The organism is Dolomitihabitans soli (assembly GCF_022213955.1).
In the GTDB taxonomy this organism is placed as follows: Bacteria; Actinomycetota; Actinomycetes; order Streptosporangiales; family Streptosporangiaceae; genus Streptosporangium_A; species Streptosporangium_A soli.
This window is the reverse complement of sequence record NZ_JAKNTW010000020.1, coordinates 56,626-113,923: the sequence shown is the minus strand read 5'-3', so window position 1 is coordinate 113,923 and position 57,298 is coordinate 56,626. Positions and strand designations below refer to the sequence as shown.

Annotated in this window: 49 protein-coding genes (2 of these 49 running past the window's edge); 26 read left to right on the top strand and 23 right to left on the bottom strand. The window is 69.8% G+C overall.

The features are described from left to right. Nucleotides 1-1,619 carry the 3' portion of a hypothetical protein gene (locus tag MBA17_RS32185; protein ID WP_238500540.1) on the top strand. The gene continues 334 nt to the left of window position 1, outside the view, so only the last 1,619 of its 1,953 coding nucleotides appear in the window; the start codon falls outside the window, past its left edge; it ends in the stop codon at nt 1,617-1,619. Between the two features lie 92 nt (nt 1,620-1,711). On the opposite strand, the gene MBA17_RS32180 is transcribed toward MBA17_RS32185, so the two are convergent. The 4 genes from MBA17_RS32180 to MBA17_RS32165 all read right to left on the bottom strand — a co-directional run bounded on the left by MBA17_RS32180 (nt 1,712) and on the right by MBA17_RS32165 (nt 6,967). Further along, entirely contained in the window at nt 1,712-3,850 is a 2,139-nt protein-coding gene (locus MBA17_RS32180; RefSeq protein ID WP_238500538.1) for a carbohydrate binding domain-containing protein, read from the bottom strand. Nucleotides 3,851-4,395: 545 nt separating this feature from the next. Beyond that, nucleotides 4,396-5,154: a MerR family transcriptional regulator gene (locus MBA17_RS32175; protein ID WP_238500536.1), complete on the bottom strand. Its 759-nt coding sequence runs from the start codon at nt 5,152-5,154 to the stop codon at nt 4,396-4,398. Between the two features lie 10 nt (nt 5,155-5,164). After that, nucleotides 5,165-6,049 carry a DUF2268 domain-containing putative Zn-dependent protease gene (locus MBA17_RS32170; RefSeq protein WP_238500535.1) on the bottom strand — a complete coding sequence of 295 codons (885 nt, stop codon included), beginning with the start codon at nt 6,047-6,049 and terminating at the stop codon, nt 5,165-5,167. A 276-nt stretch (nt 6,050-6,325) separates the two neighbouring features. Next, on the bottom strand, nt 6,326-6,967 hold the full coding sequence (locus tag MBA17_RS32165) for a TetR/AcrR family transcriptional regulator (protein ID WP_238500534.1): 642 nt from the start codon (nt 6,965-6,967) through the stop codon (nt 6,326-6,328). A gap of 91 nt (nt 6,968-7,058) precedes the next feature. Between MBA17_RS32165 and MBA17_RS32160 the strand changes: the two genes are divergently transcribed. From MBA17_RS32160 to MBA17_RS32145, 4 genes are all read left to right on the top strand, one after another. Further along, nucleotides 7,059-7,292: a hypothetical protein gene (locus MBA17_RS32160; RefSeq protein WP_238500527.1), complete on the top strand. Its 234-nt coding sequence runs from the start codon at nt 7,059-7,061 to the stop codon at nt 7,290-7,292. Between the two features lie 11 nt (nt 7,293-7,303). Continuing rightward, entirely contained in the window at nt 7,304-8,917 is a 1,614-nt protein-coding gene (locus tag MBA17_RS32155; protein ID WP_238500525.1) for a carboxylesterase/lipase family protein, read from the top strand. Between the two features lie 162 nt (nt 8,918-9,079). Further along, entirely contained in the window at nt 9,080-10,246 is a 1,167-nt protein-coding gene (locus MBA17_RS32150; RefSeq protein ID WP_238500524.1) for a DUF418 domain-containing protein, read from the top strand. A gap of 152 nt (nt 10,247-10,398) precedes the next feature. Continuing rightward, a complete protein-coding gene (locus tag MBA17_RS32145) occupies nt 10,399-11,511 on the top strand; it encodes an ABC transporter substrate-binding protein (RefSeq protein WP_238500523.1) in 1,113 nt (370 codons plus the stop codon). Nucleotides 11,512-11,630: 119 nt separating this feature from the next. On the opposite strand, the gene MBA17_RS32140 is transcribed toward MBA17_RS32145, so the two are convergent. Beyond that, a complete protein-coding gene (locus tag MBA17_RS32140; RefSeq protein WP_238500522.1) occupies nt 11,631-11,921 on the bottom strand; it encodes a hypothetical protein in 291 nt (96 codons plus the stop codon). Nucleotides 11,922-12,010: 89 nt separating this feature from the next. Here MBA17_RS32140 and MBA17_RS32135 point away from each other — a divergent pair, with 89 nt between their 5' ends. Continuing rightward, nucleotides 12,011-12,454, top strand: a complete 444-nt coding sequence (locus MBA17_RS32135) for a hypothetical protein (RefSeq protein WP_238500521.1) — start codon at nt 12,011-12,013, stop codon at nt 12,452-12,454. A 1-nt stretch (nt 12,455) separates the two neighbouring features. Here the strand turns inward: MBA17_RS32135 and MBA17_RS32130 are convergent, their stop codons facing one another. Beyond that, a complete protein-coding gene (locus MBA17_RS32130; RefSeq protein WP_238500519.1) occupies nt 12,456-14,432 on the bottom strand; it encodes a DUF6571 family protein in 1,977 nt (658 codons plus the stop codon). Nucleotides 14,433-14,621: 189 nt separating this feature from the next. Continuing rightward, nucleotides 14,622-15,131 (bottom strand): TetR/AcrR family transcriptional regulator, encoded by a 510-nt coding sequence (locus tag MBA17_RS32125; protein WP_238500518.1) that lies wholly within the window; start codon nt 15,129-15,131, stop codon nt 14,622-14,624. A gap of 78 nt (nt 15,132-15,209) precedes the next feature. Between MBA17_RS32125 and MBA17_RS32120 the strand changes: the two genes are divergently transcribed. After that, nucleotides 15,210-16,007, top strand: coding sequence for an NAD(P)H-binding protein (locus MBA17_RS32120; RefSeq protein WP_238500517.1), 798 nt, complete (start codon nt 15,210-15,212; stop codon nt 16,005-16,007). Here MBA17_RS32120 and MBA17_RS50630 read toward each other — a convergent pair. Continuing rightward, nucleotides 15,907-16,194: an IS1096 element passenger TnpR family protein gene (locus MBA17_RS50630; protein WP_455432902.1), complete on the bottom strand. Its 288-nt coding sequence runs from the start codon at nt 16,192-16,194 to the stop codon at nt 15,907-15,909. The genes MBA17_RS32120 and MBA17_RS50630 overlap by 101 nt on opposite strands. Before the next feature lie 254 nt (nt 16,195-16,448). On the opposite strand from MBA17_RS50630, the gene MBA17_RS32115 reads away from it, so the two are divergent. Next, entirely contained in the window at nt 16,449-17,186 is a 738-nt protein-coding gene (locus MBA17_RS32115; RefSeq protein WP_238500516.1) for a hypothetical protein, read from the top strand. Between the two features lie 582 nt (nt 17,187-17,768). Here MBA17_RS32115 and MBA17_RS32110 read toward each other — a convergent pair. Continuing rightward, a complete protein-coding gene (locus MBA17_RS32110; protein ID WP_238500515.1) occupies nt 17,769-18,815 on the bottom strand; it encodes a LacI family DNA-binding transcriptional regulator in 1,047 nt (348 codons plus the stop codon). Nucleotides 18,816-18,912: 97 nt separating this feature from the next. Between MBA17_RS32110 and MBA17_RS32105 the strand changes: the two genes are divergently transcribed. Beyond that, nucleotides 18,913-19,887, top strand: a complete 975-nt coding sequence (locus tag MBA17_RS32105) for a nucleoside hydrolase (RefSeq protein ID WP_238500514.1) — start codon at nt 18,913-18,915, stop codon at nt 19,885-19,887. Continuing rightward, the gene (gene add / locus MBA17_RS32100; protein WP_238500506.1) at nt 19,884-20,852 is read left to right on the top strand and encodes an adenosine deaminase; all 969 of its coding nucleotides are present in this window, start codon (nt 19,884-19,886) and stop codon (nt 20,850-20,852) included. Before MBA17_RS32105 ends, add begins: the two co-directional genes overlap by 4 nt. A 244-nt stretch (nt 20,853-21,096) precedes the next feature. Here add and MBA17_RS32095 read toward each other — a convergent pair whose 3' ends face one another. The 4 genes from MBA17_RS32095 to MBA17_RS32080 form a co-directional block, all read right to left on the bottom strand. Next, on the bottom strand, nt 21,097-21,654 hold the full coding sequence (locus MBA17_RS32095) for a hypothetical protein (protein ID WP_238500502.1): 558 nt from the start codon (nt 21,652-21,654) through the stop codon (nt 21,097-21,099). Nucleotides 21,655-21,699: 45 nt separating this feature from the next. Beyond that, entirely contained in the window at nt 21,700-22,080 is a 381-nt protein-coding gene (locus tag MBA17_RS32090; RefSeq protein WP_238500500.1) for a hypothetical protein, read from the bottom strand. A 145-nt stretch (nt 22,081-22,225) separates the two neighbouring features. After that, nucleotides 22,226-26,125, bottom strand: coding sequence for an nSTAND1 domain-containing NTPase (locus tag MBA17_RS32085; protein ID WP_274386282.1), 3,900 nt, complete (start codon nt 26,123-26,125; stop codon nt 22,226-22,228). 372 nt (nt 26,126-26,497) lie between these two features. Continuing rightward, nucleotides 26,498-27,370, bottom strand: coding sequence for a TIGR03619 family F420-dependent LLM class oxidoreductase (locus MBA17_RS32080; protein WP_238500497.1), 873 nt, complete (start codon nt 27,368-27,370; stop codon nt 26,498-26,500). Between the two features lie 388 nt (nt 27,371-27,758). Here MBA17_RS32080 and MBA17_RS32075 point away from each other — a divergent pair, with 388 nt between their 5' ends. The 3 genes from MBA17_RS32075 (at nt 27,759) to MBA17_RS32065 (ending at nt 30,330) form a co-directional block, all read left to right on the top strand. Continuing rightward, the gene (locus MBA17_RS32075) at nt 27,759-28,451 is read left to right on the top strand and encodes a glycoside hydrolase family 12 protein (RefSeq protein WP_238500493.1); all 693 of its coding nucleotides are present in this window, start codon (nt 27,759-27,761) and stop codon (nt 28,449-28,451) included. A 164-nt stretch (nt 28,452-28,615) separates the two neighbouring features. Beyond that, entirely contained in the window at nt 28,616-29,245 is a 630-nt protein-coding gene (locus MBA17_RS32070; protein WP_238500491.1) for a GNAT family N-acetyltransferase, read from the top strand. A gap of 77 nt (nt 29,246-29,322) precedes the next feature. Further along, nucleotides 29,323-30,330, top strand: a complete 1,008-nt coding sequence (locus MBA17_RS32065; RefSeq protein ID WP_238500490.1) for a glycoside hydrolase family protein — start codon at nt 29,323-29,325, stop codon at nt 30,328-30,330. 172 nt (nt 30,331-30,502) lie between these two features. Here MBA17_RS32065 and MBA17_RS32060 read toward each other — a convergent pair whose 3' ends face one another. The 4 genes from MBA17_RS32060 to MBA17_RS32045 form a co-directional block, all read right to left on the bottom strand. Then, nucleotides 30,503-32,167 carry a nickel/cobalt transporter gene (locus MBA17_RS32060; RefSeq protein ID WP_238500488.1) on the bottom strand — a complete coding sequence of 555 codons (1,665 nt, stop codon included), beginning with the start codon at nt 32,165-32,167 and terminating at the stop codon, nt 30,503-30,505. Further along, the gene (locus tag MBA17_RS32055) at nt 32,164-33,453 is read right to left on the bottom strand and encodes a tetratricopeptide repeat protein (protein WP_238500486.1); all 1,290 of its coding nucleotides are present in this window, start codon (nt 33,451-33,453) and stop codon (nt 32,164-32,166) included. Before MBA17_RS32055 ends, MBA17_RS32060 begins: the two co-directional genes overlap by 4 nt. 57 nt (nt 33,454-33,510) lie before the next feature. Further along, complete coding sequence (locus MBA17_RS32050) at nt 33,511-34,893, bottom strand: DUF4331 domain-containing protein (protein ID WP_238500485.1); 1,383 nt, start codon at nt 34,891-34,893, stop codon at nt 33,511-33,513. Between the two features lie 190 nt (nt 34,894-35,083). After that, nucleotides 35,084-36,103 (bottom strand): aldo/keto reductase, encoded by a 1,020-nt coding sequence (locus tag MBA17_RS32045; protein ID WP_238500484.1) that lies wholly within the window; start codon nt 36,101-36,103, stop codon nt 35,084-35,086. 133 nt (nt 36,104-36,236) lie between these two features. On the opposite strand from MBA17_RS32045, the gene MBA17_RS32040 reads away from it, so the two are divergent. Further along, a complete protein-coding gene (locus MBA17_RS32040; protein WP_238500483.1) occupies nt 36,237-37,457 on the top strand; it encodes an NAD(P)/FAD-dependent oxidoreductase in 1,221 nt (406 codons plus the stop codon). Between the two features lie 9 nt (nt 37,458-37,466). Here MBA17_RS32040 and MBA17_RS32035 read toward each other — a convergent pair whose 3' ends face one another. Next, entirely contained in the window at nt 37,467-38,465 is a 999-nt protein-coding gene (locus MBA17_RS32035) for a LacI family DNA-binding transcriptional regulator (protein WP_238500482.1), read from the bottom strand. A gap of 11 nt (nt 38,466-38,476) precedes the next feature. Between MBA17_RS32035 and MBA17_RS32030 the strand changes: the two genes are divergently transcribed. From MBA17_RS32030 to MBA17_RS32015, 4 genes are read left to right on the top strand one after another with little or no spacing between them, the layout of a single operon-like run. After that, nucleotides 38,477-39,649, top strand: coding sequence for a trans-sulfuration enzyme family protein (locus MBA17_RS32030; protein ID WP_238500481.1), 1,173 nt, complete (start codon nt 38,477-38,479; stop codon nt 39,647-39,649). Between the two features lie 31 nt (nt 39,650-39,680). Then, a complete protein-coding gene (locus tag MBA17_RS32025; protein ID WP_238500480.1) occupies nt 39,681-40,937 on the top strand; it encodes an ABC transporter substrate-binding protein in 1,257 nt (418 codons plus the stop codon). Further along, nucleotides 40,934-41,827, top strand: a complete 894-nt coding sequence (locus tag MBA17_RS32020; RefSeq protein WP_238500479.1) for a carbohydrate ABC transporter permease — start codon at nt 40,934-40,936, stop codon at nt 41,825-41,827. Before MBA17_RS32025 ends, MBA17_RS32020 begins: the two co-directional genes overlap by 4 nt. Further along, nucleotides 41,811-42,626 (top strand): carbohydrate ABC transporter permease, encoded by an 816-nt coding sequence (locus tag MBA17_RS32015; protein WP_238500478.1) that lies wholly within the window; start codon nt 41,811-41,813, stop codon nt 42,624-42,626. The genes MBA17_RS32020 and MBA17_RS32015 overlap by 17 nt, the downstream gene beginning before the upstream one ends. A gap of 51 nt (nt 42,627-42,677) precedes the next feature. Here the strand turns inward: MBA17_RS32015 and MBA17_RS32010 are convergent, their stop codons facing one another. Then, on the bottom strand, nt 42,678-43,271 hold the full coding sequence (locus tag MBA17_RS32010) for a hypothetical protein (protein ID WP_238500477.1): 594 nt from the start codon (nt 43,269-43,271) through the stop codon (nt 42,678-42,680). 96 nt (nt 43,272-43,367) lie between these two features. Here MBA17_RS32010 and MBA17_RS32005 point away from each other — a divergent pair, with 96 nt between their 5' ends. Together MBA17_RS32005 and MBA17_RS32000 are read left to right on the top strand one after the other, a co-directional pair. Next, nucleotides 43,368-43,961 (top strand): TetR/AcrR family transcriptional regulator, encoded by a 594-nt coding sequence (locus MBA17_RS32005; protein ID WP_238500476.1) that lies wholly within the window; start codon nt 43,368-43,370, stop codon nt 43,959-43,961. Between the two features lie 147 nt (nt 43,962-44,108). Next, a complete protein-coding gene (locus MBA17_RS32000; protein WP_238500475.1) occupies nt 44,109-44,792 on the top strand; it encodes a hypothetical protein in 684 nt (227 codons plus the stop codon). 141 nt (nt 44,793-44,933) lie between these two features. Here MBA17_RS32000 and MBA17_RS31995 read toward each other — a convergent pair whose 3' ends face one another. Beyond that, entirely contained in the window at nt 44,934-46,214 is a 1,281-nt protein-coding gene (locus MBA17_RS31995) for a pectate lyase (RefSeq protein ID WP_238500474.1), read from the bottom strand. Nucleotides 46,215-46,915: 701 nt separating this feature from the next. Here MBA17_RS31995 and MBA17_RS31990 point away from each other — a divergent pair. Further along, on the top strand, nt 46,916-48,037 hold the full coding sequence (locus MBA17_RS31990) for a pectate lyase family protein (protein ID WP_238500473.1): 1,122 nt from the start codon (nt 46,916-46,918) through the stop codon (nt 48,035-48,037). A 107-nt stretch (nt 48,038-48,144) separates the two neighbouring features. On the opposite strand, the gene MBA17_RS31985 is transcribed toward MBA17_RS31990, so the two are convergent. Beyond that, nucleotides 48,145-50,376, bottom strand: coding sequence for an ATP-binding cassette domain-containing protein (locus MBA17_RS31985; protein ID WP_238500472.1), 2,232 nt, complete (start codon nt 50,374-50,376; stop codon nt 48,145-48,147). A gap of 62 nt (nt 50,377-50,438) precedes the next feature. On the opposite strand from MBA17_RS31985, the gene MBA17_RS31980 reads away from it, so the two are divergent. Both MBA17_RS31980 and MBA17_RS31975 read left to right on the top strand, forming a co-directional pair. Next, nucleotides 50,439-51,392, top strand: coding sequence for a helix-turn-helix transcriptional regulator (locus MBA17_RS31980; RefSeq protein WP_238500471.1), 954 nt, complete (start codon nt 50,439-50,441; stop codon nt 51,390-51,392). 210 nt (nt 51,393-51,602) lie between these two features. Continuing rightward, complete coding sequence (locus MBA17_RS31975) at nt 51,603-52,055, top strand: cupin domain-containing protein (RefSeq protein WP_238500470.1); 453 nt, start codon at nt 51,603-51,605, stop codon at nt 52,053-52,055. Here MBA17_RS31975 and MBA17_RS31970 read toward each other — a convergent pair. Together MBA17_RS31970 and MBA17_RS31965 are read right to left on the bottom strand one after the other, a co-directional pair. Then, entirely contained in the window at nt 52,045-52,683 is a 639-nt protein-coding gene (locus MBA17_RS31970; RefSeq protein ID WP_238500469.1) for a DUF6461 domain-containing protein, read from the bottom strand. The two genes, MBA17_RS31975 and MBA17_RS31970, sit on opposite strands and share 11 nt — an antisense overlap. 273 nt (nt 52,684-52,956) lie before the next feature. Continuing rightward, nucleotides 52,957-53,376, bottom strand: a complete 420-nt coding sequence (locus tag MBA17_RS31965) for a putative immunity protein (RefSeq protein WP_455432897.1) — start codon at nt 53,374-53,376, stop codon at nt 52,957-52,959. 548 nt (nt 53,377-53,924) lie between these two features. Between MBA17_RS31965 and MBA17_RS31960 the strand changes: the two genes are divergently transcribed. The 3 genes from MBA17_RS31960 to MBA17_RS31950 all read left to right on the top strand — a co-directional run. Next, a complete protein-coding gene (locus MBA17_RS31960; RefSeq protein ID WP_238500468.1) occupies nt 53,925-54,782 on the top strand; it encodes a GntR family transcriptional regulator in 858 nt (285 codons plus the stop codon). A gap of 95 nt (nt 54,783-54,877) precedes the next feature. Further along, nucleotides 54,878-55,765, top strand: coding sequence for a hypothetical protein (locus MBA17_RS31955; protein ID WP_238500467.1), 888 nt, complete (start codon nt 54,878-54,880; stop codon nt 55,763-55,765). Between the two features lie 301 nt (nt 55,766-56,066). After that, nucleotides 56,067-57,298, top strand: partial view of a glycosyl hydrolase gene (locus MBA17_RS31950; RefSeq protein WP_238500466.1) — the 5' portion only. It continues 499 nt past the right edge of the window; only the first 1,232 of its 1,731 coding nucleotides appear in the window; it begins with the start codon at nt 56,067-56,069; its stop codon lies beyond the right edge, outside the window.

Genomic DNA, 57,298 nt, shown 5'->3' with positions numbered 1-57,298 from the left:
CCGTCATCTCGAACATGACCCTCGCCCGGGATCCGAAATTCGAGGAATTCGCCCTCGTGGAGCCCGTGGCCAAATTGAACGGTTTCACCGACGGAGGCAAGGGAAAGCCGCTCTCCGAAGCCGGCCTGGAAATCGAGATAACCCTGCGCAGCAATATCGGATTGACCGCGAAACCCTACGATCTCGTGCCCGTCGTGCTGGAACGCCCGCAGGGCGAACTCGACACGATCATCGTCCTCACTCCCGCATCGGGAGACGTCGAGGGCAACATCATCACATTCACCGTCCACTACACGCTGGAGCAGCTGGCGAAACTCATCCGGATCACCCTGCCCGAGGACACGAAGGAGCAGATCGAGAAGATCGAGCGTGAGCTTCCCGAGCTGGGGGTGAAAGCCCGATGGCTCACCTTCAACGGCGGCAACAACGCCGCCAACCACACCAGCGGCGGCGTGCTGGGCAAGGGGAACATCGGGAAGATCCGGCTCGTCGACGTAGGACTGGACCAGCTCAAGGCCACCGAACGCTTCCGCATCACCGAGTGGAACGTCTCGGAGGACCTGCGGCCCGGCCGTCCGGTCTACGACTCCTTCTCCGCCATCCTGCAGGCCGGCAAGGGCAAGGAGATGGCCACCACACTCGAGGCCGAGTCCGAGTACGTCCTGGAGACGGAGGAGGACCACGCCCACGTCACCGCGAGGCTCGACGCGGTGATGAACGACCGGGAGTCCTGGAAGGATCTCGGCATCCTCGACTTCACCGGTGCGGACAAGCTGACGAAGTACACCGACATCTACTACGACGTGTACACCGGAAAGGTATGCAAGTGGACCCTGCTGTCCAGGGAGATCGTGCTGCGCCACCGCTCGGTGACCACGGACGAGGACGACGTCTTCCTGCTCACCGTCAAGGGCCGGCGCCGGGAGAAGATCACCTCCGGCCCGCGGAAGCCCGGGGCGAAGCCCGAATTCATCCGGCTCGCCTCGCAGGTCCAGCTCCAGCCGGAGCCCGCCCCCCTGGAGCTGAGAAGATTCCTGACGGACACGACGGCGGACAACGCCTTCGGCCGGGTGCTCATGGACGCGCTCATCCCTCCGCAGCGGGGACACGACACGACCGCCCCATCCTCGCCGCTGCCGCAGGGGAACAACTGGTGGTTCGGGCCCGCGCTCACCGTGGTGTCGCTGCGAAAGAAGTACAAGGTGACTCTGGCGAACTCCGTGACGGTCGAGATCAGCGTCGACTCGGCATCGGCCACGCCGATTCAGGAGGGCATCGGCCACCTGCCTGACGTGCACGTGTACAGCGTCGAATTCGGCGTGGGACATCCCGCGCTGATCACCGCGGCCACGACCACGACGACGGCCACCGACGGCGTCACCCCGACCACGACCGAGGCCGCGAACAGCGCCGCCCGCCGTATCGCACGGCCGTACCACGTGCCTCAGGATCTCGCGCCGAGCCTGTTCGACAAGGTCGACTACGTGCAGTACCGGACCTTGACGGAACAACTGATGGGACGCCTCTTCCCCACTGCGGCCGGGACGACGATGGACCAGCTCGGGCTCGGCGGCAACAAGGCCGCTCTGCTCGCCAAGAAGCTCGGACTCCTGAAGTAGGCCCTGCGGCGCCCCACCACCGCCCGGCCGTCCCCCGGCCGGGCGGTCCGGGTGAAGATCGCCCGGCCGGGGGGAACGGTGATCCTCGGTCGTCAGAACTGAGGGGTGACCTCGACGGTCTGGCCGCCGATGCCGGTGTGGTCGCCGCCGATGGACCATCGCGAGTCGTCGACCAGCGGTTTGAACGCGAAGCCCTGCCCGGCGGGGATGCCCTTGATCGAGCATTCCCACAGGGCCGCGGCCTTGTTGACGCATTCCTGACCGGTGGTCCAGCTCAGCGGCGCACGGTCTCCCCGGATGGTGATCCGGTGGCCGAACCCGGCGTCATAGTGGACGCGGACCAGGGTCGTGGGGTCGCCGGCGGTCGGGGACGGCGTGCTCCCGGCACACGGGTCGGTCGCGCCACCGGTCACGACGCCGTCCTTGACCGTGGTCAGGCCGGTGCCGAGGGTGTAGTTCCGGTCGCCGTTGTTGTCCCAGGAACCGGAGCCGTCGTTGAAGGTGACGGCGAAGGTGCCGGCGGTGCCGAGGCTGACGTTCTTCTTGAACCAGCCGGTGCAGGCGGTCTCCATGGCGACGCCGGGGACGGTGGTCCAGGTGCCGCCGATGCCGTAGTGGATGTTGGGATTGGTCCAGTTCGTCTTGTAGTAGACGGTGGCGGACGTGGGGGTCGGGGTGGGGTTCACGCCGCCGGTCCGCGCGCCGACGTGCAGGGCCAGGGCGTCCATGCCGCTCACCGGCGCGGTGAACCTGCCGTCCGCGTTCACGGTGACCGTACGGCCGGAGCAGGTGGCCGCGCCGGTGTCGAAGTCGCCGTCGATCACGTCGCAGTAGGTGCCCGCGGGCAGGCTGGAGTCGAACTCGCGGGAGAGCGTGCCACTGGTCCGGTTGATGACGACATAACCCTTGTCGCCGCGTCCCCAGGCGGTCTGGTTGCCGTTGATCCACTTGTCGCCGACCGGAGCGGAGCCGACCGCGTTGCGGAAACCGGTCATGTTGGCGGTCTCCCGGTAGCGGTGCTCGCAGACCCACTCGCCGCCGCAGGAGGTCACCGGCTTGGTGTCGCCGTTCGACTCACGCGGCGGGCTGGTGTCGCGGTTGGTGAAGGCGAAGCTGGACATGACGACCGGCGTGCCGTACGGCCAGCCGAGCTGGAAGACGTTGGCCAGTTTGTAGAGCGCGCCGTCCTTGTAGGTCAGCACGTGGTCCTTGGTGAGCTCGTCGCGCTGGGTGTCGTGGTTGTCGATGAAGGGGACGGCCTTGTCGCCGGGGATGAGGCCCCAGCCGCTGCCGTAGTTGGAGTTGACCAGGTCGGAGATGGTGCCGGCGGTGTTCTTGAACTTCTTGGCGATCTCGGTTCCGGCCCGGAACTCGTTGGTGTCACCGGTGCCGAAGTAGTCGGCCGGCGTGATCGGCTCACCGGTGCCTTCGTACCAGACCTCCTGGTAGTAGTACGGCGCGGCCAGCCCGGCGGCGTTGACCTTGTTCGTCACCTTGTTCTTGATGGCCGCCATGTCGGCCGGGTAGATGTGCTTGGCCGCGTCGACGCGGAACCCGTCGACCCCGCTCCTGACGAGGCGGAACAGGTATTCGGCGACCTGCTCGCGGACATAGTCGTCACCGGTCCTCAGGTCGGCGAGGCCGAGGAGTTCGCAGGTGCGGATCTCGCCGGCGTCGTTCCAGTTGGAGATGTCCCGCCGGCAGGAGCCGAAGTCGTTGTCCCCGTAGCCGAACTTCCCGTCGCCGTGCAGGTCGGGGCTGCGGTACTTGGTGCTGATCGTGGTGCCCGCGCTGCCGGTGCCGCCGCCGTTCTGGCCGGTCATGTGGTTGACGATCACGTCGGCGTAGACCTTGACGCCGGCTCTCTCACAGGCCGCGGTCATGGCCTCGAACTCGGGCAGGGTGCCGCGCCGGGTCTTGTCCAGCCGATAGCTGATCGGCTGGTAGTCCTGCCACCACGGATATCCTCCGGACCCGGCGCTCGGCAGTACTGCGTGCTCGGCCGGGGGCGAGACCTGCACACCGCCGTACCCCTTGGGGCCGAGCACGGTGGTGCACTCGTTGGCGATGTCGGACCAGCGCCACTGGAACAGGTGGGCGATCACGGAGCGGTCCCCAGGAGGGGCGGCCAGCGCGGTGTTCGTGGTGGCCGCGGACGTGCCGACCAGAACCGTCGTCGCGATGCCGCCCAAAGTTAACAGCGCGGTGATACCTGCCTTGTATTTTTTCATGGCGTGCTTCCTGTGAGGGGTGCGTGTTTCCCTTGGTCGGGCTCGGGCGTGGCGACGCCCGGGCCCGATGTGTTATCCGGCCCGGATTGGAGGGCCGGGAGCGGACGAAAGCATGGTGGACCGGACAGCGGGGTGATGGCCTGTACGGGGATGGAGGGCGGCCCAAGGGGAGCGCGGCCAGACGACCGGGGCCTCCACGGTGCGACATTCCGGGGGTGTTGCCCGGAAGTTACCTATCCCGCAGAGCCTTTGCAATACCTCTAGCAAATTTCTGAAAGATGGCCCCGTTCTTGCAGTTGGGGCAACGGATCGTCGACGGCCGGTCTCATTCAAGGAGAGGTTTCAGCATCGATCTGCCGAAACTCCGGATCGTGCGATTTACGGAGAGATGATCTTTGTAGCAAGCTTGCAGAAAATTGCTGCCCCTACGGAAACGACGGTCAGCGGCGAGAGTGGCGACATCGTCATCGACGAGGTGATCCCGAGCGCCGACAAGGTCAAGGTGTTCGATGTCGAGGGCAACGCCACCCGGACTGGCACACGAGCTACATCCGGGTCCGCGCGTACGCGTGCAGTGCGTCGCGGACGAACGTCGCCCCTGCGGCGTCGTCGTACATGCCGGTGAAGCGGGGGTCGTCGACGTACATGTCCCCCAGGCCTTTCACCATCTCGATCGAGCACTCCCGGTCGCCGTCGGCCGTGGGGGTACCCGGGATCTGGCTCAGCCACTGGACGTGCCGGGCAGCCAGTGACTGAGCGTGTTCCGATGTCGGAGAAACTCCGGCCTTCGCCGCGGCGACCCATGCGGCGACGAGGTCTTCGGTGGCCTGCTTCCAGGCCCGCTGCTGGTCAAGGGTCTTGCCGTGCCACCAGTCGTTGCTCACTTGGAACGCGCGCTCGCCCCAACGGGAGATCACCTCGTCCTTGGAATGGTCGTTGAACCCCGCCAACATGACGTCCATCCGCGGTTCCGCCCCCGCCTGCAGGGCCTCGAGCGTGTGACGCACAGACCGGATCTGCCGTTCGATGCGGTCCCGTTCCTCTTCCAGGGTGGCGATGTGGGCGCGGAGCCCGTCGCACGTGTCCACCTCGTCGGCCAGGACCTCGGCGATGGCCGGCAGGCCCATGCCGAGCCGGCGCATGAGCAGGATCCGCTGGAGCCGGGCGACCGCGGTGGGGTTGTAGTAGCGGTACCCGTTCGCGCCGACCCGGGACGGGGCCAAGAGCCCGAAGCGGTCGTAGTGACGCAGGGTGCGGCTGGTGATGCCGGCCCTCGCCGCGAGTTCCTGGATCGTCCACTCCATCGTTCCAGTGTTACCCGCGGCGGAGCGTGGTTGCGATGATCTCCGAGCTGTCGGCGTGTAGAGCCTGCGCCGCCGTCTGCCCGGTCGCCGCCAGGTAGGTGTCCACCAGCCGGTTGCCCGCGGCGTACCCGGCTCCCATCGGCAGTCCCACCGGGGCGACGCCGAGGTGCTCGGCGCCGGGGTCGCCGTGCACCCAGGCCGTGAAGTTCTGCATGCCGGTCACGTCGAGCCCGGTGAGTACCTTGGCGAAGACCTCGTCGTCGTGCAGGTGCGGCACGCCGATGCGGGCGGGGCCGAGCTCGTCGCCGTAGAGCTGGCGGGCGAAGGCGTCGGCCAGACCCTCGCCGACGATGTGCTCGCCGACCGTGACGGTCATCGGGTCCCACACCACCCCGCCCGGGCACCACCGCAGGTTGTGGTGCAGTTCGTGCACGGCGGTGGCCTCCAGCCGCTCCACGTTCTCGGGGAAGGGCCAGAACGTGATGGCGATGTGGCCCGAGATGCCACCGAACCCGGTCAATCCTGCGCAGGGACCCATGAAGTGGTCGTCACCCGGATCGCCGAGGACGAACAGCACGGTGATGTCCGGGGCCTCCAGCCCCGGCGTCGCCTCCAGCAGTACGGCGAGAGCGTCGTCGAGGGCGCGTTGCATCCGCTCCCAGGCTCCGGCCGCCGCCAGGGTTTCGAGCGCGTCGAGGCAACGCTCCTCGTCGCGGTCGATGGGGAACCCGGACGTTTCGAGGTGCACGGCAACCAGGTCGACCTCGCCGGGGTTGTAGCGGTACATGCCCCTGTTGGCCTCCAGCATCGAACGCAGCAGGTCAACGCGGTCCGCGACCGGGGCCAGCAGGATCCGCCTCATGGCGGAGTAGGTGTCAAGAACAGTGATCGACATGGCCCCGATGCTAGAAGTTGACGCAGCGTCAAGGTCAAACCAGCGGCGCTCTTCGTCGAGGTACGGCCGGCATGCCGTCACCCAGTCCCGTCACGGCCGGCGGTTCGCCGCTGCGCGAGCCGGACAAGCCCGCCTCCGCCCCGGCTTCTGCAAACGATCGGCGAGGAATTTCGAATAACGACCGTCCGTCGAGGGCCGTCCCGGAACAGTGCGTCTGTGACCAGGTCATGATGGGCATTGATCAGCCGGCCACGGCGCCGCGGCCGCCAGGCGCCCTCAGACGATCGCGGTCGATGAGGCCGATCGGCCTGGCCGGGATGGCTGCATGAGCAGGCCGTCGATACGACGGGTCAGCGTGTCGTGGGCGGGCACGGTGGGGCGGTGTCCGAGCAGGGCGAGCGCGGTCAGCCCTTCGACCAGCGGCAGGAGGGTCTCGGCCTCGAGGGCGGCGTCGAGGTCGTCGCGGAACTCGCCGGTTTGCTGACCGTAGCGGATCAGCCAGGCCAGCAGGTCGCGCGTCTTGGCGTGGGCTTGGCGCAGGATTTCCGCCAGGGACGGGATGGCCGTGGCGTGGGCGGTGAAGGCCGCCATGATCCTGGCGTCGCGTCGCTGGTGCGGTTCGATCAGGGCGAGCGTACGCAGGGTGGCGGTGAGCAGGGTCACCGCCGACTCCTTGGCGGTGGAGGCGTTGATCTCCTCGTGCCCCTGAGCGGTGATGCGTTCGGTGATGCGGTGCAGGGCGAAGGCGAGCATCTCGTCCTTGGTGGCGAAGCATCGCTGCACGGCCCCCATGGACACGCCGGCCTGCTGTGCCACATCCCGGAGGGTCGCGCCTTCGGGGCCGTGCCGGTCGATCAGGTCGCAGACCGCTTCGGCGATGTGGCGGCGGCGCGTCTCGTAGTCGACCTGCTTGGGCATGGGGTTCCTTCCGCCAACTTTCCGATGCGGTTGCATCATATCAGCTTTTCCGGTTTATTTGATGCGTACGCATCGGAACAAGGGAGACCGCATGAGTCGTTCGCGAACACGCACTCGCACCGCCGACAAGGCGCTGTGGCTGGCCGGAGCTCTGTTCACCGTGCAGGGGTTCGGCTCGGCGATCACCGAGGCGCAGTGGGGCACCAGCTTCGGGGTGGTCGGCATCCTGCGTGCCGTCGGTATCCCCGGCTGGGCCGATCTTGTCGTCGGAACCGTCGGAGCCGTGTTCCTGCTCCTGGCGGCGTATCGGGCGGTACGCCGATGAGGCCCCGAGGGATGGCGCGGAGGGCGGCGCCCGTGCGGCTGGTCATGGCGGTGGCCGGCCTGTCCGTCATCGCGGCCTGCGCGAGCGCCACTGACACGACATCGAGCTCACGCCGGCCTGTGGCGCACACCTCGTCCGGCATCGTCTCCGGCGCCTACGTCGGCCGGGACCTGCAGCGGTTCAACGCCATCCCCTATGCCGCGCCACCGACCGCAACGCTGCGCTGGCAGCCGCCGCAGCCCGTCCAAGCGTGGAAAGGCGTCAAGGACGGCACCCGCACGGCCCCGCGCTGCCCGCAGAACGCCAATCCCGCCGACTCCAACCCGGCCAGCGCCGCCGAGGACTGCCTGTACCTGAACGTCACCGCCCCCCGGGACATACCCACCGGGCGGCGGCTGCCGGTGATGGTCTGGCTGCACGGCGGCGGCTTCACCCAGGGCGCCGGCGGCGACTACGACACCCAGCGGCTGGCCGACGCGGGCGTGATCGTCGTGACCGTCAACTACCGGCTGGGCATCTTCGGCTTCCTCGGCCACCCCGCTCTGCCCGGCTCGGGCGCATTCGGCCTGCTCGACCAGCAGGCCGCGCTGCGCTGGACACAGCACAACGCGGCGGCCTTCGGCGGCGACCCGCGCAACATCACCCTGTTCGGCGAGTCCGCGGGCGCCTTCAGCACCTGCGCGCAGCTGACGTCTCCCACAGCGGCGGGGCTGTTCGACAAGGCGATCATCCAGAGCGGCACCTGCTCGATGCGTCAGATGGGCATCGACCCCGCCGGCGGCGACACCGTGTGGCCATCCCGGCAGTCCGGCGAACGGATCGCCGCGGCCGCCGCCGAACAGATCGGATGCACGGACGCAGCCCAGACGATGGCCTGCCTGCGCCGGGCCCCGGCGTCAGCCCTGCTCGCCGCGCAGCAGAAGATCCCCGCCACCTGGGCGCCCTCGTACGGAAGCGACACGCTGCCGCTCGACCCGCGCCGGGCGGTGGCCGAGGGACGCGTCCACCCGGTGCCGCTCATGGTCGGCACCACCGCGCACGAGGCCCGCTATTTCGTGGCCATGTACTTCGACGGTCCGGGCCGGCCCCTGAGTCGGCAGACCTATCAGCAGTTCCTGCGCACCGCCTTCGGCGCCGACGCCCGGCGGGTCGCGGCCAGGTATCCCGTCAGCACACACGGCTCCCCCTCCCTGGCATGGGCTGCCATCGCCACCGACCACGGCTGGACCTGCCCCACCCGGGCGGGCAACCGCCTGCTCGCCCGCGAGACCCCCGTCTACCAATACGAGTTCGCCGACGACCCCGCCCCCAGACCGGCCGGGTTTCCCGTCCCCGCCGACTTCCCCCTGGGCGCCTACCACGGCGGGGAGCTGCCCTACCTCTTCGACGGTCCCGGCGCCGCCACCGACCAGCCCCTCTCGACCAGCCAACGCCGGCTGGCCGACCAGATGATCGGTCACTGGACCCGCTTCGCCGCCACCGGCGATCCCAACGACCCGAGCCTGCCCCGATGGAAGCCCCTGACCGGCAAGAGCGCGAACCATGTCCGCTTCCTCTCCGCGGCCCGAAGCAACGGCGACGGCTCCACCGAACACCACTGCGGCTTTTGGGACACGCGCAACTGAAAGCAGGGCAGAGCCGACTGCGGCCTGGCCACTCTCACCGAGAAGAGCGAGTGCGAGAGATGAGATCCTGAACAACTTCGTGGACGACCGTCGACTTTAGTCGCGCGCCGTAGCGCCTGAAGATCGATGCGCGCTCACCCGGCGGATCCTAGCGTCAAGGGCATGACGCAGACCGTGGCGCCGACGTCTAGGCGCATTCATGAGATCGACGCAGTCCGGGGCTTCGCCCTGGGCGGCATCCTGATCGCCAACATCGGGTTCTTCGCCGACCCCGGATACGCCGCGGGGTTCGGCTCCATGCCCATCACCGAAGGCCCGGTCGCCCTCGCCATCAGCACCCTGGTGCTGACGAAGTTCTACGTCATCTTCTCCTTCCTGTTCGGCTACTCCTTCACGTTGCAGATGCGCTCCTGGGGCGACCGGGCCAAGGGCCGCATGCTCCGCCGTTGCCTGGGCCTGTTCGTCCTGGGCGTGGCGCAGGGATTCCTGCTCTGGATCGGCGACATTCTCACCCTCTACGCCTTCCTCGGACTCCTCCTGCTGGCGATGCGGGGCATCAAACCTCGGACCGCCGTCAAGGCCGGCTGCTGGATCATCGGCGTGCTGTCGGTGATCTGGCTCCTGCTGGCCGGGCTCACCCTGCTCGACCCGGCCGCCGGAGCGACCCCCGTCCTCGATACGGCGGTAGTCGAGCGCGCCGAGGCGCTGGTCACCGGCGGGCCGCTGAGCTTCCTGCAGTTCCAGGCGGAGACGTACCCGATGCTCGCGATGTGGGTCTGGCTCGGCCAGGGACCGATGGCGATGGCGTTGTTCCTGTTCGGCCTGGCGGCCGGCAAGTCGAGGCTGTTCGAGGAGCCGGAGCGCTGGGCCCACCTGGTTCCCCGGATCCAGTGGCTGGGTTACGGCCTCGGCCTGCCCGCCGCGATCTTCTTCACCTGGTCCTCCCAGACGGAGGACGCGATGGAGCTGGTCGGCCTGGCCGTCAACAACGTCGCCTCACCGCTGCTCGCGGCGGCCTACGTGGTCACCCTGCTCCAGCTGGTCAAGCGCGTCCCGGCGATCGGCGGCGCGCTGGCTCCCGCGGGCCGGGCCGCCGCCTCCAACTACATCGGCCAGTCGGTGCTGGCCTGCCTGGTCTTCACCGGGTACGGCATGGCGCTGGCGGGCAAGCTGGCGCCGATCGCGGTGATGGGCGTGGCCGCCGCGATCTACGCGATCCTGCTGATCCTGAGCGCCTGGTGGCTGCGTCACCACCGGCAGGGCCCGATCGAATGGGGCCTGCGCCGCCTTACCCTGTTGTCCGCGCCGTCACCACGATCTAGGGTCTGAAAGTGGATCAAGGTCATAGATGATCGTGGTCCGGGGGACGTGGTGATCTGACGGACGGCCGGTGGGAGCGCCTGGAGCCGTCGCTGCCGGTGGGCAATACTCTGCGATCCGGGCAAACTGCCACCGAATCGTCACATGGGAGACGCCAACGCATGAATACGCCACCATCGCCACCCGGAGCGGAGCGGACTGACGGATCATCCGTCCAGATCGGCGCTCTCGTTCCGCTGACTCGGCCTGGCTGGGTTGAGGCGGGCCTGCACCTGCTCGCTGGACTCGAGCTGGCCGTTCGCGAAGTCAATGACGCCGGCGGGATCGTCGGAAGACCACTCGAGCTGGTGGTCCGAGACACCGCGGCTGATCCACAGAGGGCCGCGGCGGCCGTAGACGAATTGGCTCGCCTGGGCGTGGCCGCCTTGGCGGGGGAGTATCACAGCGTCGTCGCTCGCGCCGCCGCCACCAGGGCCGACGCCCTCGGCCTGCCGTTCCTCTGCTCGTCAGCGGTTCTCGACGCGCTCACCGAACAGCCGACGGAATGGGTCGCGCGCCTGGCCCCGGCGCAGTCCCACGGCTGGCAGATCTACGCAGACTTCCTCCTCAGTGCGGGCCACAGCCGAATCGCCGTAGCAGCCGCATCGAGTGTCTACTGGGCATCTGGGGCCCGCATTCTGCGGGACTACCTCGCTCCACGCGGCGGCACCGTCATCGAACTCGACATGCACGCGCTCGCCCCCACGGCCGTGTGCGACGAACTCGTCGACAATCGCGCGACAGCCCTCCTTCTTCTGGTCGGCCACCCGGAGCCGGCAGTGTCGATCGTCAAGTCTGTCCGCCGCGACCGGCGCCTCGCCGAGATCATGATTGGTGCTCCGGCCGGGCAACCGGAGTTCGCCGAATGGGCGGCGTTGCTAGGCGACGCCAGCGCCGCGATCCCGTTCCTGCGCTACCTGCCCGAGCGTCTCAGCCCACTGGGTGCACGAGTCGAGACGGCCCTCCGCGAGCGGCTAGGCGAAGCGCCCTCTTTCGTCGCTTTCGAGGGCTACGACACGGTCGCCGTCCTCGCCGATGTGCTGCGTTCTCACGGTGCGGACCGGGCGCGCACCGCCGAATCCTGGCCGCGCGTCGCAGTCGAAGGCACCCGCGGGCAGATCCGGTTCTCCCGCACGCCAGGCATCAGCGTCTGGCAATGGGCTTGGACGCCGATCCAAGTCGTTGATCGAGATCCGGCGGAACCCGATCGCTTTCGGATCCTCCACGCCGGCTGAGAGAGCACGGAGGTCCGACTGCCAAGATGTGGTTCCACCTTCGGCGTCTCACCGCGTGAGGTCCAGGCGGTCCACCCATGACAGGCGAGGCCATTCGCCCTCGTCTGCCAAGAGGAGGGTCAATCCTGCCGGGCCGAGGGAGTGACCTGTGCCGGAACGGAGTGGAGTTCCTCTTCCAGGGCGGTGACCAGCGCTTGCGCCGCCTTGCGGAGCCGTACACGGCGGGCGGTGAGATCTTCGGCGAACCGCCGGGCCGTCGGGCCGACCCAGACGGCCTGGCCGGTGAACTGCCCGTGGGGAGGATCGAGGGCGGCCTCCAGGATGGCGACCCGAGACTTGACCTCGATCAACGCCTGCTCCAACGCCTGGCGCCGGGGATTGGGCACCAATCCCTCGGGACGCGGACTCATACGTTCCCCTTCGGATATGGGTACGTCGGACCGATCTATTGGACATTATGGGATGTACGGCAGGTCGGCCAGTCTCCTGGAGGAGTTTCATGGCGCGTCTCGTACGGCACGGCGTCATGGTTGGTGTGGCCGCGCTGTTGATGGTGTCGGGATGCGGCGAGAGCGAGCCCACCGCCGCCGAAGCGGGCGAGACCCTCAAACGGCATATCACTGAGTTGATGAAGCAGCGCCACGTCCTAGAGGTCAATATCACCGATCCTGGGGGGCGAGATATCCCTTGTGGCGAAGGTAGAGCCAAACGGACCTTCGCGGCCACGGGAAGACACGCCTCACCGAAGATCGATGGGGACGGACTCAACACACTCCTGATAGGTGCCCTCGACTCGGTAGCTCAGTACCGGATCGTTGAAGACATCGGCGACGCCCCCATTCGTCTTGCGAATGAGGAGTACAAGACACTGCTCATACTGGAGTCACGGGGTAATGGACAGTATGGAGTCCGGGGCGAGACAGAGTGTCTACCGGCCTCGTGAGCTAGCTATCAAAAGCGAGCGCGCGTTGTTTACTCCGGGTACCACCGCCTTCGAACCAGCCCGTCATGTCGTCGGATAGGCTGCCGACGGACAATTCGTCATCGCCCCCCATGCCGTTCGCGATTGCCCATCGTTCGAAGGCCTGGAGACCCCGGTTGCCTTGTTTGATTAGTTCGGGGAAGGGTTTGAGGTTGCCGTTGGCGTCGGTGATGGCGACGCCGGGTGGGCAGGTGGCCTGGAACTCGGCGGGTGACACCTTCGGCGTGAAGCCGTTCTCCATGAGCGTCTGTGCGAGCGTGTGCTGACGGCCGAGCGTCGCGTTCTGCTCGGCTTTCTCCAGCCTGTCCTCCCGCGTCTCGCCATCCGCTGCGAAGGCGTCCTTGGCGGAGAATCCGGTGCTCAGCGCCAGCCAGGCGAGCTGGCCGGGTATCCCGGGCACGAACAGGCCGCCCACCCCGAGCGCGGTGTTGAAGACGAACCCGTTGAGCTTCTTCTGCTGCTCATCCAGCACGTCCAGACCGCCCTGAACCTTGTGGGCGGCGGCCAGTTCGAAGCCGCGAACGTTGCCCAGAGCGGTGAGCATCGGATCCAGGGGCCGGATGTCCCCGGTCTGCTTGGTCGTCGCCAGTGTGTCGGTGATCAGGCGCTCCGAGAGCTCTCCCATCGCGGTCTGGAACGGGACGAGGTGCTCGTCGGTGTCGGCGAAGGTCTTGAGGAACTTGTAGGTGTCGTTCGGGCTCAGGGTGAACGCCGATTTCAGGCCCAGTTTCGAGGTCGTCGGCTTCATCGAGCTGTCGTCGGTCATGTTCGCGTCGCTGATGTCGGCGCCCTCGACGATCTCCGTGGCGTATGAACCCGCGATCTCCGACATGTGCACCCGCGCCGCGTCGCCGATGTCGAAACCGCTCATCGTCGTGATCACCGTGAAGGCGAACGCGGCGGCCTCCTTGCTGTGCTTGCCGCCCTGCTCGTCATACGCGCCGGAGGCGGCGGCGAGCATCCGCCCGACGGCGTCCGCCCGGAGACCTTCTCCGATGATGGCGTTGTCCTTGGTGGAGTCGTTGAGCTTCTTCAGATAATCCTTCAGCTTCTTCTGGTCTCCGGTGGCGGGTCCGACCGCTTTTCCCATCGCCAGTCGGGCGGCGGCCGGATTGTTTCCCAGGGCGTACAGAACTCCGGTGCCGACCTTGCCGGGATTCGCCAGACCGTGCGCCGCCGCCACGCCCGCCAGCCAGCCGGCGGGGAACTTTCCCGAGCTCAGCAGCAGGTCGGCCCCGGAGCGCTCGGTCGGGCTCGGGCTAGCGATCTTGTCCTTGATCTTGGCGAAGCCGGGGACGTGCGAGCCCGCAGTGACGGCCGTGCCGAGAGCCTGGCTCAGCGTGCGAAGGACCGGGTCCTGCGGGTCGGGCGGAGAGAGGGCCGCCTGGAAGCGTGGACTGTGCACGTTGTCCCGCAGGTGCGCGGGCAGTTCTAGGGTCCGTTTGACGCCGAGGGCGGCGAAGAAGGCGGCGGTGAAGTCGGCGTCATCCTTGTTCGCCGCAAGCTCCTTGAGCAGCTTCAGGTACAGGTCGGACGTTTCGTGGCCGAACGCCTCTCGTGATCCCTCGACCGCCAGGAAACGCTCGCCCAGCGCCGTACCCGCCCGCCGCGCCTCCACCGGAAGCCGAGAGCCCTCCTTGTAGGGAACCAGGCCGGCGCCGGGCAGCCATTTCGCCAGGGCGTCGCTCGCCCGGATGGTTTGCTCGCGTTTCCGTAGTTGTGGCAGTTCGTCGTCGATCCAGCCCTCGATCTCCTTGATCGGTTGCAGGCCGAGGGCCGACACCTGGGCCGTCGTGAGCACCTGGCGGATCCGCTCGGACTGCTCGGCGATCACGTCCCGCCCCCGTTCCAGCGCGGAGACGAACCCCTGCATCAAGTCAGGGTCGATCCCGGTGAAGTCCGGCGACAACGGCCCCGTGCCAGGCGGAATCGGCTTCATAACCCCCCTTGCCCCAGTCCAGACTATTTCACCATCGTCACGCGATACCGAGAATTATTGGGGAATAGTCTCAATAAGAACTTCTAACGCAATGATCCTGGGGCAAAGGCGCTGGAGTCTGCCGTCCATCCCCGCGTCCACTATCTGGCCGGTCGCGCGGAACGCATCCCCGTCCCTAAGACGGCGAGGCTAACGCCGCTCGAGGCCGTCGAGCATGAGGGAGAGGAAGCGCTCAGGGATGATGCCGGGGTGGCAGGCGAACACGTTGAGCAGCTCCATGAGGTCGTCGGTGCCGACATCTGAACGCATCGCATCGTCCGCCTGCGCCTGCCGTACCAGCTCGTCGAGTCGTTGCACCAGCGCCTGCCTCGCCTGTGGCGCGGAGGTCCCGGCCAGCGCGGCCGCGATGGCGCCGCGGCCCTTCTCCACGCTGTAGACGACGAAGGCGCGAACGGCCGCCCACGCGTCAGGCTCGGCCGCCACGGCGCGGTCGATGGAGTCCAAGAGCTCGTGAACGTACTGCTCCGCCAGGGCGGCGAGCAGCACACTGCGGTCGGGAAAGCGGCGGTAGAGCGTGCCGACGCCGACTCCGGCCCGGCGGGCGATCAGTGCCATCGGTGCGTCCGCGCCGAGCTCGGCCACCGCGTCGCGTGCCGCCTCCAGGATCCTGTCCCGATTACGGCGGGCATCGGCGCGCATTGAACCCCCTTGAAGTGGACGACGGCATTCCGCTTATTATAGAACAGGAAACTGACATTCCGCTTAGGAGGTTACGCGATGATTGTGGTGACGGGTGCGACAGGCACGATCGGGCGTGCGCTGATCGAGGAACTCGGCGGTGCGGCGCGAGCCGTGGTACGGCGCGTGGAACAGGGTGAGGAACTGGGATGCGACTACGTGGTCGGCGACCTGGAGCGGCCGGAGAGCATCCCGCTTGAGCCGGGTGACAGGCTCTTTCTCAACAGCGCGCTGTGGCCGGGTTTCGCGCGAGCGCACCAGACGGTCATCGATCATGCGGTGGCCGCAGGCGTGGCGCAGGTGATGACCGTCTCCGTGCGCGGCGTGACGTCGAGCAGCCTGCTCGGATTCGGCATGCACGGGCACGTCGACGAGCATCTCAAGGCGTCGGGAGTGCCGTGGTCGATCCTGGCTCCGGTCGGCTTCATGCAGAATCTCGCGGGCGACGTCGACGAGGAGGGGCGGATCTTCGGCTCGTACGGTAGGAGCAGGGTCGGCTACATCGACGCGTGTGACATCGCGGCGGTCGCGGCCGTGCTGCTCACGCGTCCCGTCGGGGCCGACGCCACGTACGAGCTCACCGGGCCGGTGGCGCCTACGCATGACGAAGTCGCTGTCGAACTCACCCGAGCACTCGGCCGGGACGTGCGTTACGTGGACCTGTCGGTCGAGGAAGCCGCCGTTCACCTGGAGAAGCGCGGCATGCCCGCCCAAGCGGCCCGTGACCTGGCCGAACTCATGTCGCAGATCGGGGATGGGCGCTGGGCGAGCACGACCACGACCGTGGCCGACATCCTGGGTCGCGAACCGCGTTCGCTGCGGGAGTTCCTCGGATAGACGTGCGCAGCGGCGGCCGAGGACAAGAACCGGGCCGCCGCTCAGCCTTGCGGTACCGCAGCGCACGCAGGTGCTCGATGTAGCCCTCCGGGCCGCCACAGTCCTCGGGCGGGCAGGCACGGCCACCGGCACCGCACAGGGGATGGACCGTCTTGGCCGTGCCCTGGTCGCCCTTCTCCACCTTGATGTCGTGGTCTCAGGCTTTCCTGCTCTGGTCGGGGGATTTGTCTGCGTCGCCGACGCAGGGCTCGCTGGGCCCGGGCGCATGTCCTCCCGCTCGTCCGAATCGGCGGTGGGCGCATTCGCGCGAGCAGTACTTCACGCCGCTGGTGCGGTGCTGACCGTAGGTCGCGACCGCCTGGGCAGCCAGGACACCGAATGTGATGCGAACGCCTGCTGCCGGCTCACAGGCTGGTGGTCTCGGTGGGAGATCATGGCGTCATGATCGATGCACGATTCATGGTCCTGCGGGCGACGGCCGCCGCAGGGGACCTGGACGCCGCTCGCGAACACGCGCGGCTGGCCGCCCTGCTCCGTGAGGAGGAGGAGGTCGCCGAGGAGCGCCTCCGCGCCCTGGTGGAGTGCCTGCCGCATGACTCCGTGGCCACGCATTTGCTGATCGCTGATCTGCTCCGTACCGTCGTGGCGATTCGGGAGGATTTCTCCTACCGGCCCAATCAGCCGCAGCCGGCGCTCGACCGGGTGAGCGAGGAGATCGCGGGGCTGTGCCAGGCTCTGCGGCTCCGCAACCCCGCCGACGGCGTTGCCCGGGTATGCCTGGCGGCACTGCAGGAGTTGCTGGATGAGGATGGCCGCCTGTACGTCGCGCCGACATACGAGCACTCCTGGTACGTGGTGGAAAGGGAGACGGCGGGAGGGTCCGTCGAGTTCCTGCAACGGCTCGTGGTGACGGACGCCGACGAACTGCGCTGGGCCTGCGATCGGTGGGCGGCGGACGAGGAGGGGTATTGGGACCAGGGGGAGCTGACCCTCACGGTCTACCGGTCGGGCGTCGCGGCCGAGCGGATCGACCTGGGCGACCACTTGGGCGAGTACGACACAGACTGGGACGCGGTGGAGATTCCGCCCCTTTCCGGCACTCCGCTGCCTCCAGGGCAACCGGCACGGATCGAAGACGATGGGCTGGCCCACCACGGCTTCGTCGAACACGTCTCCTAGTACGGCAGCCGCTATTCGTTGGCTGAGATGGGTGTATGCGGTAGGCAGGCGGGAGCGTGCTCGGTGCCGGCGGCGCCAGGCCAGTAGGTGGCGGCGTGCTCCAAGGACGGCGTCGAGCAGGCGCTTGATCTCGGCGATCGGCCCCAGCATTCAGGTCGTGATGGCGTGGGATTCCATGTCGGTGACGGTCCACTCCTCGACCTCGTCAGGTGGACGGCCGCGGCCTGCTGCGCGGCGTTGCGGCGGGCCATGGCGTCGAGGATCTCCAGGTGGCGGCGGGTGGAGCCGGCGATGTGGTGCGGGCCTGTCGCGCCGATGACGCGTAGTCCTTTGAGAGCTGGACGATCTGACCCGGCACGATCTCTCCCTGTGGATGTGTACGTCTAGTCGATCAAACTAACCGCGCGGAGCGCCGTCGCGATTCGCTCGCGCTCGGCGTCGCTCGGTCCGTCTGAGCCGGCATACGTCCGCTTGGCGGCGCGGGGGCGAGCTTCGCCGTCGGCGCGTTCGGCTGACCGGGCGGATTCCCCGCGATCACAACACGCCGGGGCCGGGGCCAGCCCGGAGAACGTGGGCGTGGTGTCAGCCGGTGGGCACGCATCCGCAGCTGCGGCGGGGAATCAGGGGGGCGTGGGGGAGGAACGGCTCGGCGGTGGGGACGAACAGTAGATTCACCGCGTGGTGGGCCATGGCCTCCAGGGGTTGCCGGGTGGCGCTCAGGGCGGGAGCGGTGTAGGCGCTCTCCGGGGTGCCGTCGAGGCTGATGACGGCCAGCTGCTCCGGGATGCGCAGGCCGATGGCCGAGGCGCCGGCGAGGATGCCGATGGCCTGCTCGTCGGTGGCGATGATCAGGGCGCGTGGCAACCGGTCCTCGGCGGCCAGGCGGTGCACGAGAGCGGCCGCCGAGGCACGCGAGTAGTCGCAGCGCAGCAGCACGGGCGCCTGCTCGTCCGCGGAGCGCAGCAGTACGGGCGCCTGCTCGTCCGCGGCGTCAGGGGCGGGCCCGGGTCGGGAGGTCAGGGCTTCGTGCCAGGCGCGCCTGCGTTCGCCGACGGGGCCGGCGTCGTCCGGGCCGGCGAGAAAGGCGATGTGCTGGTGGCCGTGCCGCCGCAGGTGCTCGACGGCGCTGCGTACGGCGGTCGCGTTGTCGGCGGCGACCAGGGGAGTGCGGGCCTCGGCTGGACGGTGGTGGACATAGACGGCGGGAACCTTGGCCGCCGCCGCCCGTGCGGCCACGTCGTGGCCGCCGTCGGCGGAGACGATGACCAGGCCGTCGACCTGCGCGGCCAGGAAGCGTTCGATGAGTTGCTGTTGCCGGTCGGGGGCGAAGGCCGCGTTGCCGAAGAGGGTGAGTTTGCCGCGGGTCTCCAGTTCCTGCTCGATGTGGCGGCCCAGGGCGGCGTAGTAGGGGTTGGAGGCGCCGGCCAGCACCAGCCCGACGACACCGGAGGTGCGGGCCCGCAAGGCCCGCGCGATGCGGTTGGGGCGGTAGTCGAGCTCGGCGGCCGCGGCCAGGACCCGGTCGCGGGTGGCCGCCGCGACCGGGCGCGGACCGTTGTTCATGACGTAGCTGACGACGGCCGTCGAGGTGCCGGCTCGGCGGGCCACGTCGGCGAGCGTCACCGCCATCGCCGTACCTCCTCTTTCCCGTGAGTTGCATCTTGCCATCTAAACGATTAGACATGGGTTTCGCGGCCCTAGATCGTGCCACCCAAGGAGTTCCCCCATGTCCGCACTGCCGCTCATCATCGACACGGACACCGCGTCGGACGATGCGGTCGCCCTGCTGCTGGCCGCCGCCGGAGGCCATGCGCGGGTGCATGCCGTGACCACTGTGGCCGGCAACGTCCCGCTGGATCTCGCCACCCGCAACGCGCTGATCTCCCTGGAGATGGCCGGCGCGGCCGATGTTCCAGTTCATCCGGGCTGTGAGCGTCCCATGCTGCGGTCGCCGTCCCACGCGCAGCACGTGCACGGCGAGGACGGCATGGGCGATCTGGGCCTGCCGGCTCCGCGCAGCTCGCCCGGCACCCGGCACGCCGTGGAGGTGCTGCTGTCCGAGGCCGGCCGGTTCCCCGGCCGGTTCACCCTGGTGACCCTCGGGCCGCTCACCAACCTGGCCGCCGCCCTCCTGCAGGACCGCGACCTGCTCACCCGCTACCGGCACGTGTACTGCATGGCCGGTGCCGCCGACGCTCGCGGCAACGTCTCCGCCACCGCGGAGTTCAACGTCTGGGCCGACCCCGAGGCCGCCCGCGTCGTCCTGAGCGCCGCCACCCCCGGCAAGATGACCTGGATCGGCTGGGACGCCTCCCGCCAGGACGCCGTCATGACCACCGGTGACCAGCTCCACCTCGAACGACTGGGCACACCGATGGCCACCTTCGCCCACCGTGTCAACCGTACGGTCGCCGTGTGGGCGCGCGAGGTCACCGGCCTGGACGGCTACGACCTCCCCGACCCCCTGGCCATGGCCGTGGCGCTCCGGCCGGACCTGGTCGTCGAGCGGGAGGTGGCGCGGGTCGACATCGCGGTCGGGGAGGAGGCCCGCGGGCAGATGCTCGTCGACCGGCGCCGGGGTGCGACCGCCGAGCCCAACGTCACGCTGGTACGCCGCGTCGATACGGCCGGTTTCAAGAAGATGCTGTTCGACACCTGCGCGCGGACCGTGCAGCCCGTCCGCACGGAGGAACCCGCGTGACCGCCGTGACCGGCCCGTCCCCCGGGAACCGGGTGGAACTGCACTGCCATCTCGACGCCTCGGTCCGCCCCGGCACCGTCGCGGATCTGGCCGGCGTTCAGGGCGTTCCCCTGGACGCGCCGGTGGAGCACCTGGTGACAGCGCCCTCCGACTGTGGCGGCCTGCCCCGCTTCCTCACCTACCTGGACCTCCCCCTGCGCGTGCTGCAGACTCCGGACGCCCTGCGCCGGGCGGCCCGCGAACTGGTCGAGGACTGGCACGCCGACGGGGTGACGTACGGCGAGGCGCGGTTCGCCCCCCAGCTGCACGGGCGGTTCGGCATGACGCAGGACGAGGCGGTGCGCGCGGTCGCCGAGGGTCTGGCCGAGGGGCGGGACACGACGGGGGTGGGCACCGGGCTGCTGCTGTGCTGCCTGCGTCACCAGACGCCCGAGGAGAGCCTGTCCGTCGCCGAGACCGCACTGCGGAACCGTGACCAGGTCGCCGGGCTCGACCTGGCCGGGGACGAGCGATGCCCGGGTGTCCCGCACCGGGCCGCGTTCGACCTCGCCCACGCGGCCGGCCTGCCCTGCACCGTGCACGCCGGCGAGGCCGCCGGGCCGCGGAGCATCTGGGAGGCGCTGGACGTCCTCGGCGCCCGCCGGATCGGCCACGGCGTGCGCTGCACGACCGACCAGGCTCTGCTCGCCCGGCTCCGCTCGGAGGACGTCACCCTGGAGATGTGCCCGACGAGCAACGTGCGGACCGCGGCCGTTCCCCATCTTCGCGCGCATCCGGCCGATCGGCTGCTGGCGGCCGGCCTACGGGTCACCATCAGCACCGACGCCCGCACCACCTGCGACACCACCGTCGAACGGGAGTTCGCCGCCATGCGCGCCGAGTTCGGCTGGACCGCGGACGAGGAGACCCGCTGCCAGGCCAACGCCACCCGGGCCGCCTTCGACAGCCCTCCGCCACCACGCTGAACGGCCGTCTCCAGAGCCCTCGACGCGGTGATCCCGACAGGCGACCCGGACCGGTGACCACATCGCCCTGGCCGCGTCCGACGCGCCCGCCACGTGGGACGCGCGCGCCGGGATCGACGAGATGTTGTTCCCGGCCCGCGCGGGCCGGACCCTCGCGGGCCGGGAACAACAAGGTCAGACCACGTTCGGCGAGGCCCCGCTCGAACGCGCGGCCCGACCTGCTCCGGTGCCGCCCGCCGGGGAGCTACTTACTGGCTCGCCAGATGGAGACATTGGTCGCCCACAGGCCGCCGTTGTCCCAGGTCGTGGGATCGTTGACCGCGAAGAGCAGCCGTACGGGAACTCCTCCGTTCCAGGTGCGGCAGCCCTGGAAGCTGGTGGCCTGCTCAGGGGGACCGACCCATCCTCCCGGTTTGTTGTTGAATCGCAGAATCTCGGAGAACTGGTTGCGACCGGGGAAAGGCCAGTTGCCCTGCGCGACCGTCCCGTTACCGTCGGGGCCGTAATTGGCGCCCCACAGGTCGACCCGTACGCGATCAGAGAGCAGAGGGCGCACCACGAACGCGTCGTCGGGCAGCAGGATGTTGTCCGGGTCGGCGGTGTCGGGGATGCTGCCCCCGCCGTTGCCGAGCACGTCGGCCGCGTCCGAGAAGTCGGCCTGCCCACCGGTCTGGCAGCGACTCAGGGCGCTCGCCGCATCCGCGTCGGCGGGCGCGGCGGGCACCACGACCAGCGTCGTGAGCAGGGACAGCGCCACGAGTCGCCGCCGGCGCCGCGGATGGCGAGTCGGGAGCGTCGCCATGGTCACCTCTTTCTCGGGACGGATCCGGATGGCGGCCATCGACGATCACAGCCCGTTGATGAACACGTCGGAGTTGTTGCTGCAGTTGAACTCGACGCTGGTGTAGGGGCTGGGCGGGGTCCAGATGTCCCCGGTGCCGGTGAAGCTGTTCTCCCAGTACGGCGGGACCCCGCCGGAGAACCAGCGCCACCGGACGAGCCCGCCGCCGGGCACGTGGTAGCGGTAGGAGACCGGCCAGAACGGGTTGATGTACCAGTGCACCTGCGTCCACTGGTTCGCGAAGCAGAAGGAGCTGGCCGCGCTGCTCGTGCTCGCGCCCAGCGCCGACGCCGCCTGTGCGGGGGCGGCGCTCGCGCCCACGGCGAGCGTCGCGGCGGTGAGCAGCGCCATCGTTCCCTTGCGCAGTCGGCTTGTCCGGATACTCATGCAGATCCTCTCGGAGGGTCCCCGCCGTCTTGGGGCAGGGGCGTCGACTTCGAGATTCGGCACGATCGCCGCAGGTGGGAAGGGAATTCGAATTACCCGTACAAGCCCGTACACCGGCTGGTACGGGGTTGTACGGGGCCACGGTTCAGCAGGGCGGCCGGTAGGGCACGCCGGGGAGATGACGGGCCCATTCGGCCTGGGTGATCCGGGGGTGGGCGAGAGCGCAGATCCGGCGGGAGACGCGTCCGGTGTCCAGGTCCCAGATTCTCGCCACGCCGTCACCGTCGCCGCCGGCGGTGACGAGATGGTTCCCGGAGGTGAACGCCGCCGCCCAGACCGTGTCGGTGTGCCCGGTGAGGGTCGCGGCGGGTTGCCGGCCGGTGGTGTGCCACAGGCGGACGGTGTGGTCGGTGCTCGCGCTGGCGAGGGTTCGGCCGTCGGGGCTGTAGGCGAGGCCGTTGACGGTGTTGGTGTGGCCTGTCAGGGTGGCCTGGTGCCGGGGGCGGCGCTGGTCGGCGACGTTCCACAGGCGGATGGTCTGGTCGGCGCTCGCGCTGGCCAGGGAACGCCCGTCCGGGCTGAAGGCCGCCGCCATCACGCTGTTGGTGTGGCCGGTCAGGGTGGCGAGCGGTCGCGGGCCGGTGGTGTGCCACAGGCGGACGGTGTGGTCGGTGCTCGCGCTGGCGAGGGTTCGGCCGTCGGGGCTGTAGGCGAGGCCGTTGACGGTGTTGGTGTGGCCGGTCAGGGTGGCCCGGTGCCGGGGGCGGCGCGGATCCGTGACGTCCCAGAGGCGGACGGTCTGGTCGGCGCTCGCGGTCGCGAGGGTGCGCCCGTCCGGGCTGAAGACCGTGGCGAAGACGTTGTCGGTGTGGTCGGTCAGGGTGCTCAGCCGGCGCGGCCGGCGCGGGTCGGTGACGTCCCACAGCCGTACCGTCGAGTCGAGGCTGCCGGTGGCCAGCGTCCGCCCGGACGGTGCGAAGGCCACCGCGAAGATGCCGTCGGTGTGGCCGGTGAGGGTGGCCAGCCGGGTCGGCCGGTCGGGGTCCGTGATGTCCCACAACCGTGCGGTGCCCTGACTCGCGGTGGCGAGGGTCCGCCCGCCGGGGGCCGGAGCCACGGCGAGGACGGCTCCGCCGGGATCGGGCACCAGCGGGCCGCTCACCTGCCACACCCGTACGCTGTGATCGGCGGCGCCGGTGACCAGCGAGCGCCCGTCGGGACTGAAACCGATCCCGTGCACGGTGTCCGCGTGGCCGGTGAGCACGGCGGGAGCGCCGATGCGACCGAGGTCGCCGACGTCCCACACCCGTACCGACCGGTCGTAGCCGCCGGCGGCAAGGGACTTCCCGTCGGCGCTGAACGCGAGGGCGGAGACGCCGTTGCCGTGGCCGGTGAGGACGATCGGGGGCGGGCGGTCGTCCGGCCGTGCCAGATCCCACAGCCGCACCGTACGGTCGAAGCCGCCGGTGGCGAGCACCCGCCCGTCCGGGCTGAACGCAGCCGAGAGCACGCGGTCGGTGTGCCCGGTGAGCCGGGCCAGCACCCGGGGGCGCCGCCGATCGGCGATGTCCCACACGCGCACGGGATCGGTGGCGGAGACGGTGACCAGGGTGCGTCCGTCACGGCCGAAGACCGCCGCGGCGACACCCTCCCGATGACCGGTGAGCGTGGCCAGCGGCCGTGGCCGGCGGGGATCGGCGACGTCCCACAGGCGCGCCGTACGGTCGTAGCCGGCGGTGGCCAGCACGCGTCCGTCGGGGCTGAGCGCCACCCGGCGGACCGCCGCGGAGTGCCCGCGCACGGTGGCCAGAGCCGCCGGCCGCCGCGGATCGGACACCTCCCACAGCCGCGCCGTGCCGTCCTCGCCGCCGGTCGCGAGGACGCGGCCGTCGGGGGTGAAGTCGAGACCGAGGGCACCGCCGGGATGCGCGGCGACGACGGCCAGCGCCAGCGGGCGGTGCGGCCGGGACACGTCCCACAGCCGTACGGTGCCGTCCAGCGCGGCCGTGGCCATGACCCGCCCGTCCGGACGGAACCGGGTGGCGTACACGGTGCCGGTGTGCGCGGTCAGCACCGTGGCGTACGGCGTGCCGAACGCGCTCAGCAGGCTCCCTCGCGCCTCGAACGTCGGCGTCAGGTCATGGGCGGCCAGGGCGAGCTGTACGGCCAGCGCGGGATTGGTCGACCGCAGCGCGAGGGACTCGTTGGCGACCTTCCCCGACAGCGCGTTCTCGTGCTGCCGCCGGCTGATCCCCAGGTTGTCGACGGCGACGGTGGCCGCCACCCCGGTCGCGAGCAGCAGCACGACCAGGCCGGCGACCAGCTGGCGAAGGCGCCGGGTCCGCCGCCGGGCCAGCAGCCGTTCGGACTCGGCCAGCCGGAGGGACGCGTCCAGGAACTCCCGGGCCAGCCCGGTCGGGGCCGTGGGCCGCCCGGCGGACTCGGCCCACTCCTGGGCCACGGCGAGCCGGGCGCCCCGGTACAGCGCCGCCGCGTCGCGGTCCTCGCGGTACCAGGCGGACGCGGCCTCGGCGAGCCGCCGGCCGACGGCGAGCCCGGCCCGGTCCGCGTCCAGCCAGGCCCGCAGCCGGGGCCAGGCGGTCAGCAGCGCCTCGTGACTGATCCCGACGGTGCCGACGTGCGCGGTGACCAGCCGCTGGGCGACGAACCGGTCGAGCACGTCACGTGCCTCGGCCGTCCGCACGGGGTCGTGCCCGGCGAGCAGTTCGGCGACGGCGACCCGGCGCCGGGTCGCCGCGGTGTCGGGGGAGACGTGGACGAGGCTCAGGAACAGGCGGTGGGCCAGGTCCCGGTCTCGCTCGGACAACTCGTCGTAGACGGCGGAGGCGCTGGCGGCCACCGCGCCGCCGATCCCGCCCACCTCGCGGTAGCCGTCGATGGTGAGCCGGCCGCCGCGCCCCTGGCGCCAGGTCGCGTACAGGGCGTGCGAGAGCAGCGGCAGCACCCCGGCGTCGTGGGCCGCATGTGCCCCGGCCTGTGCCCCCGCCGCGGTCTCCGGCGGGGCGACCTCACGGAGCAGCAACTCGACCAGCCCGTCCTCCAGGTCGGCCTTCGCCTTGCGCGCCGGTTCAACGATCGCCTCGCGAAGCTCGGCCGTGTTCATCGGCCCCACCGTGAACTGGCCGTCGCGCAGGGCGGTGACGAGCTCGGGGAAACGCAGCGCCTGGGCGTAGAAGTCGGCGCGCAGGCCCAGGACCACCAGTGCTCGGTCGGCGCAGGAGGCGATCGCGTGCAGGGCGGCGATGAACAGCCGCCGCTCGCCCTCCTCGGCGCACGCGGTGAAGACCTCCTCGAACTGGTCGGCCACCAGCACGAGCCGCAGTTCGGCATCCGGGTCACGCCGCGCGAGGGCCAGCCGGGCGAACTCCGCGGCGCGAGCCGGATCGGCCCGGAGCTCGGGTGCCACCTCCGCCACCGGGATCCCGGCGAGCTCCGCCAGCCGGGCCGCCAGCTCGGTCACGGGAGCGGCGCCGGGGGTGAACAACGCGACGGGCCACCGCTCCGACCCGGGGACCCGGCCGGCGCTCAGTCCCGCGATCAAGCCCGCGCGCAGCAGCGACGACTTCCCCGACCCGGAGGCCCCCACCACCACCTGCACGCCGCCGCCCGCGCCCGGCAGGCCGGCCAGGCGGTCGATGAGCGCCGTGGTCAGCGCCCGCCGTCCGAAGAACCACTCGGCGTCCTCCGCCTGGAACCCCGCCAGCCCCCGGTACGGCTCAGGCCCGGCGGGCCGTGGTCCCGGCGCCCGCCTGACCCGTAACCAGGCCAGCAGCCACCGCTCGGTCAACTCCGGATCGGCGACTCCGCACGCCCGCAGGACCTGCACCAGCAGCTCACGTGAGGTCGTCGAGGGCAGCCCGCGGCCGGCGAACCAGTCTCCGATCGTGCTGTGCGCGCTCCGGGCGCCGACCTTCCCCGCCACCTGCCGGACCGTCAGCCCGGCCTGGTCGCGCAGCAGCGACAACTCCCGCGCGAAATCCTGGCGGGTGTGAACGCGGTCGGGAAGGGGAGTTTCCCCGGTCATCCCGGCCCGCTCGGCCGGGATGGGGTGACGCTATCCGACTCCGGGCCGTCATCGACTGCCTTTGATGGACGGCGTGCCGCACTGACTCTGTTCGCTGGGCGATTCATCCGAAAGCACCCTCCCGGACAATGGCGTGAACGTCATGGTCGCCGGTGAAGGCGACGTGAAGGGCTGGATGACGACACGATCGCTGATTCGGGCGGCTCGGTCAAGAGTTATGCGGAGCCTTCGGTGGAATGTGCGCATTTCGAGCGACGAATATAATGATTTAGTGTCTTTAGATGGGAAATATCCGCATATATCCGTTGGATTGAATTCGCGAGCCGTCTGGATCCTTCGCAGTGGTTCCGGGGCGCCCGCACCGCCCGCTGATCATCCGGGTAGGCGGTCGAGGAGGGCGAACCGCTCGGCGAACGCCGACATCTCCGCGTGTTGCCCGGCAGGTTCGGCCGCCGTGGCGCTCACGACGATCCGGGTCACGCCCTGGGCGGCGTACTCCTCGACCTGTTCGACGGGCATGTCGATCGACCCCCACCGGGTGTACTCCAGCTCGTCAGGGCTACGGCCGGCCTCGACGGCGGCCGCCCGGGCGAGGTCCAGCTGGACGGCGCGCTCGTCCGGACCGACCGCGCCGCCGGGAAAGTAGCCGTCGCCACGCCGCCCGGCGCGGCGGGCCGCCGCCCGGCTCGATCCGCCGACGTGGATCGGCAGGTGCGCGACCCCGTGGGGCTTCGGGAAACTGCTCAGGTTCTCGAAGGCGAAGAACTCGCCGTCGAAGCTGACGCCGTCCGCGTCCCCGCCCCACAGCAGCCGCAGCACGTCGATCGCCTCGTCGGCCCGACGACCGCGGCTGCCGAAGTCGACCCCCACGGCCTCCGCCTCGCCCGGCAGGGTGCCGAGTCCCACGGTCAGCAGCCGCATCCGTCCCTTGGACAGCACGTCGATGGTCGCCAGACGCTTGGCGAGGATCACCGGATGGTGGTACGGCAGCAGCAGTACGCCCGTTCCGAGCAGGATCCGCCGGGTGGCCGCGGCGACGAAGCTCAGGCAGTCGAGCGGATCGACGTACGGCAGCGACGGCGGGATCTCCCAGGGGCCGACCGTCGCGCCGGGATACAGCACGATGTGCTCCGGCAGGTACAGCGACTCGAAGCCGCACTCCTCGGCATGCCGGGCATAGGCCGTGATCGCGTCGGGGTCGACGAAACCGTAGTGGGCCGTGTTGTAGCTGATCCCGAACCTCATCGTCATTCCTCTGGTCGGCCGTTAGGCGATAGCTGTGCCGTACGAACCCGTGCGCCCGGGGGCCGCGGTGGTGTGCGGGCCCTCTTCGAGCACGGGGCGCTGCCACGCTAGAACGTTGCCGCCGGTGTCAAGGCAAGTCCCGCGCGGGCGCACGGGACCGCCGCGTGGGTCCGGGGTGGAAGTTTCACGAGTGCGCGCCGTCCGACCTGGGGTGTCGGAAAAGGTTTACCAGAGGTGTTGTGCGGCCCGGGAGGCGAACTTACGGTGACCCCACTCGCGGCGAACCGGTCCCGATCAAGTCGAAATATCGTCGAAGCGCTTCGATTTCCGGAAATCGATGACGATGGGGGGCCGGCCGCCGGCAGGACAACGGCGGGAGTGGGAGATCATGCTCAGGACGCTACGTCTCTTCGTTCCGGTATCCATGGTCGTGATGCTCGTCGGGCTGCTCGCCAGCCCGGCCCAGGCGGCCGTCTGGTCCTCGTCGGACCAGTGGGGCACCTGGAACAACGGCGGCTACACCCTCTACAACAACATCTGGGGGAGTGGTGCGGGCCCGCAGTCGATCTGGGCCAACTCCTTCAGCAATTGGGGCGTCTGGGCCAACCACCCCAACACCGGCGGCGTGAAGTCCTACCCCAACGCCACCCGGAACGTGAACCGTCGGATCAGCGCGCTGGGCAGCGTGACCAGTACCTTCAACGTCACGGTGCCGAACGGCGGCGCGTACGCGACGGCGTACGACATCTGGTGTGACAACCACGCCTACGAGATCATGCTCTGGATGAACAAGCGCGGCGCGGTGGGCCCGCTCGGGACCTGGCAGCGATCCCTGTCGGTCGGCGGCCACTCCTGGGACGTCTACCGCGGCTCCAACGGTTCCAACCAGGTCTTCTCCTTCGTACGGCAGGGCAACACGAACTCCGGAACCGTGGACATCAAGGCGGTCCTCACCTGGCTCAGGACCAACAACTGGTTCGGTGACGTGACCCTGGGCGACGTCCAGTTCGGCTACGAGATCACCTCGTCGAGCGGCGGCATGGACTTCCGCACCAACACCTTCTCCGTGTCGTCGAGCTGAACCGCCCCCGTCGCCCGTGATCGTGTTCCGGGCGACCCGGCGGACGCGACGCCTCCGCGGCCCCGCCATCGGCGCGGCGGGACCGCGGGAGGTGCGGGCCGGCGTGGGTGAGCGTCACTTCATCGGCTGGCTCGCACCGGACGAGCCGCGATACCGTTCCACCCGTGAGTCACGACGATGGGACCGAAGGAACCGGACACCCGGCGGCGATCGACACGGCTCCGGCCGCGCGGCGGGGAGACCCCTCCCGCGTCACCCTGCGCCCGATCATCCGCGATGACCAGGACGAGTTCGTCGAACTGGTCCGTGCCAGCGTCGACCTGCACAGTCCGTGGATGTCCCTGCCCAGCACGCCGCAGGAGTTCCAGGCCTACATCGGACGATTCGACGACCCGCAGACCGCCCGAGCACTGCTGGTCTGTGTGCGCGACACGGGTGCCATCGCGGGCAACGTCAACATCAACAGCATCATCCGCGGACGCCTCCAGAGCGGCGCTCTCGGTTACGCGGCCTTCGCCCCCACCGCCGGCCGGGGATACATGACCGAAGGTCTCGGCCTGGTGCTGCGCCACGCGTTCCTGGAGCTGCGGCTGCACCGGCTGGAGGCCCAGATCCAGTCCGAGAACCACGCCTCCCTGAAGCTGGTCCAGCGCCATGGTTTCCGCTACGAGGGCCGCTCGCCCGACCTGCTGTTCATCGACGGCGCCTGGCGGGATCACGAACGATGGGCCATCACCAACGCCATGGCCGGCCATGTTCCCGCCGACCCGCATCCGACCCTGCCCGTTCGCTGAGATCCGCAACGCCCCCGGGAGAGGCGAGAGCCGACGTCCTCCCGCCCTGCAGGCCAGGGTTCACGCTAAGGAATTCGTTGAAGCCAGGAAACGGCGCGGCCCTCACCGCGCGCCTCCGCACGCCCGTCAAAGCCGGAGAGCTCCTCATCGCGCCGAGCCACACGCCCGGCCGGTTCGACAGCCACTCCGTGGACTGCCCGTTCGTCTTCACCCGCGACGGCACGACCGGTATGACCTTCGTCGGGTGGGACGGCGTCGGTTACCAGACCGCGCTCACCTGGCTGAACGAGGACGGCACCTGGACGGAACCGGAGGTCGTGTTCGCACGGGCGGAATCGTCTCCCCATCGACGGTACAACGCGGCGCTGACGTCGATCCTGCGTGACAACGACCTGTTCGGCACGGGCGAACTCCTAACCGTCGACGGCTGGTACTACGGCACCTACCACGCCTATCCGTCCGCGGGATATGAGGAGGGCTCCGCCGTCATCGGCATCGTGCGCAGCCGTGACCTGCGCGAGTGGGAGGATTTCGGCGACGTGCTCCGGCCGGAGGACGGCGCGGACTGGGAGCGCGGCGGCCTGTACAAGTCGTGGCTGCTCGAGCATGAGGGCCGTTTCTGGCTGTTCTACAACGCGAAGGACGACTCGCCCCGGGGCTGGGCGGAACAGACCGGCGCAGCCGTCTCCACCGACCTCGTCAGCTGGCGGCGCGTGTCGGACCGGCCGTTGCTCGTGCGGGGGGAGGCGGGCGAGTTCGACGAGCGTTTCGCCTCCGACCCCTGCGTGCTCAGAGCGGACGACACCTGGGTGATGTTCTACTTCGGGCTCTCGGCGAACGGCAAGGCGCGCGACTCCTTCGCGACATCGCCGGACCTGCTCCAATGGACCAAGGGCGGGGAAATCCTGGTCGACGTGGGCCCGCCCGGCAGCGTCGACGAGTGTTACGCCCACAAGCCGGCAGTCCTCTGGCGGGACGGCGTGCTGGAGCACTACTACTGCGCGGTGCGCAGGATCGAGCCGATCATGTTGGACGGGTATCGCCAGAACGAGAGCCGCGGCATCTCCGTCGCGCGTTCGGCGTGACCCGCAGGCCGGCCGGACCCGCAGGCCGGCCGGACCCGCAGGCCGGCCGGACCCGCAGGCCGGCCGGACCCGCAGGCCGGCCGGGCCGGTAGGCCGGTGAGGCCCGCCGGCCGGCGGCGATCCGCGGGCGCGCCTCCCGCGGAACGGCGTTTCCATGGACGGCTCCGGCTCCTCAGACGACTCCGGCGATCCCCCGTACGGCCAGGCCCACGCCGAGCACGATGACGACGGCGGCGGTGCCGATCGGGGCGAGCGACGACAGGCGGGCCGCCATGCCGTTCCCCTTCGCCGCCAGCGCGTCGAGCCGTCCCGCCAGCTTGACTAGGAGCAGGCCGGTGGCGGTCAGCGTGCCCGCCATGCCGATGCCGTAGGCGAACACCAGCGCGACCCCGAACCACGTGCGGCCGAGCGCGATGGCGCCGAGCAGGACGACGAGCGCCGAAGGGCTGGGCACCAGACCTCCCGCCACCCCCATCCCCACCAGCCCGCTCGCAGAACGCGGGGCCTCGGCACGCGCGGGCCGTTCGTGCTCCCGCACCAGCGTCCGGACGCCTCCCTGATCCGGGTGGTCATACTCGGTCTCGCCCGCCCGGCCCCCGTCGCGGCCGGGCCACTGGTCCCGCTCTTGAGCGGAGTGCCCGTGCCCATGCCCATGCCCATGCCCATGGGCGTGTCCGTGTCCGTGCCCGAAAGGTCCGTGGCCGTGTCCATGTCCGTGGCCGGAGCGGGCGTGGCCGTGGCGGGCGCGCCAGGCCGACCACAGGAGACCCGCGCCGACGGCGGTGATCAACACCCCGCTGGCCAGGCCGAGCCAGCCGAGCACGGACTCCCCGGTGAGGGCGGAGAAGGCGGTCAGGCACAGGCCGACGACCAGAACGCCCAGCGTGTGGGTGGCCGTCACGGTGGCCCCGACGACCAGTGCGTCACGCGGCCGGCCGCTCCGCCCGGCGAGGTACGCGGCCATGATGGTCTTGCCATGGCCGGGGATGAGGGCGTGGCCCGCGCCGAGCACAACGGCCAGCAGTACGGCGAGCACGCCCAGCGGCACGGTCAGGGACTCGGCGCCGATCAGCTCCGTGAACAGGCGGTCCAGCGCGGCCAGCGCGTCCCCGAGAGGCCCGCCGGACACCGGCGGCAGCGGCGCCGTCGTCGTCGAACCGGCTCCCGGCCGCACGACGAGCTCGGCCGTACGCTGGTCGAGCGGTACGGCCAGCAGGTCGTCCGGGTAGGCCCGCAGTTCACGGCTCACGCTCGCGCCGGGCACCGACGATCGTGCCAGCCCCAGTCCTCCGGAGGACACCGCGGTGATCTCCCGCCAGCCCAGCCGGTCGGCCAGGAAGCCGTCGCTGAACCCGATCGTCCCGCCGTCCTCCGGCGAAAGGGCGGCGGCCCGGAGCGGTTCGGCGTCGGCCGTCAGCCGGCACGTCAGGCGGCTGGTCCGCAGGCCGCCCTGGCCGGGCTCATAGGCGAAGACGGCCTCGGCGACCTGCCACGCCGTCGCGACCCCGTTCACCGTCAATCGTTGCGCGGCGGCGAGTTCGGCGCATCTGGCGGTGCCGTACGCCGTGCTTTCGGCCGCCGAGACCGTTCCCGACCGATCGGCGTCCACCGCGGAGCGGGCCTGGAGGGTGGGCAGTTCGGCGCTGTCCACGACCGCCAGATTCGCCACCTGACCGGGCGTGACCCGCAGGCCGTTGTAGTGGTTGACGGTGAAGTTGCCCAGCGGATGCGTCACCCCGGCGTGGGCGGGCGCGGCGGGCGCCAGGAGGGTCGCGCACATCAGCAGGCCGGCGACGGCCGTGGCCGCCGCCGTCCGGAGGGCCGTTCCGGGCGTCATGAGAACCTCGCCAGTGCGGGGAGGGCGGGGGAGAAGGCCGGATCGGCGTCGCGGGCCCGGGCGGCTGAGCGCCGGGATGCTCCGTCGAGTCCGAGGGCGCGTTCGATCTCGGCGCGGTGATGGTGGAACAGGGCGTTGCGCCAGCCGGTGGCGGTGGCCTCGCGCGCGCGGGGGAGCGCCTCCTCGGCCCGGCCGTCGCGGTACAGGGCCCAGGCCAGCGCGTCGGCGGCGACCACGTTGGGGTTGCGGGCGTACTCGGCTTCGGCGTGCGCGACGGCCCGCGCGGGGGAGCCGTGGTCGGCTTCGAACTCGGCCCAGGTCAGGTCGTCCCGGACGCCGGTCTCCCGCATCAGGTCCCGCTGCGCGCGCAGCAGCGCCCACTGCTCCGCGGGGTCCCTGCCCGCCGCGACCAGCACCTCGGCGTACTCGATGACGTACTGCGGCAGAGGCAGGCGTTCGACCACGGTGGCGTAGACGTCGGCGGCCTCGGCCGGTCGGCCGGCGAGCGCGGCGGCCCTGGCGGTCCCGGCGAGGGCCGGCGTGTAGTCCGGGGCGGCCCGCAACGCGAGGCGGTACTGCTCGGTGGCGCCGCGCAGGTCACCGGAGTGCAGGGCCAGCTCACCCAGGTAGTGACGGCAGTAGGCGATGTCGGCGAGGGAGAAGGCGCCGTCGAGGGCGTACTCCAGCATGCGGCGCGCCGTCCGGCGATCCCCCCGCAGTTCGGCGTCGTAGGAGGCCCGGGTGTAGGCCGCGACCCCGGGGTGCAGTTCCAGCATCCTGTTGATCGCCCGGGTGGCCTCGCCGTACCGGCCGAGCTGGGTGTACGCGTCGGCCAGCACCGCCTGCGCACCCTGGCCGTAGGGGTTGGCCCGCTCCGACAGCCTGGCCAGCCGTACGGCTTCGGTGAAGTCGTGCCGACCGGCGGCGAGCGCGGCCTGACCGGTCAGCGCGGCGAAGTTGCCGGGCGCCAGTACGGCGGAGCGGGCCAGCGCCTGCTCGGCCTTCGGGTAGAAGGACGGGTCGGCCGTGAGGCGGGCCTGCTGGACGTAGGCGGAACCGAGCTGGGCCCACGCCTGGTGATCGGCGGGCAGCCGCCGGAGCCGGAGGTTCAGCGACCGGATCGCGTCCGCGTGGGAGGCGGCCGAGACCGGGATGTCGGCCGCCTGCGCGGGGACGGCGGCGGCCGGCGGGGGTGGCTCGCCGGGGATCAGGGCCGCCCCCGCCGTCAGCGCCGCCGCCAGGCTCAGCACGCCTGCGGCGATCAGGGCTTTCGCGGATGTCTTCACTGTGATGTCCCTCGTGACCGGGTGCGGGACCCGGGGACCGGGTCCCGCGTCGTCGGGTCAGGTCGCGTTGACCGACGTGTTGCCGGGCAGCGCGATGTAGGGGAACCGGGTGCCGAACGGCTTGTCGTTCTGGTCCACCTTGTCGCCGGCGGCCAGCGCGTCGACCAGCTTTCCGGTCTGGGCGGCGCCGACCATCGCCTGCAGCGCGATGTCGATCACGTCGTCCCCGAGGCGGCGGCCGTTCGGGAAGCCCTGCAGGTCACCCGCGAGCACACCGAGCCGGTTGGGAGTCGCGGCGGGCGGGACGGCCATGTTCAGCCGCAGCATCTCCGCCGGGCGCAGCTTGCCCGCGTCCTTGTTGAGGCTCTGCGAGTTGAGATCGGCCTTGATGGGACCGTTGGCCTTGGCGATGCCGGTCAGGAAGATCTCGACCAGGTCGTTCCGCGGGGTCTTCGGCGCCTTGACGCCGTAGATGGCCTCGATGAGCCGGGGGACCTCAGGGGAGGTGACGCGCTTGACGACGGCCGGGACGCCGGCGTCCTTGTGCGGCGGCAGCGCGTTGAAGGTGTCCTTCAGACCGGCCGGCACCACGACCTCGTTGACCAGCGGCTGGCCCAGTCGGGAAACCTGGACGAAGCCCTGCGGGCTCCACTTGTCCACGGTGGACCAGACGCCGATGACCGGGTTGCGACGGGCGTCGCCCTTCAGCGCGATCTCCTTCTTGGGCAGCTGCAACGCGAGACTGTGCACGTTGTAGCCCTTGAGCGTGTCCTGGCCGACCTCGGAGAGGTCACCGCCGTAGAGCAGGTCGAAGACCCGCAGGTCGGCGAAGAACGCCTCGTCGGCCTGCCCGGCGAACGCCCGGCCGCCGCCGTCCAGCTTCTTGATCGACTGGGCGCGGAGCGTGTCGTAGGCGGGCATCGAGGCGGGGCCGGTGTTGCTCGGGGCCGCCACGCCGTTCGCGACCAGGGTGCGGGTCCGCCCGTGGGCGATCCGCTTGAGCGTGTAGCGCTGCTTGAACAGCAGGTTCTTGTCGTTCAGCGAGGTGACCGGGCCGTTGTTGTACAGGAAGGTGCCGGTGCCGCGCTTGTCGTCGTCGCGGAACGTCCACTCGTAGACGATGTCGGGCATCGCGTCGCCGTTACTGTCGATCTTGATGTTGTAGCGCGACTTGGTGTCGAACTGGTAGAAGTTCGGTCCGCCGGTCGGCTCCTCGAATGGGATGAAGTTGGCCATCAGGGTGACGGTGTCGGGCTTGTCCGGGCTGACGAACGCGTACACGTCGGTGTTGTCGTTGCGGGGGTCACCCGCGATCATGGGCGCCTCGCGGTGCGAGGACGCCACTCCGGTCTCCGCTCTGAGCAGCGCGAGCGAGGAGACGGTCAGTGCTCCCGCGACGCCGATGCCGATCAGGGCGCGCCGATTGATTCGGAGCTCCATGGGTCGTTCAGTCCTTTCGGCTGCCGGTCACCGAGGTGACCGGCCTGAAATTCTGGGGAGGAAGCATCCGGCCGGATTTCCAGATCCCTATTCGCCGCTGGACCGTCTTCGGATTGGTCGTTCTCCGGGTCTGTGAGGTGACCTTGGTCCCGGCCATGTCGCACCATCGCCCGGCGGACCAAGGAGCCCTTCATCCCAGCGGGGGACTGAGGCGTGCGAAGCCCTCCTGCCGGTGGTAGGGGAAGTAGGGGTAGGGCGCGGTGACGCCGCTGGCCGCGTTGAGTTTCGCGATCTGTTCGGGTGCCAGCGTCCAGCCGACCGCGCCGAGGTTCTGTAGGAGCTGTTCCTCGGTGCGGGCGCCGATGATGACCGAGGCCACGGTGGGCCGCTGGAGGAGCCAGTTGATCGCGATCTGCGGTACCGCCTTGCCGGTCTCCGCGGCGACCTCGTCGAGGGCGTCGACGACGCGGTACAGCTGCTCCTGCTCCACCGGCGGGCCGTACTCCGCGGTCTGGTGCAGGCGGCTCCGGGCGGGGAGCGGCTGGCCGCGGCGGATCTTGCCGGTGAGCCGTCCCCAGCCGAGCGGGCTCCAGACGAGCGCCCCGACGCCCTGGTCGAGGCCGAGGGGCATCAGCTCCCACTCGTAGTCGCGGCCGACCAGGGAGTAGTAGACCTGGTGGGCGACGTACCGCGGATGGCCCCGCTCGGCCGCGATCGCCAGCGACTTCATCAGCTGCCAGCCCGAGAAGTTGGAGACGCCGAGGTAACGGATCTTCCCCGCCCGTACCAGGTCGTCCAGGGTGGACAGCACTTCCTCGATCGGGGTGCCGGCGTCGAAGGCGTGCAACTGGAAGAGGTCGATGTGGTCGGTGCGGAGCCGGCGTAGCGCGTTCTCGCACGCCTTGATGAGGCGCGAGCGGGAGGAGCCCGCGTCGTCGGGTCCTTCCCCCATCGGCAAGCTGGTCTTGGTGGACAGCAGCACCTTGTCGCGGCGGCCCTTGATCGCTTCACCGAGGACCTCCTCGGAGGCTCCGTCCGAGTAGACGTCGGCGGTGTCGAACATCGTCACGCCGGCGTCGAGGCAGATGTCCACGAGCCGGCGGGCCTCGCGCGCGTCGGTGGTGCCCCAGGCGCCGAACAGGTCGCCGCTCCCGCCGAAGGTGCCGGCGCCGAAGCTCAGCGCCGGCACCTTGAGGCCGGATGCGCCCACTCGTCGATATTCCATGATCTTGCCCCCGCTTAATGGTTCTTTGGTTCCGTTAAGATGAAACTAGCACGCCATGCGGTGCTAATGGAACTGGAGAACCGTTATGAGAAGTGCGGGGCCGGTCCGGCCTGGCCCAGTGCGCGGGCGGCCGGTGGCGCTCTCCATGCTGCGGGGGTCGCCGACCGCCTGGTGTGGCAGGCTCAGCCGGGTGGACGACATGTGGGATCTGGTGGTGGTCGGCGGTGGTCCCGCGGGTTCCGCGGCGGCCCTGCGCGCGAAGCAACTACGCCCGAAGGCGCGGGTGCTCCTCCTGGACCGCGCGGACTTCCCCCGGGACAAGGCGTGCGGCGACGGGATCGCCGCCCACGGCCGCGACGAACTCGACCTGCTGGGCGTCCCCGGCCTCATCGCCGACTACCGGCCGACGCACCGCCTGTCGGTGATCTCTCCCGGCGGCGCGCGGGTCTGTGCGACCGTCGCCCGGCCCAACCACGTGGTCCCCCGTAAGGTCTTCGACGCCCGCCTCGTCGAGGCCGCCCGCGCCCGCGGGGTCGAGGTCCGCCGGCACCGGGTCCGCGCGCTCACGCCCCACGGCGATCACGTCCTCGTCGACGGTGTCCTCGCCGCTCGCGTGGTCGTCGGCGCCGACGGGGCCAACTCGGCCGTGCGCCGCCTCATCGGCATCGCGGCGACCCGGGACAGACACGTCGCGATCGCCGTCCGGGGCTACGCGGACGTGCCCGCCGACGACGACGTCCAGCACATCGCCATGCAGCGGGACGGCTGGCCCGCCTACGCCTGGTCGTTCCCGATCGGCGACGGAACCGCCAACGTCGGCTTCGGGATGCTGCTGCCCCGGCTGCGCGCCACCGGCCTTCCCGGCCGCGAGGTCCTGCACGGCCGGCTCGCCGAACTGCTGCCGCACCTGCCCGCCCGTGATCTCCGCGCGCACCACCTGCCGCTGTCCCCCGGCAGGCCCCGGCCGGGAACCGGCCGGGTGCTGCTCGCCGGTGACGCCGCCGGCCTCATCAACCCGCTCACCGGAGAGGGCATCTACTACGCGCTCCTCTCCGGCCGGCTCGCGGGCGAATCCGCCGTCCAGGCGGCCGGAGACCCCCTGCCGGCCTACCGCCGCGGGCTGCGGAAGCATCTGGGACGGCACCTTCGCACCACCGACGTGCTGGCTCGGGCGGCCCAGTCGCCGAGCTTCATCGACGCCGCGATCGACGTCGCCGCCCGGCACCGGAAGGTGTTCGACCTGCTGGTCGAGGTGGGACTCGGCGCGGGCACGGTGCCGCCGCCGCTCGCCGCCGCCGTGCTGCGCCGCTGGCTCGCGCACGGCGTCCGAGGCGGCTGATCCCACGGGTCAGGCCGGGGGCGGGATCTCTCCCGATCCCCGGACGACCAGCTCGACCGGCACCTTCACCCGCCGGGGCGTGCCGGTGGGGGAGAGCAGCAGGTCGACGGCGCTGCGGCCGAGCCTCGCGGTGTCGTAGCGGACCACCGTCACGCCGGGATTGAAGACCTCCGCCAGGGCGAAGTCGTCGAAGCCCACGAAGGCGGGCCGCTCGGTACGGTCCCTGAGCGCCTGGAGGATGCCGATCGCCGCCCGGTTGTTGGTGGCGAAGAAGGCCGTGGGCGGCTCCGCCAGGTCGAGCAGCCGGCCCACCTCGTGGCTGACCCGCCACGGGTCGAACACCTCGTGCACGACCAGCGTCTCCTCGACCGCCACGCCGGCGGACCGCATCGCCGTACGGTATCCGGACGCGCGGTCGTGCACGGAGCTCAGCCCGGCGTGGTCGGAGACCAGGGCGATGCGGCGGTGGCCCCTGGCCAGCAGGTGCTCGGTGGCGACCCGGCCGCCGGTCAGGTCGTCGAGCAGCACCACGTCGGAGTCGAGCCCGGCGGGGACGCGGTCCACGAACACGGTCCTCGGGCCCTTCGCGAGCCAGGAGTGATCCCCCTCGGAGGGCACGATGATCAGCGAGTCCACCCCCCGGGCGTACATCGACTCCACCAGCATCCGCATCCGCTCCGGCCGCTCCTCGTACGTGCCGAACACCACCAGCGCCTCGTGCTCCGCCGCCGCGACCTCCACGGCCTTGGCCAGGCGGGAGGAGAACTCGTTGGAGATGTTCTCCATGATCAGGCCGATGGTCAGCATGGAGGCGCCGCGGGCCAGCCGGCTGGCGGCCTCGTTGCGCCGGAAGCCGAGCGCACTGATCGACGCCAGCACCTGCTGCCGCAACGTGGCCCTGACATGAGGTTCCCGGTTGACCACCCGCGAGACGGTCTTCAGGCTGACTCCCGCGTGCCGGGCCACGTCGGCCATCGTGGGAGGGCGGGCCGAGTTGCGCGCTGTCATAATGTGCCCCCATGGATGACGACTGGATCTGTAGCCGCCTCGGTGAGGACGCCCCCTGGATGCTCGGCGCGGTGAATCCGCCGGTGTTCGAGAACTCCCTGTTCACCTTCGACACGGCAGGCGAGCTGGCCGAGGCCGTCAAGGACGAGGACGAGCGCTACGTCTACTGGCGAGGCACCAACCCGACCGTCGATCTGGTCCAGCGGAAGCTGGCGGCGCTGGAGCGTGCCGAGCGGGCCAAGTGCTTCGGCTCCGGGATGGGCGCGATCTCGGCGACGATCTCCTCGCTGGTGTCGGCCGGCGACCACGTGCTGGTGCTCGGCGCGGTCTACGGGCCGACCACGCAGTTCCTGCGCTACTTGGAGAAGTACGGCGTCACGCACACTCATGTCAGCAGCCTCGCTGATCTTGACAGCGCTATCAGGTCCACCACCCGAGCACTCTACTTCGAGTCGCCGTCCTACATGCGCTACGAGATCTTCGACATCGCCGCCGTGTCCGCCTGGGCGCGCGCCCACGGGCTGATCTCGGTGATGGACAACACCTGGTCCACGCCGCTTTACCAGAAACCGCTCACGCTGGGCGTGGACCTGGTGGTGCACTCGCTGTCGAAGTACATCGGCGGCCACAGCGACCTGGTCGGCGGCGTGGTCGCGGGTGCCACGGAGCTGATCAGGCCGCTCGCGTTGACCGAATACCAGCTCTACGGCGCGGCTATGTCACCGCACGACGCGGCCAAGGTGATCAAGGGACTGCGCACCCTGTCCGTCCGGATGGCCGCCCACCAGGAACGCGGCCTGGCCGTGGCCCGTTTCCTGGCCGGGCACCCACGGGTGCGCGCGGTCAACCATCCCGGACTGCCCGGCCATCCCGGACACGAGCAGGCGTTGCGGCAGATGAGCGGTTTCTCCAGCCTGTTCAGCCTGGAGCTGGACACGGACTCCCGCGCGGAGGTGGCCGCGTTCGTCGACGGGTTGCGCCACTTCCGCGTCGCGGTGTCGTGGGGCGGCTTCGAGAGCCTGGCCGTCGCCCCGGCGGTGGGCGCGCAAGAGGAGCGGGAGTCGGTGCGGGCCACGATGGGCATCCCCGTCGGGCTGGTCCGGCTGTCCGTCGGCCTGGAGCCGGCCGACACTCTCATCGCCGATCTCGGGGTGGCGCTGGAGGGGGGACGTCCCCTAGCTTGATGACAGCGCTGTCACTCCCTAGGAGGCTCAGTTGAGAGCACCCCTCCTCGCGGCCCTCGCCGCGGCCACGTTGACGATCACCGCCTGCGGCGGCTCAGGCGCAGGCGAGGGCAAGGTACGGCTCCGCATGATCGAGAGCCTGACCAGCCCCGACCGGACGAAGCTGATCAAAAGCCTGATCGCCGACTTCGAGCAGGCGAACCCGAAGGTCGAGGTGGAGCTGATCTCGCCGCCGCTCGACAGCGCGGACCAGAAGATCACCCAAATCCTGCAGACCAAGAAGAACCTGGACGTTCTCGAAGTCCGCGACCTGACGGCCAAGTCCTTCGTCAACAACGGGTGGCTGTCCGAGCTGCCCACGAAGGACTGGGCCGGTTGGAACGGCCTGACCGAGCTGGCGCGGAAGAAGGCCGTCGAGGTCGGCGGCAAGCCGTACCTCGTCCCGTACGGCTTCTACCAGCGGACCCTGTTCTACCGCACCGACGTGGGCATGAGCGCGGCGCCGAAGACCTGGCAGGAGCTGTACGAGGCGGGTAAGAGGATGTCGACCGGCGGCAAGTTCGGCTACTCGTTCAGGGGCGGCAAGGGCGGAGCCGACTACGCCATCCTGATGATCAGCGCCTACAACGGCGACACCGTGAATCCCGAAAAATCATTCTTTCTCAAGGACAAGCGGACCATCTTCTCGACTCCCGAGGCCGCCCAGGCGCTCGACCTCTTCGTCAAGATCTTCAAGGAGGCGTCGCCGCCCGACTCGGTGTCCTGGGGCTATCCCGAGATGGTGCAGGGATTCACCTCCGGCATCACCGGCATGCTCATCCAGGACCCCGAGGTGATCAAGACGGTCGAGGAGAGCGGCCTGAAGAACTGGTCCACCGCGCCCCTCCCCAAGGGCCCCACCGGGTACGCCTACCAGCCGGTCGGCTACGCAGGCTGGGGCGTCACCTCCTTCACCGAGCACAAGGCGGAGGCGGTCAAGCTGGTGGAGTTCCTCTCGGACGCCCGGCAGAGCATCCGCTTCGCCAAGGACAACTCCCTGATGCCGATCTCCCAGCAGGCGCAGAGCGACCCGCAGTTCTCCGGCGGCGCGTGGAAGGCGTATCTGGAGGCGCAGCAGGACCCCAAGCAGGTCATCACGATCCGGCCGACCGACTATCCCGGTTTCAGCCAGTTCCAGGTCGACTCCGACCGTGACACCCAGGCCCTCATCACCGGCAAGAAGACGGCGGCCGAGGTGCTGAAGTCCTGGGACGCCTTCTGGACGGACCAGGCCAAGAAGGTGTCGTGACCAGACCCGCGTTCACCCCCCGCAGGGCTGGGTTCATCGCCCTCTGCCTGCTCCCCGGCGTGGTCTTCGTCATGCTCTTCACGTACTACCCGATGGTGCGCGGCGCCGTCATCGCGTTCCAGCGCTACAACCTGTTCGACCTGACCTCGACGCCGTTCGTGGGCCTGGAGAACTTCCGCGCGGTGCTGGCCGAGGACAGGTTCTGGACGGCGCTGCGCAACACCGGCACCTGGGTCGGGGCCTCGCTGTTCTTCCAGTTCGTCCTTGGCTTCGGGCTGGCCCTGATCCTGCGGCGGAACTTCCGCGGCCGCGGCCTCTACCAGGCGTGGGTGTTCTTCCCGTGGGCGATGTCGGGTTTCCTGATCGGGCTGCTGTGGCGGTGGATGTTCAACGGCCAGTTCGGCGTGATCAACGACCTGCTGCTCAAGACCGGGATCATCGAGGAGCCCATCGGCTTCCTCGCCTCGCCCGGCTGGGCGATGACCTCGGTGATCGTGGCGAACGTCTGGTACGGCGTGACCTTCTTCGCCATCATGATCCTCGCCGCCCTGCAGGGGGTGCCGCGCGAACTGTACGAGGCGGCCGGGGTGGACGGGGCGTCGCGCCTGCGGCAGTTCTGGCACGTGACGCTGCCGCACATCAGGCCGATGCTGGCGCTGATCGTGCTGCTGCGCGTCATCTGGATCCTGAACTTCCCCGACCTCATCTACTCGATGACCGGCGGAGGGCCCGCGGGGAGCACCGACATCGTCACCACCTTCCTCATCCAGCAGGTCATCGGTGGCGACTACGGCAAGGCCGGAGCGGTCGGCCTGCTCGTGCTGGCGCTGCTGCTGGCGTTCAGCATCTTCTACCTCAACGTGACGAGGTCCGATGAGACGACTCGCTAAGACCGTGGTGCTCACGGTGTGGCTGTTGATCACACTGTTCCCGCTCTACTGGATCGTCGTCACCTCGCTGAAGCCGAAGGCCGAGATCTTCTCGGTGCCGCTGCGCTACTGGCCGGCCAACGTGACGTTCGAGCACTACGAGGAACTGTTCTCGTTCGCCGACTTCGACGTCTACCTGCTCAACTCGCTCATGGTGTCGCTGGTCTCGGCCGCGATCGTGACGGTGATCGGGGTGCTCGGCGGGTACGTGCTCGCCCGGTTCTCCTTCGCCGGGCGCGGCGCGGTCATGATGGCGTTCCTGGTCACCCAGATGATCCCGCTGTTCATCGCACTCGGGCCGCTGTACCTGATGATGTCCGACCTCGACCTGCTCAACCGGCTGGCCGGGCTGATGCTGGTCTACGTGGCCATGCTGGTGCCGTTCGCGACGATCATCATGCGCGGCTTCTACGAGCGGATCCCGGTCGCCCTTGAGGAGGCCGCGCAGGTCGACGGAGCCTCCAGGCTGGTGGCGATGGTCCGCGTGGTCATCCCGGTCATGCTGCCCGGTATCGCCGCGACGTTCATCTTCGGCTTCGTCCAGGTGTGGAATGAGCTGTTCCTGGCCATCACCTTCATCGACAGCGAGGACGCCAAGACCATCCCCGTCGCCATGAACTCCTTCATCACCCAGTACGACATCGACTGGGGCCAGATGGCCGCGGCCACGGTGGTGTCGGTCGTCCCGACCCTGGTCCTGTTCGCGGCGATCCGCCGCTACATCGTCGAGGGCCTGACCGCCGGCGCGGTCAAGGGCTGACCCAGGATGCCGAGGACCATGAGTGCGAATCAGCCCGTACCTATCGGGCGATCAGCAGCTCGCCCGATGGAAGGTGTTGTAGAGGGGGTTACCGGGGATGCACGCCGGCGCCCCCGGGGCGCTCTGATCGATCGGGTGGGTGAACCACCAGGTCATGCCGAGCGCGAGGAGCAGGGCGGCGAGGGTGACGGCCGCGGTCGCCGGACGGTTCTGGCGCCAGGCCGGTCCCGACAGCGCGACGGCGGCCACGATCAGGGCCACCCCGGCGACGGCTCCGGCGGAGATCTCCAGCAGGCTGCCGACGTCGGACGGTGGCTCGCCGACGGTGAGGGTGTTGGACAGGATCTCCCCGGTCAGGTAGACCCACTCGGTAGTGATCAGCAGGGCGACGACGACGGTGCGCCACCGGGTGGCGGGCACCTGCGGCCACAGGGCGATCAGGGCCGCCATCGCCCCGAGCGTGACCAGCAGGGTCGAGCCGGCGAGCATCGGATCCAGCCAGTCGGTGATCGGCATGCGCCCGTCTCGGGCCCTGACCGCGGTGAAGCCGAGCCAGGCCGCGGCGAAGACCAGGCCCAGGATCAGCGAGTATCCGAGCACACGCGGCGGCCGCGCGGGGGTGCCGACGATGGGGGAGACGCTCACAAGCCCTCCAGCAATAGTGAGGTGCGCGCGCACCTGATTTTCTCCTTGCTACTGTGGTGCGCGCTCACCTCACTTGTCAATCCGGGGAGATCACCAATGGCTCCACCCGCACGCCAGCGCATCCTCGACGCCGCCGCCCGGCTGCTGCGCGAACGCGGCCTGGCCAGGCTCACCACCCGCGAGATCGCCCAGGCCGCGGACGCCGCCGAGGGCAGCATCACCAAAAACTTCGGCGGCAAGATCGGCCTGCTGATCGCGCTGCTGTCGCAGGAACTGCCGGAGCTGCGGGCCTGGCAGAAGGCCGCCACCCCGCCCGGACAGCGGCCGATGCGCACCGTGCTCGTCGATCTGCTGGAGCGCGGCATCGCCTTCTACACGGCGTCACTGCCGCTGGTGGCCGGGGCCGCCGCCGACCAGGACCTGTTCGCCGCCTACCAGGCGACCAACCGCAAGCACGGCACCGGCCCCCACCTGGCGCTCGACCAGATGGCCCGCTATCTGGCCGAGTGCCAAAAGGCCGGTGAGCTGCCGCGCGGCGCCGAGCCGTACACGCTCGCCCTCACCCTGTGCGGCACCGCACAGTTCGAGGCGTACACCGAATACGTCTCAGGCCCCGGCGCCCTGCAGGGCGAGCGCGCTGACCGGCTGGCCGCCTCAGCCGACCTGATCCTCGGCCAGCCGAAAGCCTGACCAGGAGAGCCGCAGCGTGACCCACGGGATCTCGTCACCCTCCAGCAGGTACCGCTCGACCTCGACGAAGGCTTGATTTCTACTGGGGTGAACGAATCATCCGCTTCCATCATCTAATCCCCACATGGGAAAGGGACGGAGGCTCAGATGAACACGACGCGGGAGAGCAGAGGGCGGTCGGGCACCGCCCGGCGAATGGCCGCGGTGCTGGCGGTCGCCTGTATGACACTGGCCGGCTTCGGCGGGACCGCCACCGCGACCACCGCGACCACCGCGGACGCCGCGGGCGTGCGTATCCCTGACGGGTTCCTGCTGTACGAGGGCAAGGTGACCAGGAAGAAGGCCGAGAAGAAGTACGGCCGGCTGTCCTGGAAGGTCAGCGACCGGCGGAGCGTGCCGCTGCTGATCGATCCCTGCGACGTGCGGAAGCGGACGGACCGGGGCCGGGTCGCGGCGCGGACCGTGTACGGCGAGGTCGTGGGCTGGGACGGCGTCTACTCGGAGCAGCTGATCGTCTACCGGGACGAGCCCGCCGCCCGTGTGGCGATCGACGGCCTGCGGTCACAACTGCGCAAATGCGCCGTGCGGGACGTGGGCGACGGCGCGAAGTTCACCCACCGCACCAGACGCGCGCACATCGGTGAGGAGGCGTTCCTGGTCAAGGGCTTCTACGTCGCCTCGGGCATGACGGGCACCGTGACGCGGCAGGGCAGGGCGGTGGCGATCTACACCTTCCCCGGCTATCCGCAGGGTTGGCGGGAATCGGACTTCGGCGGCCCCCAGGCACGGAAGATGGCTGGGAAACTGGCCGCTGAGCTCTTCGCGCGTTAGATCGGCCGCCGGGGCGCGGAAGCGGATGACGGGGGTGCGAAGCGGGTCGCGGGGGCGCCTGGTGGGTCCGGATCCGGGCTCGGCGGGTTGATCGGCGAGCAGGGCCGGCCGGGGGAGTGTTCCCCGGCCGGCCCTGCGGGATTACCTGTAGGTGATGTCGGAGGAGGAGTAGAGGCAGTTGACGCCGTCGGCGCCGGAGCCGATCTTCTCCGGTTCGCTGCCCTTGGGCACGCCCTTGTACTTCTCGCAGATGGTGGCGCTGCCGTACACGGTGATCCGGGAGAAGCGGGCGGTGTCGCCCCAGTTGGTGTTGATGCCGGCCAGGACCTTGGTGGATCGGGCGGTGACGCCGTCCATCACCACATGGCGCTGGTAGGAGCTGGAGCAGTTGCCGCAGGCGCGGTAGAGCTTGCCGGAGCCGTGCACCTGGAAGTTGCGGATGGTCAGTTTGCCCGCGCCGTTGTGCTGGAACACCTTGTCCGAGCCGGACTTGGCGCCGCCGCCGTCGACCAGGTAGGTGGCCGAGGAGCTGGAGCTCTTGAACGTGGCGGCGTCCTCGCCCACGTCGTTCCACCAGACGTTGCGGATGGTGCAGGAGCCTTCGCAGTGGATGCCGTCGCCGGCCGGCGCGTCGAGGATGACGTTCTGGATCGTCCCGCCGTTGGCGACGACGAACATGGGGTCCTGGCTTTCGCCCTGGCCGCCGTCGCCGATGCCGTAGTAGCGCTTCATGCCGCCGTCGAAGAAGGTGCCGGCGTTCCGGGTGGTGGGGGTGTGCACATTGCCCGTCGACGAGGGCCACGGGCCGCTGCCGTCGCCGCCGGAGGAGCCGCCGCTGCCGACCTTCACCAGGCTCCATTGCTGGTTGTGGCCGTCAAGGTCGGTGTACTGGGAGACCCGGGAGCCGTTGGCGGTGGCCCACTCCCAGGTCTCCAAGGCCATGCCGCTGTTGCGGTTGATCAGGCGGACGTGTCCGCCCTCGGAGTCGGCGAGGCGGAACTGCTGGTTGTTGCCGTTGAGGTCGGCCCACTGCACGACGTTGGCTCCGCCCGCGGTCGACCACTCGTAGATGTCGAGCACCTTGCCGCTGTGGCGCGACTTGAGCCGGTAGTAGCCGCCGCCCGAGTCGACGAACTGCCACTGCTGCTGGTTGCCGTCGTTGCGGGCCCACTGCACGATGGCCGCCCCGTCGTTGGTCTGGAAGTCGTAGAGGTCCAGCGCGTTGCCGCTGTGCCGGTTGACCAGCACGTACCAGGCGGAGGTGTCCACCGACGCCGCGTGGGCCGGGCCGGTCATCACCGTGCCGGCCACCACGGTGCCGGTCATGGCCAGGACCATCGTGGCCACGGCGACGAACAGACGCCGCCAGCCACGCCGGGGCCCGCGCGGCGGACTGCCCGAGAGACGAGATTCGAATGCCACGATGTCACTGCTCCCATCAGAGAGGTACGGCGCCGGGGAGGGGCGCCCCGCGTTCTTGAACAGGACGGCATGGACGATGGACGTCTGCCGTCGGAAGCCGGTCGTTGTGTGGATTCGTTCTCGACCGGCTCCAGCAGAGGTTCACCCACCGCCGTATCAAGCGTCAATAGTTTGATTTATAAACCAACATAAAGACGTGAAAAGCGATGGCGGACACCCACGCTGCCGGCCGTCGGGGTAGGCGGGAATCGCGGCAGGTCATGCTTTCGTTCGCCTGGTGGGACCTTCATCGCACCCGCTCGGTTTCCCGCCTTTCCGGCAGGCCGGTCGCGGTATGAAATTTTCATGAGGCTCCGCCGGCCGTACCTCTGGCGTCAACTGGTCGATATGGGCGTCCGGCCAGGTGGGAGCGGGTCTCCTGCCTGGTGGGGATGGGGTCGGGGCCGCTCGCCGATGGAGTACTTGACGCCGGACGCTTCACGAAACGCGCCTGATGCGGTAAGTAACAGTGACTGCGGAAAGCGTTTTCCAAGCGGAGGTGAATCGGGCAGGACAAATCACATCGGACGCTGTGAACATATCCGCTGCGCCCATTGATTCAGCATGCCCCGCCTTGCTCGGGATTTCTCGGGGAATTCTCGGGAGAAGAGTTACCCGGCAGGCGACTTCTGACTGAACATTTGTGGCTGAACGTCGCCCGAATGGCAGCACGAGCGTCGGAAGAGATCGGCCGTGCCACCCGCTCCGCGTCCGTCCCCCACCGGAAAGGCAAGCACATGACTCGCCTGGAGCACTATCCGCCGCGCCTGGGAAGGGCGCTGGCGACCGCCTTCGCCGCCGTGCTGGTCGCCGTCACACCGCACGCCACCACCGTCCAGGCGGAAGCCGCCGTGCCGCAGGCCGTACCGCTCGCCGCGGCGCCGATCGGCTTCGCCTCCGTCAACGCCCTCGGCCAGAACGGGACCACCGGCGGCGCGGCCGGGCGGACCGTCACCGCGACGAACGCGGCGCAGTTCCTCGGCTACATCGACAGCCTGGAGCCGCTGGTCATCCAGGTGGCGGGCAGGATCGAGATCAGCAGCAAACAGGGCGTTCGCCCGAACAAGACCATCGTCGGCGTCGGCTCCTCCGGCCACATCACCGGCGGCGGCCTGGACTTCTACCGGTCCTACAACGTGATCGTGCGCAACCTTCGCTTCACGGCGGCGGAGGACGACGCCGTCAACGTCGGCCAGCAGTCGCACCACATCTGGATCGACCACAACACCTTCTCCGGCGCGGTGGACGGCTCGATCGACGTCGTGCGCGGCGCCGACTACGTCACCGTCTCGTGGAACCACTTCGACCACGCCGACAAGAGCATGCTGATCAGCCACTCCGACGGCGCGGCCTCGACCGACGTCGGCCACCTGAAGGTGACCCTGCACCACAACTTCTTCGACCACAGCCGTCAGCGCCATCCGCGCATCCGCTTCGGCGAGCCGGTGCACGTCTTCAACAACTACTTCCTGTCCAACGAGTTGTACGGCGTGGCCTCGACGGAGAACGCCGGAGCCGTGGTCGAGGGCAACTACTTCGAGAACGTCCCGCACCCGCTCATCTCGGCCAGCGGTTACGCCGACAGCGGTCCCGGCCGTGCGGTCCAGCGCAACAACATCCTGGTGAACTCGGGCACGCCGGAGACGGCCGGCACCGTCGTCGAACCGCGCACCTACTACGCCTACACGGTCGACGCCCCGGCGGGTGTCCCGGCCGCGGTGCGCGCGGGCGCGGGAGCGGGCAAGGTCACGGTGGCCGGGCTCCAGCCCGGTGCCGGCGGTTGACGGCGACGACACCGCACGGGGACGGCGGAACGCCCGCCGGACATGATCCGGCGGGCCGTCGGCCCGGCCCGCCTGGGACCGTCAGCACCGTGCGCGGTTCGTATGGCTTACCGGGCGTGCAGGGCGTCGGCGGTGACCGTGCCTTCCAGGTGGGCGACCGGTCCTTGGTAGAGGATCTCGCCGCCGTGTCTACCGGGCCCGGGGCCGAGGTCGATGACCCAGTCCGCGTGCCGGATGACGTCGAGGTTGTGTTCGATGACGACAACGGTATGGCCCTGGTCGACGAGTTGGTCGAGTACGCCGAGCAGGGCCGCGATGTCGCGCGGATGCAGGCCCGTGGTGGGTTCGTCGAGCACATAGAGGGCTGGTTCGGCGGTGTCGCGCAGTTCCTTGGCTATCTTGACGCGCTGGCACTCACCGCCGGAGAGCGTCGGTAGCGGCTGGCCGAGGTGCAGGTAACCGAGTCCGACATGTTCGAGGTGCTGCAGCGCCATGCGGATCTTCTTGTCGGACAGCCGGCCGATGGCGTCGCTGATGGTCAGGTCGTCGATGTCCGCGATGGACAGGCCGTTGACTCGATGGCGGAGCACCTCGCCGGTGAAGCGTCGCCCCTGGCAGGTCTCGCAAACGGTTTCCTGGCCGTCCATGAAGGCCAGGTCGGTGTAGATGACGCCCAAACCATTGCAGTGCGGGCAGCCGCCTTCGGAGTTGGCGCTGAACCAGCCGGCGGGCAGGCCGCTGTGTTTGGCGAAGAGGTTGCGGACAGGGGTAGCGATGCCGGTGTAGGTGATCGGGGTGGAGCGCCGGTTGGTGCTGACCGCCCTCTGGTCGATCACGACCGCACTGTGCTGTGAGACCAGCTCCGTGGCGAGGCTGGACTTGCCCGACCCCGCGACGCCGGTGAGCACGGTGAGGACTTCGGCGGGGATGTCGACGGTCAGATTCTTGAGGTTGTTGCGGGTGGCGTTCGTCACCGTGATCGCGCCGGTGGCCGCTCGCGGGTTCGCGGGGATCGACGTCCGCGTGGTGAGAGCGGTGGAGGTCGCCGTGCGCGCGGTCTTGAGCTGGTCGAAGGTGCCTTGGAAGACCAGTTCGCCGCCGTCTGCGCCGGCGGCGGGTCCGATCTCGATTATCTGGTCGGCGATGGCCATGACGGCGGGGTCGTGCTCGACGACGAGGACGGTGTTGCCCTGGTCGCGGAGCTGCCGCAGCAGGGTGGTCATCGATACGACATCGTGCGGGTGGAGGCCCACGGTGGGTTCGTCGAAGATGTAGAGCATTTCGATGAGGCTGCTGCCCAGGTGCTTGACCGTCTTGATCCGCTGCGACTCCCCGCCGGACAGGCTGGTGGTGGCGCGGCCGAGGTGGAGGTAGCCGAGCCCCATCGTGACCATGGCTCCGAGCCTGTCCCCGAGGGCGGCCGCGATGGGCGCGACAGCGGGGTCGGCCACGCGCTCGACCAGGCCGGCCAGCTCGGTGATCTCCATGCGGGCCAGCTCACCGATGGTGTGCCCGAGGACGGTGGCGGTACGGCCGGCCTCGTTGAGCCGGTCGCCGTGGCACTCAGGACAGAGCTCGGACCGGGTGAACCGGGCGATGGCCTCCTGCTTGCGATCGGACAGATTGTCGGACGTGTGCAGGTAGACGCGTTCGAACCGCTCCACGACGCCCTCGTAGTCCTTGGGCGGCTTGGCGCCCAGGCGCGTTGCGTGCTCACCGCCGTAGAGCAGGGCCTCGCGCTCCGCCTCGGTCCAGTCCCGGAGCGGGGTGTCCGCCGCGAAACTGCCGATATCGGCGTACTGGGCGTACCAGTAGCCGCCGTTGCCGAACCCGGGAAGCAGGATCGCCCCCTGGGCGAGCGACTTGTCCAGGTCCAGGAACCGGTCTACGGCACTCACCACGACCTCGCCGAGCCCGGAGCAGGCCGGGCACATGCCGGCGGGGTCGTTGAACGAGAAGTGGTTCGACTCGCCGACGTGCGGTGAGCCGACGCGAGAGAACAGCAGCCGCAGGTAGGTCCAGGCGTCGGTGATGGTGCCGACCGTGGACCGGGCGTTCCCGCCGAGCCTGCGCTGGTCGATCACCACTACCGGCGACAGTCCCTTGATCTCGTCCACCTCGGGGCGCGTCCATTTCGGCAGTCGATTGCGGGCGAACGGGGGGAATGTCTCGTTCAGCTGGTGCCCGGCCTCTGCCGCGATCGTGTCGAACACGAGCGATGACTTGCCCGACCCTGACACGCCCGCGAACACGACGAGCTCGCCGCGAGGGATGTCCACGTTCATGGCCTTCAAATTGTTGGTCCGGACACCCCGGATACGGATCGTTCGACTCTGCATGCCGGCAACGCTATGAACAGATGCGGTCAGAAGATGACCGCAATACTTGTGAGACTGGAGGCATGGCGGACGTCACCCAGCGCATCCTCGCCCTGCTCACCACCCTCCAGTCCGGACGGGCGTTCACCGGCGACGAACTCGCCGTACGGCTCGGCGTCAGCCCCCGGACCCTGCGCCGCGACATCGACCGTCTCCGCGGCTACGGCTACCCCGTCGAGACCCAGCCAGGTCCTGGCGGCTACTACCGGCTCACCGCGGGTACCGCCATGCCACCGCTCGTGCTCGACGACGACGAGGCGATCGCGACCCTCCTCGGGCTGGCCACCCTCGCCGCCACCGGCAGCGCCGCCGAGGGAAGCGTGGACGAGGCTGCGACCCGCGCTTACGGCAAGGTCGACCAGTACCTCCCGAAGCGCCTCCGGCACCGCGCCACCCAGCTCCGCGCGAGCCTGGAGACCAGTGCCTCGCTCGGCCCGAGTACCAGCGCCGACGACCTGGCGACCCTGGCCGACGCCATCCAGCGCCGCCTGGTCGTCACTTTCGACTACCGAGGCAAGGACGGCTCAGGCTCGTCCCGCCGGGTCGAACCCCACCGCCAGATTCACCACCATTTGCGGTGGTACGTGCTCGCCTGGGACACCCACAAGGGCGACTGGCGCGTCTTCCGTGTGGACCGCCTCTCCCGCCTCCAGGTGTCGACGACCACCTACACGCCAAGGCCGTTGCCCGCCGAGACCGCGCTGGACTACCTCCGGCAAGGACTGAACCGGCCCCGCGAGCGGGTCGTGCTCACCGTCGACGCGCCCCTCCCGGCGGTCGCCGACGCCTTCAAGTACCAAGATGCCGAACTCGCCGCCCGTGGCGACCGCCGTACCGAGGTGGTCCTGACGCTAGACACCTGGGAATGGCTGCTCCCGAGCCTCGCCTTCGTGGACGCCGACTTCACCATCCGGGAACCGTCCGGCTTTCGAACTGCTTCCCAGGCGTTCGGTGCACGCCTCCTCGATCGCGAGTGAGAACGCCGCCCCGCGCAACCGGTGACGCGAACGCATCGGCGCCCTGCCGTCGGGCCGTCAGCGCCGCACCACCGGCGGTACATCCGGGCCTCGTACGTGAGCCGGATGCCGGATGGGGTACGCCTGTCCGCGACGCCGCCCGCTGATGTACCACGATGGAGCCTTCGGGGTGCTCGCACCGCATCCCGCCGACGACCCGAGGAGCTTCTGATGGCGATCATCATGCCCGAGGACCCGTTCCACCGGCGGTTGCACCACATCGCGCCCGCCGGGCTCACCTCCGAGACCGCGCAGACCGGTGGGATGCACCGGCGTGCGGCGATCAGCGGCACGTCGGTGGGGTCGCGACGGCTGTGGATGGGGCAGACCCACGTCGCGCCGGCGACCTCGTCGGCCAACCACCACCATGGCGAGTCCGAGACGGCGATCTACGTCGTCAGCGGCACACCCTCGTTCGTGTTCCTCGACGTGGACGCCGGGGAGCCGCACGAGGTGCGCGTCGACACCAAGCCCGGCGACTACATCTTCGTGCCGCCCTACGTGCCGCATCGTGAGGAGAATCCCGACCCCGACGTGGAGGCGGTCGTGGTGATCGCCCGCAGCACCCAGGACGCGATCGTGGTCAACCTGAAGGATCTGAGCTGGGGGACGATCACCGGGTGATGGCGCCGACGAGCAGCGGCCCGTCGAGGACGCCGGGCGTGAACGGCACACCAGTGATCTTGGCGGCCAGAGCGAACATCCGCGCGATCCCGTTCTCGTAGCGGTCGTTCCACTCCGCCTCGTCATCCGAGGTCTCAGGAGACAAGCCGGTTTCACGCATGAGGGCGTTGAGCCGATCCGGGTCCCCGCCCCACCGGTGCTCCGGCAACTCCGGCGTGAAGCCGGTGACGATCTCGCCGTCGATCGCGTACACGAAGCCGTGCTCCGCGTAGTCGTGCCGCCCGGCGGCCACCACCTCACACCCCTGGGACAGCCCGGTCACCGTCGTGACCAGCGTCGCCTCCCAGCCCCACAGCTCGACGGCCACGCTCCACCCGCCGGTCTGGACGACCCCGACGTATCCGCCGCCCTTGCCGCCGCCGGTCTCCTGGACGAACTCGTTGGCCTCCGCACCGAGCCGGTCGAAGGTCATCTCGCGTCCCGGAGGCTCGCCGGGGCCGAAGCGGCCCAGCACCTCGCCGGGATCGAGCCCGCGGAAGAAGGACACGCAGAAGATGTCGCCGAGCAGATCGTCCTGGTCTCCCGATGCGGCTTCCAGCCAGCGGAACGGGGCGAGGGGATCGGTCACCGTGACCTCCTTGATCGTTTCGCGCCATGGTGGCAGACGGCGCCGACAAAAGCCGGGCGCCCGGCCGCGACCACGGGTGACGCCCTCTGACGAACCGGCGCCCGTCGCCGCCGTCGCGCTGGTCGGCGCGTCGGGTTGACGCGTTCGGCGGTGGTCAGTGAGTGGGAGCCTCGCCGGTCGGCAGGTTGACGTGTCTGACGGAGGGCGGTGGTCAGTGAGCGAGAGCCTCGCCGGTCGGCGCGGCGGGCTGACACGTCTGGTGAAGGGTGGTCGTCAGCGGGCGGGGAACGCCTCCGGCCAGAGACGCTCAGGAAGACGGCCGTGTTGCCAGACACGTTCCGCCGCGGCGGCGCCCGGGGCGGCGGCGGCGGACGCGGCGGCGGAAGCGGCATAAGTCGCGGCATGTACGGCGTGCGTGGCGACGTGGGCGGTGGCGGCGGCGTGACCGGTCGCACGCGCGGCGGCGCGGGCGGCTCCGTGATCGGCTTCGCGGGCGGCCGCGTGGGCGGCGAACGCCGCCGTGCGGGCCTCCCGGACCGCTATCTCGCCACGCGCCCAGGCACGTCCCGCCTCGACGGCGTTCCGCGGCCGGTCGTCGCCCGGGTACCGCTCCTCGAAGCGGGCGAGGACATGCTCGGCGCAGTCGGCGGCCCAGAGTGCCAATAACCGATGATCCGCCTTGTCGAGCCCCATCTCTCTCCCCTCTCGCGACACGGCCTGGAGACCCAAATGTATGACGCGGGGCGAGCCGGTGAGTTCGACGCGCCAGGCGTTGGTCTCCCTCCGGTCCGAATCGCCGGAGCCGCGCCGTACCGGCCCCGCCATGGCGGACGCATCACCGACGCACGCCTACGTGCATTCCTCCGCGCTCGACCCGGTTCCCGGGTGTCTGGCCGCTCGCCTCCGGAGTCGACCTGCGGGCCGAGCTGACGGCCCCCCGTGCGGTCCCCGCGACACGCCGCCGCCGCGCTCCGGCACCCCAAGAACGCCGGGTGCGCGGTCCTGCCGGTCCGCCACAGGGCGTACGGCTGGCCGCCGGCTCGGAAACGTCCTCCATGGCAGCTTGTTATAACCTATGACCTCGACTGATCCATTGCGAATTGTCGCGTTTCCCACCTTCGGGTGATGATCAGGTCGATTGGCCTCTGAAGTACGTTCCCGTGGGGGAGTCCTGCGGAAAGACGCACGGAAGGGAGCGGAGGCGTGTAGGTTATAACCGTGCCTACAGGATGGGGACGGCGATGAGCGACCTGGCGGCTGAGCCCTACTCCACCAAAGCGGATTACGCCTACCTCCGGGTCAAGCGACTCGTCCTGTCCGGAGAGCTGGCGCCGGGGTCCGTCATCGCGCAGGCGAGGCTGGCCGGGGAGATCGGCATCAGCACCACTCCGCTGCGGGAGGCGCTGCGCCGTCTCAAGAGCGAAGGTCTGGTCGAACTGGACGCGCATCGCGACGCCCGCGTGGCTCCGCTGGCCGCGGAGGAGGCGCGCGACCTGCTGGAGATGCGACGCTCTCTCGACCCGCTGGCCGTCGCGCTGGCGGCCGAGCGGCGGACCAAGGCCGACATCGCCGCCATGCGCGCCGCGGCCGAAGGGCTCGAACTGCTGCGGGGCGACCCGGCCTACGCCGAACTCGTCGCCCATCGCCGGTTCCACGCCGCGCTCTACAACGCCTCCCACAACGACCTGCTCATCACGACGCTCGACGGCCTCTGGGACAAGGCCGACCGGTATCGCCGGCTCGCCCTGGAGACTCCGCAGGGAAGGCCGGCGCGCGACCGGAAGACGGCCGAGCACGAAGCGCTGCTCGAATACGTGATCGCGGGCGACAGCGAGGCCGCCGCCGACGTCATGCGCCGGCACATCGACACCAGCCTGGGCGCCCAGGCCGCCAGGCGGCTCCGCAGACACCTCACCACCGATGAGCGCGCCGCCGATGAGTCCGTCACTGATGAGCGCGCCGCCGGGCGTGCCATCGACGAGCCCGCTGCCGATGAGTGTGCCGTCGACGAGCCCGTCACCGACGGGCGCGTCACCGAGGTGGGCGTGGGCGCCGTCGAGTCTCAAGAGGCTGGACCGTCAAGGGGCGACGCCAGATGAGAGTTCTCTCATTCGGCGCTCACGATGGCCCAACCGCACACGCAGAGAGTAGAGGTCATCCGGGCGCAAGCGCGGGCGACACCCAGGAGGCGCAGATGGGTCAGGTTGTACGGGTGCTCCTAGTCGCCATCGCGGTCTCGTTCGGTCTGACCGCCGGCGTGACGCTCGCGACGCAGAGCGCCCAGGCGGCGTCGCTGCCCGGCGTCGCGCACGTCGCCGACGCGGACGACGATGATGACGATGACGATGACGACCGCCGGCATGCCGGTGTGGGCAGGTCGTCGAGAGGCGTCGACAACGGCCGCCGCGCGGACCCCAGCACCGGTCGCGCTTCCCGAAAGGATGCCGGCCGGGCGGTGGCCACGCCCCGGGCCGGTCGCCGGGCGGATGCCGGTGACGCGGCCGTCTCGCCCCGCGGAAGCCGTATGGACGGCAGGAGGGCGGCGGTCGTCAAGCGTGGTGAGAGCCGTGCGGACGTCGGCGGCACAGGCGTTCCCCCGCGCGGTGACGGCCGTGCGAACGGCTGGACGACGGTCGTCTCCCCCCGTGGTGATAGCCGCGCCGACACCGGCAGGACGGGCGTTTCGCCCCGTGACGAGAGCCGCGCGGTCACCGGCGGGACGGGTGTCACACCCCGTGAGAGCCGCGCGGACGTCGGCGGGACGGGTGCCACACCCCGTGGCGAGAGCCGTGCGGACGGGGAACGGGCGGTTGGCGCCCCCCAGGCCGAGGGTCGTGCGGACACCGGGAAGACGGTCGTCACGCCCCATGGGGAAAGTCGTGCGGACACCGGGAACCTCGGTCTCCGGCCCGGAGACGACGACCGCGCCGCCGATCCCGTGAAGGCCGGTTCCCGGCTCGACGCCGCCGGGGAGCGCGGCGTCGGCAACCTGGGGTCGGTGGTGATGATCGCCCTGGTGGGTACGAGCGCCATCGTGGCGGGTGCGTTCTGGTACACCCGCAAGCTCGGTCCGATCACCTGATCGGGCTGGGCCGAGTCAGGATCCGCGCGGCCTCGGGCGAGGAGCGGCCTCGGGCGAGGAGCGGGCTCGGGGACGGCGGGCGGCGCCACGGTGGACGGCGTGAACGTTTCATCCGTGGCAGCTGCCGCATCCGGTGGCCGTCGCGACGGTTTCAGCAGGTACGGGGCCAGGTCGCGGCCGGTCAGCGGCAGGGTCCTCGGGGTGCCCGCCGTACGGGCACGCCTGGGTCGGACGGGTCGGTCTTTCGCACGCGACCGCGTTCTTCTAATGTTCGGGACCGCTCCCATCCCAAGGCGGTCCCATGAAGGTCGTGCTGTCCCCACGCCGCTGGTCGGCGGTGCTCTGCCTCCTGCTGCTGATCACCACCCTTCAGACGCCGGCCGTCGCCGGCGCCGAGGCCCTCGTCTACGAGGCGGAGACCGGCGCGCTCAACGGTGTGCAGGTGGAGTCGGCCACCCCCGGCTACTCCGGTACGGGCTACGTCGGCGGATTCGACGCCGCCGACGACAGCGTGACCATCACGATCTCGGACAGTCCCGGTGGCCTCTACGACCTCACCGTCCGGTACAGCGCGCCGTTCGGCACCAAGAACGCCAATCTGCGGCTCAACGACGCCGGGCTCGGCGAGGTCACGCTGCCGGAGACCGCCTCCTTCGCCTCGGCGGGCGCGGGCAAGGTGCTGCTCAAGGCCGGCGACAACACGATCACCGTGGTGAACGGCTGGGGCTGGTACCACATCGACGCCATCAGCCTCACCCCCGTGCCGCCCCCGCCCCCGCACCAGGTGACCGGCGAGCTGAACAACCCGGACGCCACGGCGGAGGCCAAGGGCCTGATGCGCTACCTGGCGGCGCACTACGGCAAGGACCTGATCTCCGGCCAGCAGGACATGGCCAGCATCCAGTGGGTGGAGGACAACGTCGGCAGTGTGCCGGCGATCGCCGGCCTGGACATGATGGACTACTCGCCCAGCCGGGTGGAACGCGGAACCACCTCCCGCGAGACGGACAACGCCCTCGCCTGGGACCGCAGGGGCGGAATGGTCACCTTCGTCTGGCACTGGAACGCCCCCAGCGGCCTCATCGACCAGCCGGGCAAGGAATGGTGGCGCGGTTTCTACACCGAGGCGACCACCTTCGACCTGGCCGCCGCGCTGGCGGACACCGGGTCAGCCGACTACGCGTTGCTCATCCGCGACATCGACGCCATCGCCGTCCAGTTGAAGCGGCTCCAGGACGCGGGCGTGCCGGTGCTGTGGCGGCCGCTGCACGAGGCCGAGGGCGGCTGGTTCTGGTGGGGAGCCAAGGGAGCCGGTCCGGCCAAGGAGCTCTACCGCCTGATGTACGAGCGGCTGACCGGCCACCACCACCTGAACAACCTCGTCTGGGTGTGGAACTCGGTCTCGCCCGACTGGTACCCCGGAGACGACGTGGTCGACGTGCTCAGCGTCGACTCCTATCCTCCGCAGGGTGACCACGGGCCGGTGAGCGGGCCGTACGAGCGGCTCGTCGCGCTGGGGCAGGACCGCAAGCC

Bases quoted from the DNA above. Each gene is read 5' to 3' on its own strand.
- MBA17_RS32050 (WP_238500485.1), bottom strand. From the start codon at position 34,893: ATGGAGCTCCGAATCAATCGGCGCGCCCTGATCGGCATCGGCGTCGCG.
- MBA17_RS32155 (WP_238500525.1), top strand. From the start codon at position 7,304: ATGGCGCGGAGGGCGGCGCCCGTGCGGCTGGTCATGGCGGTGGCCGGC.
- MBA17_RS32165 (WP_238500534.1), bottom strand. From the start codon at position 6,967: ATGCCCAAGCAGGTCGACTACGAGACGCGCCGCCGCCACATCGCCGAA.
- MBA17_RS31990 (WP_238500473.1), top strand. From the start codon at position 46,916: ATGGCAGCACGAGCGTCGGAAGAGATCGGCCGTGCCACCCGCTCCGCG.
- MBA17_RS32150 (WP_238500524.1), top strand. From the start codon at position 9,080: ATGACGCAGACCGTGGCGCCGACGTCTAGGCGCATTCATGAGATCGAC.
- MBA17_RS32095 (WP_238500502.1), bottom strand. From the start codon at position 21,654: ATGGCGACGCTCCCGACTCGCCATCCGCGGCGCCGGCGGCGACTCGTG.
- MBA17_RS32030 (WP_238500481.1), top strand. From the start codon at position 38,477: ATGGATGACGACTGGATCTGTAGCCGCCTCGGTGAGGACGCCCCCTGG.
- MBA17_RS31975 (WP_238500470.1), top strand. From the start codon at position 51,603: ATGGCGATCATCATGCCCGAGGACCCGTTCCACCGGCGGTTGCACCAC.
- MBA17_RS32035 (WP_238500482.1), bottom strand. From the start codon at position 38,465: ATGACAGCGCGCAACTCGGCCCGCCCTCCCACGATGGCCGACGTGGCC.
- MBA17_RS32135 (WP_238500521.1), top strand. From the start codon at position 12,011: ATGGCGCGTCTCGTACGGCACGGCGTCATGGTTGGTGTGGCCGCGCTG.
- MBA17_RS32000 (WP_238500475.1), top strand. From the start codon at position 44,109: ATGAACACGACGCGGGAGAGCAGAGGGCGGTCGGGCACCGCCCGGCGA.
- MBA17_RS32015 (WP_238500478.1), top strand. From the start codon at position 41,811: ATGAGACGACTCGCTAAGACCGTGGTGCTCACGGTGTGGCTGTTGATC.
- MBA17_RS32110 (WP_238500515.1), bottom strand. From the start codon at position 18,815: ATGGCGGTGACGCTCGCCGACGTGGCCCGCCGAGCCGGCACCTCGACG.
- MBA17_RS32145 (WP_238500523.1), top strand. From the start codon at position 10,399: ATGAATACGCCACCATCGCCACCCGGAGCGGAGCGGACTGACGGATCA.
- MBA17_RS32125 (WP_238500518.1), bottom strand. From the start codon at position 15,131: ATGCGCGCCGATGCCCGCCGTAATCGGGACAGGATCCTGGAGGCGGCA.
- MBA17_RS32130 (WP_238500519.1), bottom strand. From the start codon at position 14,432: ATGAAGCCGATTCCGCCTGGCACGGGGCCGTTGTCGCCGGACTTCACC.
- MBA17_RS31980 (WP_238500471.1), top strand. From the start codon at position 50,439: ATGGCGGACGTCACCCAGCGCATCCTCGCCCTGCTCACCACCCTCCAG.
- MBA17_RS32105 (WP_238500514.1), top strand. From the start codon at position 18,913: ATGTCCGCACTGCCGCTCATCATCGACACGGACACCGCGTCGGACGAT.
- MBA17_RS31960 (WP_238500468.1), top strand. From the start codon at position 53,925: ATGAGCGACCTGGCGGCTGAGCCCTACTCCACCAAAGCGGATTACGCC.
- MBA17_RS32170 (WP_238500535.1), bottom strand. From the start codon at position 6,049: ATGTCGATCACTGTTCTTGACACCTACTCCGCCATGAGGCGGATCCTG.
- MBA17_RS32175 (WP_238500536.1), bottom strand. From the start codon at position 5,154: ATGGAGTGGACGATCCAGGAACTCGCGGCGAGGGCCGGCATCACCAGC.
- MBA17_RS32120 (WP_238500517.1), top strand. From the start codon at position 15,210: ATGATTGTGGTGACGGGTGCGACAGGCACGATCGGGCGTGCGCTGATC.
- MBA17_RS32080 (WP_238500497.1), bottom strand. From the start codon at position 27,370: ATGAGGTTCGGGATCAGCTACAACACGGCCCACTACGGTTTCGTCGAC.
- MBA17_RS32160 (WP_238500527.1), top strand. From the start codon at position 7,059: ATGAGTCGTTCGCGAACACGCACTCGCACCGCCGACAAGGCGCTGTGG.
- MBA17_RS31965 (WP_455432897.1), bottom strand. From the start codon at position 53,376: ATGGGGCTCGACAAGGCGGATCATCGGTTATTGGCACTCTGGGCCGCC.
- MBA17_RS32090 (WP_238500500.1), bottom strand. From the start codon at position 22,080: ATGAGTATCCGGACAAGCCGACTGCGCAAGGGAACGATGGCGCTGCTC.
- MBA17_RS32060 (WP_238500488.1), bottom strand. From the start codon at position 32,167: ATGACGCCCGGAACGGCCCTCCGGACGGCGGCGGCCACGGCCGTCGCC.
- MBA17_RS32140 (WP_238500522.1), bottom strand. From the start codon at position 11,921: ATGAGTCCGCGTCCCGAGGGATTGGTGCCCAATCCCCGGCGCCAGGCG.
- MBA17_RS31955 (WP_238500467.1), top strand. From the start codon at position 54,878: ATGGGTCAGGTTGTACGGGTGCTCCTAGTCGCCATCGCGGTCTCGTTC.
- MBA17_RS32180 (WP_238500538.1), bottom strand. From the start codon at position 3,850: ATGAAAAAATACAAGGCAGGTATCACCGCGCTGTTAACTTTGGGCGGC.
- MBA17_RS32115 (WP_238500516.1), top strand. From the start codon at position 16,449: ATGATCGATGCACGATTCATGGTCCTGCGGGCGACGGCCGCCGCAGGG.
- MBA17_RS31985 (WP_238500472.1), bottom strand. From the start codon at position 50,376: ATGCAGAGTCGAACGATCCGTATCCGGGGTGTCCGGACCAACAATTTG.
- MBA17_RS32075 (WP_238500493.1), top strand. From the start codon at position 27,759: ATGCTCAGGACGCTACGTCTCTTCGTTCCGGTATCCATGGTCGTGATG.
- MBA17_RS32085 (WP_274386282.1), bottom strand. From the start codon at position 26,125: ATGACCGGGGAAACTCCCCTTCCCGACCGCGTTCACACCCGCCAGGAT.
- MBA17_RS32005 (WP_238500476.1), top strand. From the start codon at position 43,368: ATGGCTCCACCCGCACGCCAGCGCATCCTCGACGCCGCCGCCCGGCTG.